Here is a 57,432-nt window from a genome sequence, read left to right as displayed (position 1 = left end):
TTCATGGACATTACAAGGGGGCTTATTATATGAAAGTGAAAGCAAAAACATATTTAAGTATAGAAGAGATTATTTCATTACCAACCGTATCAAGTACAAACATAAGTGATGATGGTAAAAACGTAGCATTTGTTAAGAAGACGGCTGATTGGAAAGACAATACATATAGGAATCATGTATGGATATATGAAAAAGATAAGAAGCAGAGTTACCCATTATCAAATGGTGATATAGATAGTACACACCCATTATGGTCTCCAGATGCTAGGTGTATCGCATATCTTAGTCCAGTTGGTGATGGGGAAAATCAGATATTTGTTAAGTCACTAGATGATTATAGAGAGGTTCAAATTACTGATAAGAAAGAAGGAGTCAGTACATTCAAATGGGGTCCTACTGGCAAGGGTCTTTATTATGTTACGCAGTCAAAAGAATGTGAAGAGATAAAGAAACGTAAGGACCTATATGGAGATTTTCAACATATAGGTAAGGAACACCAGAATAATTGTTTATATTACATTGAAATAGAAAAGGTGATACAAAGTGATACAGATGAACACGAGAACAGAGTTGTTTATCAATTAACGGATGGTAAGGATTTTCATATCCATGAATTTGATATTTCAAATGATGGTAAAAAGGTTGTATTTATGGCGGCACCAAGCTCAAATATGGCAGATTATATAAATGGAGATCTATACATACTCCATATTAAAGCTGGAGAGCTACAAAAGCTGAATGTGGATAAGTTGTTGGGAGGGAGTGTTTGCTTTTCTCCTGACGGCAGTAAAATATGTTACACAGCAAGCATAAGAGAGAAGGATTACTATAGAAACCATATACAAGATAGTACGTTAGAGATATATGATATGAATACTGGAGAGGTAATTCAGCCTCTAACAAACTTTGATAGTACAGTTATGCCATTACAGTGGACAGCTAAAGGAATTTTAATTAGATGGCAGGATAAAACGAATTATCGTATTGGATTACTAGCTGAAGATGGTACTGTGGAAGCATTAAGCGACAAGATAGATGGCTTTATAATGGATGCCTCTATAACAAAGGATGGAAATCATATAACCTATAATAAGGCTATAACAAATGAAACCTTTGAAATCTATTTAGACGATAAAAAAATAACGGATGAAAATAGCTTTTTCAAAGGGAAACTTAAAAGTAACAGGGAAATCATCTCATGGAAAAGTAGTGATGGTCTTGAAATAGAAGGTGTTTTATCAACGCCAGTAGAGTTTGACACTAATAAAAAATATCCTTTATTAGTAGTAATTCACGGCGGTCCGGCTTGGGCATCTTTTCCGATATTTTCAGACTGTTTCAATGAGAAATATCCGATTGAACAGTTTGTTGAAAAAGGCTTTATCGTTTTAGAACCAAATTACAGAGGAAGTTCAGGTTATGGTAATGAATTTTTAAAAGCTAACTATAGAAAACAGGGGATTGCTGACTACGACGATGTTATATCAGGAGTTGATAAACTAGTTGATCAAGGGATAGTAGATAAAGATAGAGTAGGAGTTATGGGATGGAGCAATGGTGGATATGTATCAGCTTTTTGTTCTACATTTAGTAGCAGGTTTAAAGCTATTTCAGTTGGCGGTGGAATAACTAACTGGAGTACCCATTATGTAAATACAGATATACCTTACTTTATTAGAATGTATTTAGGAAATACTCCATGGAATGATCCAGATATATATACGAAGACATCACCTATGACGTATATTAAATCAGCTTGTACGCCTACCTTAATTCAACATGGGGAAAAGGATGCAAGAATTCCGATTACAAATGCATATGATCTATATCAAGGATTAATGGATATGGAAGTTGATACAGAATTAATTATATTTAAAGGAATGGCATATAGTTCTGACCAACCAGGAGTTCATGTGGCTATTATGAAGCAGAACTTGATGTGGTTTTCACACTATATGCTTGAAGAGAGTATGGAGGGTTTTAGGACTTTGTAATAGATGTTTGTACAAGACATATGATTGAAACGGTCTTCATATTGAGATGATTTATTATAAAATATATACTTAAACTACTATCAGTACATACATCAGGGAGGACTAATATGACAGGAAATAAAAATGACTTACTAGTAGAAAAACGTGAAGAGTTATTGAAAGTATTGCAAGCTCGTTTTGAGAAAAACATGAACCGCCATGAAGGTCTTGAATGGGCTAAAGTTGAAGCGAAGCTGACTACTAATAATGAAAAATTGTGGTCACTTAACGAAATGGAAGTAACTGGTGGTGAGCCGGATGTTATTGGTTATGATGAAGAAAAGGACGAATATACTTTCTATGATTGTTCAAAGGAGAGTCCTAAAGGCCGCAGAAGTCTTTGTTATGATCTTGAAGCGTTAGAATCAAGAAAAAAGCATAAACCAGAAAATAACGCTATTGATGTGGCGGCCGCTATGGGTATTGAGTTATTAACGGAAGAACAATATCGAGAGTTACAACAACTTGGAGATTTTGATATGAAATCATCGAGTTGGGTACAAACACCTTCAGATATTAGAGAGCTTGGTGGAGCTCTATTTTGCGATTATCGCTTTGGACATGTTTTCGTGTACCACAATGGAGCAGACTCTTACTATGCTGCCAGAGGTTTTCGTGGTTCATTAAAAGTTTAAATTAGGATAAATAAGAAAAAGAGCCTATATTCAGGCTCTTTTTCTTATTTATATTTTAAAAGTAAATTGTTACTACGCAGTTTTACTTAATTTATATGTTCTGTGGTTGTTTTTACGGAAAAGTTTAGGGGAAACATAGCCATCTAATCCAATACGTCCAGCGTTCTGCCCTGCAACTAAAATGAACATAGTCAAAATAAGCAGGTTTGGGTTTACACTAACAGTTCCGCTTAATAAAAATGAAAGATTCATTATGATTCCGAAAAATGCAGCTGTTTTTGTTAATCCGCCTAAAATCAAACCTAGACCTACTAAAATTTCTCCCCATTGAACTAAAAAGCTAAATAGGTCTGCGTTTGGAAGGACAAAATGTTGAAGGAAATCTGCCCACCAACTTTGTACTGCAGGGTGGTCCCCTGATGCTTGAGCAATAGCACCCTTTAGAAAGCCACTTGCGTCAAAAGATTGTCCGAAGACTTTGCCTATCCCAGCAGCGAACCATGTATATCCTATGTAAAGTCGTAAAAGTAATAATATGAAAGTAGCACGTTTATCAGTTCTTAAAAAATTGATAACCATTGAAATCCCTCCAATATTGTATTTACACGTTTATTATATATCCAATGTGAAAAGATTCACAATGGAGAGAATGTGAACAAGGATAGGTTGTGAATAATTGTTTTATTTTTTGTAACATTTTATCTGCTTTGATAAACTAAGAATAGAGATATATGTAAAGGAGACAAAGACTCAATATGTGGATGAACTTGTAATGATTAGAAACTACTAGATAGATAAATTTTGCTCTCATAAGCGAGGGTTTATTTAGTTATCTGTAAATCATTCAAGGAATGCATATTTGGCTTGTACATCCCTTTTATAAGGATAGGTGCCTATTTTATGTATCTGTCTTTTTTGTGGGAAAGTTTATATCTCTTATATAAAATATGCGTCCTTTAAACTTGGAGGAGTATATGATGAACCAATTAAAAAATAAAGTAGCAGTTATTACAGGGGTAAGTCGTCTAGATGGTATAGGGGCAGCGATTTGTAAAGAATTAGCAGAATCAGGATACGATATATTTTTTACGTATTGGACAGCTTACGATAAAGAGATGCCTTGGGGCGTTGATAAAAATGAACAAATACAATTAAAAGAAGAGTTACTAAAAAACGGTGTTAAAGTATCAAGTATGGAGTTAGATTTAACTCAGAATGATGCACCAAAAGAGCTTATAAATAAAGTTACTGAACAATTAGGGTACCCTCATATATTAATTAATAATGCAGCATATTCTACGAATAATGATTTCTCTACGTTGACTGCTGAAGAATTAGATAAGCATTATATGGTAAATGTTCGTGCGACTACATTGCTCAGTAGTCAATTTTCCCGGGGATTTGATAAGAAATCTGGTGGTAGAATTGTTAATATTACTTCGGGGCAATTTCAAGGTCCTATGGCAGGAGAACTAGCTTATGCGACAACGAAGGGAGCTATTGATGCTCTTACTAGTACGTTGTCAGCAGAGGTAGCTCATTTAGGAATAACAGTGAATGCAATTAATCCAGGACCAACCGATACAGGATGGATGACTGAAGAGATAAAACAAGGGTTAAAGCCGATGTTTCCTTTTGGCAGAATTGGTGAGCCAAGGGATGCAGCTAGACTCATTAAATTTTTAGTAAGTGAAGAGGCCGAGTGGATTACTGGGCAAGTTATTCATTCAGAAGGTGGATTTAAAAGATAAAAAAGAAGGCATCTCACCAGGGTGAGATGCCTTCTTTTTTAATCTTTCTTCAATCTTCGTGCAACACCATTCCCTAAAGACTGTAATCCTTGAACGAGGATAATTAAAATAAAGACGGTTGCATACATTACTTCAGGCTCGTAGCGTAAATGTCCGAAGCGGTATGCTAAATCCCCTAGCCCGCCAGCACCTACAAGGCCAGCCATTGCTGTTGCGCCGATTAAGCCGATCGTTGCGATTGTTAATCCGAGTACAAGGGAGGGACGTGCTTCTTTCACCATAACGTGCCAAATGATTTTTATAGTAGAAACGCCCATCGCTTGGTAGGCTTCAATGACACCGCGATCGACTTCTAGTAAAGCTGTCTCCATTAAACGTGCGATATAAGGGGCTGTGAAGACGACAAGCGGTACGATAACACCTTGCACGCCAATGGACGTTCCCATTAGAAACTTTGTAAAAGGTAAAATAAAGAATAATAGAATGATAAATGGAAGAGAGCGAATGATATTAATAATTGTATTAAGAATAGGATAGATGATTTTATTTTCACGCTGTCCACCAGGTCTCGTTAAAACAAGTGTGACGCCAAGTGGTAATGCAATAAGGATCGAGATGAGTAATGAGATAGATGTCATTTGAAAGGTTTGGATTGTGGCTTCCCATATGACTTTACCCCATTCATCCAAAAAGGACTTGTTTCCCATAATCTGTTCTACCTCCTTCTACGATGATTCCTTGCTCTTGTAAAAATGATAAAGCACGGTGGATTTCATTTTGTTCCCCTTGCATATGAACGACTAGTTTCCCATATGCTTCATGTTTTAACTGCGTAATATTACCGGATAAAATATTCGGATACACTTGGAAACGTTTTGTGGCAACGGCTAAGGCAGGTTCCCCTGAAGTAGTGCCAATAAATGAAAGTGTTACAATTTCTCCAGTACTTTGTAGTTCTTTCTGTACCTCTTTTGGAATTTTCGCTGCAAATGCGCTATTTACAAATTTCTTCGTGGTTACATGTTGTGGGTTTGTGAAAATATCTTTTACAGTCCCACTTTCGACTACAGATCCATGTTCCATAACAGCAACGCGGTCACATATACGCTGGATGACATTCATTTCATGTGTAATGAGTAAAATCGTAATTCCGATTTCTTCGTTAATCTTTAATAACAAATCAAGGATAGAATCGGTTGTTTCGGGATCTAATGCGCTCGTTGCTTCATCACTTAATAACACTTCAGGTTCATGTGATAGCGCACGAGCAATTGCAACACGCTGTTTTTGACCACCAGAAAGTTCGCTTGGATACGCATCTTTTCTATTAAAAAGATCGACAATGCGTAAATACTTTTCTACTCTTTTTTCAATTTCTGCTTTTGGAATGCCAGCAAGCCGTAACGGTAATGCGATATTTTCATAAACGGTAACAGTTTTAAGTAAATTGAATCCTTGGAAGATCATTCCGATTTTTTGTCTCGATTTTGCTAGTTCTTTTGTCGATAACGTTGTTAAGTCTTGTTCGTTTACAATGATATTTCCTGTCGTTGGTTTTTCTAATAAATTTACACATCGAATCAATGTACTTTTACCAGCGCCACTATACCCAATGATTCCAAATACCTCGCCTTTTTCTACTTTAAGGGAAGTAGACTTAAGAGCCTCAACATTCCCTTTTTTTGTTGTAAATACTTTGGATATGTTTTTTAATTCAATCATTATCGTCAGCTCCTACCAAGATGGTAAAACTGAACCATCAAATTTTTTCTCGATAAACTCTTTTACTTCTTTAGATTGATAAGCTTTCTTTAATTTGTTTACAACGGCATCATCTTTATTTTCAGTACGAACAACGACCCAGTTCACATATGGTGAATCTTTTCCTTCGCGGAAGATAGAATCTTTCGCTGGACTTAATTTTGCACCTAATGCAAAGTTTGTGTTAATTGCAGCTGCTTTCACTTCACTTAGTTGTGTTGGTAATTGAGATGCCTCTAATTCGACAATCTTTAATTTTTTTGGATTTTCAATTACATCTTTTGCAGTCGCTTTTTCTGTAGCCTTTGGATCAACTTTTAAAACCCCTGCTTTTTCAAATAATTTTAAAGCTCGAAGTTCATTCGTTGGGTCATTTGGTACAGCAATTGCGTCGCCCTCTTTTAAGTCTTTTACATCTTTTATATCTTTAGAATATACGCCCATAGGGAATGTTACTGTTGAAAATACTTCAGCTAATTTCATATTGCGTTCAGCTTTAAATACATCTAAATACGATTTCGTTTGGTAGCTATTTACATCAAGGCTTTTTTCATCTAAAGATACGTTTGGCGCTACATAATCATTAAATACTTTTATATCAATTTCGAGACCATCTTTTGCTGCAACTTCTTTTACCTTTTCAAAAATTTGTTCATGTGGTCCACCTGTTACACCGACAGTAATCTTTTTCTCGTCTAATGCTTTTACCTCTTTATCTGAACTCACGCTACATGCGCCTAATAATAATACTGCTCCGCTTACAATGCTTAATAATACCTTTTTCATCTATAAATCCCCCTTCATATACGTTCCAAAATAAAAAGCACCTCCCAAAAATAAGAGAGGTGCCGAATAGACGAAATAGATTCCTCTCTTATCTTCCAAAACGAAAACTCGTTTTGCAGGAATTAGCACCTTAGCTTATACGTCATAAGCTCGGTTGCCGGGCATCATCGGGCCAGTCCCTCCGCCACTCTTGATAAGAGTATGTGTATGTAGTTTTGAATATGGTACTAATAGTAAATCGTACAAAAAGAATTGTCAATGATATTTTCGGAATATATTTTATTTTAAGATAATCGAAACGTTCCCCTTTTTATGTCCTTTTTCTACATATATATGAGCTTCAGCAATTTCTTCTAATCGGTAAGTTCTATCAATAACAGGTTTTAGCTTTTCTGTTTCAGCTAGTTGTTTTAGTAGGTTCATATCTTCTTTACTGACCTTTGCCATCATTCCGTTCACAGATACATATTTTCCATTAGGCATTAATGCATCTGTACAAAGAGACTTTTTATATTTTCCAACTGCATCAAATATAATATCGTAGTGCTCGCCCTGCTTAGTAAAATCTTCTTTCATATAATCAATTACGTTGTCTGCCCCTAAAGCTGTTACTAATTCGAAATTCGAACTACTACAAATGGCTGTGACAGTCGCCCCGAAGTATTTAGCAAGTTGTATGGCAGCTGTCCCTACTGACCCAGAGGCGCCGTATATAAGTACTCTTTGCCCTTTTTTTATCTGTCCTTTTTTAAGGAAGTGCAATGCTGAAGTTCCGCCAAAAGGAATAACAGCAGCTTCTTCATATGTCACATTGGTAGGTTTTAATGCTATTAATCCACTTTCATGCACGCATGTGTATTCCGCATAACCACCAAGGTTTAGTTCTGTTAATGCAAAAACTTGATCTCCTTTTTTAAATTGTGTTACATCTGTTCCAATGTCTTCGATTTCACCGGATAACTCTACGCCAAGTATAGGTTTTCTCGGTTTTCTGAAACCTAATATGATCCGCATAGGAATCCAAAATAAGAGGGGGCTATTAAAGCCACGTATTCTACAATCTCCAGTCGATACACTTGTTGCGTGAATTTTAACTAATACTTCATTTTTTTTAGGTTTAGGCTTTTCTACATTTTGAAGCTGGAGAACATTAGGTGGTCCGTACTTTGTACAAATAATCGCTTTCATAATGACCTCCTGAAATGAGTTGTTATTATTTACATCATATTTAAACTTTTTCTCAAACATGTTGTTATATAGGAAATAAATTTAAAGATAAATATTACGAATTATATAGATTTAATAGGAAAAGAGATGATATTATTTTGGGGAAGGAGGGGACGTTATGAAAAAACTTATTTTAATTTCAAGTTTAGTACTTGCAGTCGGTCTAGGAGTAGGGTGTAGTAATGAGAAAACAAAAAAGACTGATGAACCGAAAAAAGAAGCTGTGCAGAAAGAAAAGGAATTAACAGCGAAGGATGTTTTCAATAAAGCGAATGAAGCTTTTAAAAACGAAGAAAATGTAACGATGACATATGATGTGGGAATAAAGGCTGAAGGAACAGAGATGAATGTAATAAAGGCTAAAATGCAACTAGAGCCGAAGAAAAAAAATTCTCGTTCTGAAATGAATGTTTCTGGTACAGAGGTTGTTGTTTATGATGTGGGTGGCAAAATTGCTGGTCAGTTGAAAAATCCTAATACAGGTGAAGTTATGTCTGTACCAGAGGAACAATTAAATGCTAACGGAATGAACGCGACTCAAGGAATGGTAGATAATTTAGAGATTCCATCGGAAATTTTAAATAAAGTGAAGATGGAGAAAAGTGGAGATAATTATAAGCTGAAGTTTGCATTAAAAGGGCAAGAGACAGAGAGTATGCTAGCTAGTATGGATGAAAAGCAGAAAAAAATGCTACAAGGCCAAAATGCAAAGATAGAAGAAATAGATGGGGAATATATTATTACAAAAGATTTTAAATATGAATCAGCAAAGATAGATATGGTTATGAGTAGCAATGGTGAGGATAAAGCGCACATTATTACGGATGCAAAGTTTACATCGTATGATAAATTTGATCCAATACAATTGCCAGCAGCAAAGTAATCACTGTCAAGAGAGGTACCTGAAAGAAAGGGTATCTCTTTTTGTTGCTAATAAGGAGAGTGTCCTTTGAAAAAAAGAAAGATAGCAGTGGTCATTGTCGCATATACGGTTTTGCTTGCAACGTCTGTACATACGTATAAAAAACAAATTGATCATCCTATTATGAGTGATGTAGGTAAATTGCTTCCGACAAAAATAAAACGTGTTGAAAGTGCTACGGAAGAGCACTCGTTAATAAAATTAGTGCGAGATGCAAAAGTTTCAGGAGAGAAAATTTCCATCGCAGGCATGCAACATAGCCAAGGAGGACAGACATATTATCCGAATGGCACGATGCTCGATATGAAAGGATATAATAAAATATTAGAATTTGATCCAGAGAAGAAGCGGATTACAGTTCAAAGTGGTGTCACCTGGAATGATATTCAGAAGAAAATAAATCCTTATGGCCTTGCGGTACAGGTCATGCAGTCTCAAAATATTTTTACTGTTGGCGGTTCATTAAGTGTAAATGTACACGGGCGTGATATTCGTCATGAGGCACTGATTGATACAGTAGATTCATTTAGATTGTTAATGGCAGATGGCACGGTACGTAATGTAAGTAGAGAAGAAAATGCAGAGTTATTTCCATATGTCATTGGGGGTTACGGTTTATTTGGAGTTATTTTAGATGTGACGCTGAAGTTAACAGATGATGAATTATATGAAATGCACACGAGAATGATAGATTATAAAGAATACGCATCTTATTTCAAAGAGAAAGTGAAAAGAGATGAGAATGTTCGTATGCACTTAGCGCGTATTTCTGTTGCTCCAAATTCATTTTTAAAAGAGATGTATGTGACAGATTATACTTTGGCACAAAATCAAAATATGAGAGAAGAGTACAGTGAATTAAAGGAAGAAAATATTATAGCTGCACCGAAATTTTTACTTGGGTTATCACGTTATAGTGATTGGGGAAAGAATACATTTTGGGATATACAAAGAGGTTATTTTGAACGTACAGATGGAAAGTATGAGACGCGTAATAATGTTATGAGATCAGATAGTGCTTTTATGGAATATGAAAATCCAAATAGGACCGAAGTGTTACAAGAATACTTTGTGCCTATAGATGCTTTCACAGAGTATATAGATGATTTACGTAACGTATTAAATGAAGATGAGTTTAATTTACTCAACATTACGATTCGTTACGTGGAAAAGAATGAAAATGCAGTTTTGTCCTATGCGAAAGATGATATGTTTGCGCTGGTTCTTTTGATTAACCAGGGACGCTCAGAGAGTGAGATAAAGAAAACAGAGGATGTCATTCGAAAGATGATTGATGTTACTTTAAAGCATAATGGTAGTTACTATTTGCCGTATTATTCTTATCCAACGAAAGAGCAGTTAAAGAGGGCATATCCTCGCATTGAAGAATTTCTCAAGAAAAAGAAGGAAGTAGATTCAGAAGAGAGATTTGTGAATTTATTTTATAGGGAGTATACGAAATGACATATAGAAGATTTGTGGCTTCGCAAAGTATCATCATGATGGCAGGAAGTATGGTATTTCCTTTTTATATATTATTGCTTCGAAACGTTGGAAATAGCTTCTCGCAATTTGGCTGGGCGTATGGCTTATTTGCTTTAACATCAGCACTTGTATATCCACTAGTGGGAAAGGTATCTGATCAAGTAGGTGATAAAAAATTATTAATCATATACGCTTGGTCCATGGCAATTTTAATGCTTTGCTTTCCAATTGCCACGGAAGTTTGGCATGTGTATATTCTTCAAATTGTAATGGGCGTTTTAGGTGCTGTGCAGCGTAATACTGAGAAGACTTCGTTAGCACGAAAGGTTGCGCAGGAAAAGGCTGGTTATGAGATTGGAAAATACCATGTGTGGACATCCATTGGCGGAGCAGTAGCGGTTATTGCCACGGGATATTTAGTAGATTTCTTTACCATTGGTACAATTTTTTATATTTCATCTATTCTATATGTAGTGAGCGGGATTGTATTAAGTAGTAAAAAAATATAACTATTCCTATTTTCACCTTAATACCCTTTATTTGTTATACTAAAAGGGAATACAAAAGAAAAGGGGACAGTGCCTTTGATGAAATTTGTAGTTTTAGCTATTCTTACTTTGTTTTTGATTCCATGGACAAGAAGTAGTAGTAAGCTTCGAGCGGTGGATAAGAAGGGAGATAAGAAGGTTGTAAAGGGTAAGAAATCATCTATTTTAGTTATTCCTGTTTTATTTTGGATAGGTATTGCAATCTATGAATACTTTTGGCTAATTGATGATCGAGTAGATTCGATTCTTACTCATTATTCTGTTGCAGTAGCAATTTTAATTGGGCTTGTTTTATTTTCACAAGATCAAATAGGGAAATTAGAAGGTACATTAAAAGGACTTCTAATGTTTATTTTACTCGCAAGTTACGGCTACTTTGGTTATTTGCACGATATAGTAATCTCGCAAAAGAAATATGATTCTGTTGTTAAGGTAGAGAAAGATATTTCAGAGCCATTTACTGAAAATGACCAGCCGTTTACAGTGCCGCCAAAGACAGCGGAGAATAAGATGAAAAAAGTATTTGGTGATATTCCAAAAGTAGCTTATTTTGAGCTAGGAGAATTAACGCCACAAATGGTAAACGGCGAGGCTTTATATGTAGCGCCGATTGAAGTTTCAGGATTTTTTAAAGCGCGTAAAGCTGAGACAATTCCAGGGTACGTAACGATGTCAGGTACGAATCCTGATGCGGAAGCGAAACTGCACCTCGGTTATAAAATGAAATATGTGCCAAGCATGTTTTTTGGTAATAATTTAGAGCGTGTGGTAAGGCAAGCAGAACCAAATTTAATCTTTAAAGGAAAACCTAAATTTGAGGTTGATGATAAAGGAAAACCATATTATACAATGACGTATGGTGAATTTATTTCAGGAAGATCTGGATTTGAGGTAGAAGGTGTTGTCGTAGTAGATGCACAAACAGGTGAAGTGAAAAGATATGATAAAGGAAAGGCACCTAAATTTGTTGATGGTGTATTAAATCATGAGACTGCATCTACGTTAAATACGTACTTTGGCAAATATATTCACGGATTTTGGAATACGAAATTCTCGCAAACAGATATGAAAATTCCGACTGAGTGGGGAACGAAAGAAGGCGTGACCCCGATCTTTGGTAAAGATGGAACACTGTATTATTTTACAGACTTTACTTCTCCAAAAGAAGGAGTAGATTCAGCTCTAGGCTATTCATTAGTAGATGCACGCACAGGCAAGCTATATTACTATAATGGAAAAGAAGTAAAGGGGATTATGGATGGTTCAGCAGCTACAGAAGTAGTAGATAATTCCTTTAAGAGAGAGAAATGGCATGGGACAATGCCTGTCATTTATAACGTATACGGTAAACCAGCTTGGATTATTCCGGTTGTTGATGACGGAGGCCTAGTACGTGCGCATACAGTTGTATATGCTGCTAATGCAAAAATATTTGCGACAGGTTCTTCGCAGAAAGAAGCGCTTGAGAATTATAAAAACGTAATGAGCGGTAATGGTGATACATTTAGACCAACCTCAACAGGAAAAGAAGCACAAAAAGCAGGTATTGTACAACGTGTATATAAAGAAAAATCAGGTGAAAATACAATCGTGTACGTACTTTTAGAGAATGAACAAAAGGTATTTATGATACCGGTGAAGAAATTCCCATATGCTATGTTTACAGAAGTAGGAGACCCAATTCAAATTACATATTTAGATACGGGAGAGACGATGGCCTCGGTATCTAAATTTACGAATAGCAATGTGAAAAAATAAAGCGGTAGAATTTCTATCGCTTTTTTTACATTATGAAAGAGGAAAATGCACTGTACTTGACGTATGTTTATGATGTAACTATAATTGTTACGATTCAGTGTGTATAGGAAAGGGTGAATTGAAAAAGTGAATGAAGTTAATCACGAAATATATAAACCTGTAAAGGCAAACAGGTTGTGGATGATTCTTGTATTAGGGACACTTACGGCGATTGGGCCATTATCTATTGATATGTATTTGCCTTCATTACCGAAGTTAACGGATGACTTGCAAACAGGTGCATCCCTAGCGCAGCTTACATTAACAGCTTGTTTGCTTGGGTTGTCAGTAGGGCAATTATTTGTTGGCTCAATTAGTGATATTTACGGAAGACGCAAACCACTTATTATTGCTCTTATTATTTATGTTGCTTCTTCTTTACTTTGTGCTGTTGCGCCATCTATTTGGACATTAGTATTATTGCGCTTCCTACAAGGAGCTTCAGGATCAGCCGGGATTGTTATATCACGTGCGATGGTAAGAGATATGTACTCAGGTTCTGAAATGACGAAGTTTTTCTCACTGCTTATGTTAGTAAACGGAGCAGCACCTATTTTGGCACCGATTATTGGGGGGCAATTGTTACAGTTTACAACGTGGCGCGGTGTTTTCATCGTTCTTGGAGCAATTAGCGTATTCATGTTAATCTCAGCTACTTTTGTATTGCGTGAAACATTACCTCCTGAAGAAAGAGAAACAGGTGGTTTGTCAGGGACTTTGGCGACGTACGGAAAATTGTTAAAGGACCGTCTATTTATGGGATATGCATTGTCACAAGGATTAGTAACAGCGGCAATGTTTGCATACATTTCGGGCTCACCATTTGTGTTGCAGAACATATACGGAGCATCACCACAGCAATTTAGTTTATTCTTTGCGATTAATGGCATCGGTATTATTATTGCTAGTCAGGTAACGGGTCGTTTAGCGGGGAAAGTGAATGAGAAGACATTATTTGTTGCGGGTATTATTATCGCAGCTGTTGGTGGCCTATCTTTACTACTGACAATCGTACTAGGAATAGGTTTAATTGGTGTTTTATGTTCGTTATTCCTTGTCGTATCAAGTGTCGGGGTTGTATCAACAACTGGGTTCTCATTAGCGATGAGAAATCAGAAACAAGCTGCAGGAACAGCATCAGCTTTATTAGGTTTATTACAGTTTATTTCAGGAGCTCTTGTTGCTCCGCTAGTAGGTATCGGTGGAAGTAATACAGCATTACCGATGGGTATTGTTATTGCGCTTTGTGAAGTAGGAGCAGTGTTATGTTATCTATTTATGGCCAGAAGAAGTGAGAAACAGTTTGAACTGCAGCAAAAACAAAATCTAGAGGCTTAACAAAAAAGAACTGATTCAAAGGGAATGTTTGAATCAGTTCTTTTTTCATTTCTTTGAAATACCTCATACAGTTTTGTAAGGTGATGTAGTAAAGCATTGCAAAAGTTATTTGTATAAAGTGACGATACTGTGACAAACATGTTGGTATATATATTACGGTGTCGTCTTAAGTGTAAAAAGTAGGATGTTCTCGGTATAATAACAAGTGGAGATAAAAGAAACTATAATGAGTAATAGTTGTAGATAAAAGGAGAAGAAGAGATGAAGAAGGTTTTGGGTATTGCCGTAATGGGAGGAATGCTCCTTCTAGCAGGATGTAATGGAAATAAAGATACGAAAGAACCGAAAGAAAAGGTAGAGCAATCTACAGAACAAACAGAAGAGATGAAAGAATACCGTGCAGTACATGAAAAATACGATATGAAAATGAATAAAGAAATTAATAAAGCACTGCAGTTATTTGAAGTAGCAAAAGAAAAGGGCGGTAAGGAAATAACGACTGCTACATATAAAGAAGATGTGCAAAAGGTAACAACGAGCATGTTAGAAGATATTGATCATATACGTAAAGAAATTCGTGTTCCGAAGTCGAAAGAGCAAGAACATGAAGTATATGTTGGTTTCTTGAATGAATCGGAGCAAGCAATGAAAAAATTACAGAAGTTAGCTAAAGAAGAAGATTCATCGTTGATTCGTGATATAGAAATTAATTTTGCAACAGCATCGACATACTATAAACGTTTTCAAGCAGAAACGAAAAAATAACCTTGCCTGTGCAAGGTTATTTTTTCTTATTACCATCTCCGTCTTCATCTTCATCCTCGGATACTAATACCTTCTGCTCTTCGTGAAATTCGGAAATAGTTTGCCCGGTAATATTATCGAAAGGAGTATAAAAAAAGTAATACGTTTCTTTTTAATAAAGAGTTTATAGAAGCCGATGATGACAAGTATAACGATTGTTAAGGGTAATCCTATAGTAGCAAGAAGTAAGGGGTCCATCTTATAACTCCTTTAACATCATTTCTTTTTATTATAAGCTGAAAAATGTAATTTCGATAAATGGATTAAAAACTGATTTTTCTAAATATACCCAATTTGATTGACTTTTCATTTTTTCAGAATTATAATTCGAAATATACAATTTGAACCAAATAATAATATAGCAATTTACTTATCCAGAGAGGTAGAGGGACTGGCCCTATGACACCTCAGCAGCGGGTTCTGTAGTAGGAACACCGTGCTAATTCCAGCAAGCAAGTCTTGAAAGATAAGTGATAGGCCTTTGTTTATTAAGCCTTGATCTTATTTTTTAAGATCAAGGCTTTTTGTATTCTAAAAAGAGAAAAGGGAGTAATGGAAAAAGTACGTTCATAAAACTAAGTAAATATATGTGTTTAGGGGGTTATTGAAGTGTATGTAATTAAAAAATTATCAGTTATGGTGTTCACGCTATGGGTTATTACGACGGTGACATTTCTAATTATGCATATTATTCCGGGGGATCCATTTTCATCAGATGCAAAAATCTTTCCTGAAGAAGTGATCCAAAACATGAGAGCGAAGTATCACCTTGATGAACCGTTGTGGAATCAATATGTGGCTTATTTAGACGGTGTAGTTCATTTTGATTTTGGTGAATCTGTTCAATCAACCGGGCAAGGTGTATCAGAAATTATAACAACTGGCTTTGGTCCATCAGCAATTATTGGTCTACAAGCACTTGTTATTTCGTTGTTAGTCGGAATTGCTGCAGGTACATTTGCTGCTCTATATCATGGGAAAGTAATTGACTATAGTGTGAGTTTGCTCGCAATTCTAGGTATTTCTATTCCAAGTTTTATTTTAGCACCACTATTTATACAAGTATTCGCTATTCAATTCGAGCTTTTACCAGTAGCCTCTTGGGGAACATTCGAACATACAGTATTGCCATCCTTTGCGTTAGCGTTAGGGCCAATCGCAGTGATTACAAGGTTTGTTCGTTCTAATATGATCGAAGTACTGCAGAGTGATTATATTAAGTTAGCAAGAGCAAAAGGCATACCAATTAAGAAGATTATTATAAGACACGCTCTTCGAAATGCGATTGTTCCAGTACTTACATTTGTTGGACCGTTAATGGCTGGACTCTTAACGGGGACTTTCGTTATTGAAAAAATCTTTTCAATTCCTGGCCTAGGAAAATATTTTGTAGATAGTATTTTTAACCGAGACTATCCGGTGATTATGGGAACAACAATTTTCTATAGTGCATTATTAATTACTTGTATTTTCATTACAGATATTATTCACCGTATTGTTGATCCACGTATTCGTTCTATTACGTAAGGAGGGGGATGTTTAGATGGGGGCTTATGAAATTAATGACCAGTTATTAACAAATGAAGAGAAAAAAGAATTAACGATAAATAAAAATCAGCAAACGATTAGCAGAAAGAAAGAAGTGTTTCGTAAGTTTATATCGAATCCAATCGCAGTTTTAGGAACAGTGACGTTATTGCTAATTATTGTTTTCTCGCTTATTGGCGAAAGTTTAACTTCATTTACTGCGAGTGAACAAGTAAAAGAGGCAACAAATTTACCGCCGAGTAGTGAACATTGGTTTGGAACAGATGATCTAGGGAGAGATATTTGGGCACGTACTTGGGCTGGTGGGAAGATTTCACTAACAGTTGGATTAGTAGCAGCTGCCCTCGATATAGGGCTCGGTGTACTGATTGGTGGATTTAGTGGATATGTGAGAGGGCGTAATCGCCTTGGAACGTTAATTGATGAGTGGATTATAAGAGGAATTGAAGTATTATACGGCATCCCATATTTATTAATTGTTATTTTACTATTAATTGTTATGAAACCAGGTCTTTTCACCATTATTATCGCCCTTGCATTAACGGGATGGATTGGAATGGCTCGTCTCATTCGAGCACAAGTATTGTCTTTAAAACAACGAGAGTTTGTTATTGCAGCAGAGCGATTAGGTACATCACATATGAAAATTATATATGGGCATTTAATTCCGAATTTAACAGGGATTATTATCGTCAATTTATCATTTACAATTCCAGCAGCTATTTTTTCAGAATCATTTTTAAGCTTTATAGGACTTGGGGTACAATCACCAGCGGCAAGTTGGGGGACGATGACGAATGATGCACTCGGGACATTATTGAGCGGAGAATGGTGGCAGCTATTTTTCCCAGCAATCATGATTGCACTCATTATGTTCGCATTTAATGCAATTGGTGATGGTTTGCAAGATGCAATTGATCCAAAAATCGTCAAACGGAATCGAAAGGAGAAAAAACATGGGACAAATCTTATCTTTAGAAAACGTAACGTTAGCCGTTGAAAAAGAGAATAGTAAGCAAGCAATTGTGAAACATGTTTCCTTTTCTATTAACGAAGGTGAAATAGTTGCACTTGTAGGAGAAAGTGGTTCAGGAAAAAGTGTTACAGCACAATCCATTATCGGCTTGAATCAAGAATTAATTCATATCGATGATGGAAATGTATCTTTCCAATCAAAGGAATTAACGAATTTACAAGAATCAGAATGGAATCAAATTCGCGGAAAAGATATTTCCTTTATATTTCAAGATCCGCTTTCATCTTTAAACCCAACGATGAAGGTAGGCAAACAAATTACAGAAGTAATTTTGCAACATGGGAAAAAGTCGAAAAGAGAGGCAAAGGGAATTGCAATTAACTTGTTAACAGATTTAGGGATACATGAAGCAGAGAAACGCTTTGAACAGTACCCACATCAATTAAGCGGGGGGATGAGGCAACGTATTTGTTTAGCAATTGCGTTTGCTTGTCATCCAAAGCTTGTAATTGCAGACGAGCCGACAACAGCGTTAGATGTAACGATTCAGAAACAAATTATGGGGCTATTAAAAGAAAGAAAAGAAAAACAAAATACGAGTATTTTATTAATTACACATGATTTGGCACTTGTACGTGAGGTAGCTGATCGAGTAGTTGTTATGTACGGGGGACGTGTTGTTGAAAAAGGAACGATACAGGAGGTAATAGGTTCTCCTAAACATCCATATACGAAAAGCTTATTACAAGCAATTCCGAATATGGATGTTTCCGAAAAGGTATTACGTGCTATAGAAGGAACGACACCTTCCATTGAAACATTAAATAGCTTTGGTTGTCCTTTTGTAAATCGTTGTCCAGTAGCCATAAAAGAATGTATTCATCGTTTCCCAGAGAGAACAACGTATTCTAAGGAGCATAGTTCACATTGCTGGCAGCATGTTCTGGAGCATAATAAAGCGAAATCAAAAGAGAAGGTGAATGCCTCATGACGACAGATTTAATTACTGTAAAGCAAGTAACGAAAATATATGGAAGTAAAAGTAAAGAAATCACAGTGTTAAAAGATATATCACTTTCTATCCCGAAAGGAACAACACTTGGCATTATTGGTGAAAGTGGTTCAGGAAAAACAACACTTGGAAAGCTCATAGCAGGGATTGAGAGTCCAACGTTTGGTGAAATTGATTATAACGGTCAAGTTGTTCACATGCTGAAGTCAGCTCATAAGCGAGATTTTTTACAGAAAGTACAGTTCATTTTTCAAGATTCTACAGCTGCATTAAATCCGCGCTGGAAAATACGCGATAGCGTAACGGAGGGTTATATTTCATTCGGTTTAGGTGATAAAGGATTGAAGGATAAAGTAGCGGGTGATGCCCTGGAGCGTGTTGGATTAGATAGAAGATATATTGATCGATATCCGCATGAATTTAGCGGAGGACAACGTCAACGTATCGCTATTGCAAGAGCGTTATTGTGTGAGCCAGAAGTATTGATTCTTGATGAACCAATTTCAGCATTAGACGTTTCATTGCAAATTCAAATTGTACATCTGCTGCAAAAAATCCAAAAAGAACAAGGTTATACATATTTATTCATCGCTCACGATTTACCGATGGTTCACTATTTATGTGAAAAAGTAGCTGTCTTATACAAAGGAGAACTTGTTGAATTTGGAAATACGGACGAAGTATTCCGTAATCCACAACATTCTTATACAAAAACATTATTAGCATCAACACCAAAAATTTCAGGTTAAAGGAGAATGTAGGATGAAGAAGTTTTTACTGTTTGTCATTATGACTGTTTTAGCAATTACTTCTGTTGCTTGCGGTAAGAAAGAAACGCCAAAGGCGAGTGCTGGTAAGGGAGAAGGCGATCGATTAGTAACGAATATTAGTAGTGATCCATATACACTTGATTCTGCTATTGCAACAGATAGCACGTCAGGTTATATAATTGGGCAGTTGTTTTCAAGTTTATATACGCAAGATAGTGATGGGAAATATCAAAATGAATTAGCGGAGAAAGAAGAAGTAAATGCTGATGGAACTGAATATACAATTCATTTGAAGAAAGATATTAAATGGTCAGATGGTTCGCCTATTACAGCAAATGATTTTGAATTTGCATGGAAGCGATTATTAAATCCAAAAACGGGTTCTATGAATGCGACAGAAATGTATTTTATTAAAGGGGCAGAGGCGTATAATACTGGGAAAGGTGAAGAGGGGCAAGTTGGTATTCAAGTTGTTGATCCTCAAACATTAAAGGTAACCCTTGAACACCCAGTTGCTTCTATTAAACAAAAACTAGCAAGCTCACTATCTATTCCATTAGCTAAAAAGTCGATTGATGATAATAATAAATTAAAAACAGATCCAAAAGAGTTAATTACGAATGGGCCATTCACGTTAAAAGAGTGGAAGCATAACCAGGCTATTACAGTACAAAAAAATAAAGAATTCTATGATAAAAAGGTAACTCTAAAAGAAATTGAGTTTCGTATTATTCCAGACTCTAAAACAGCGTATCAATTATTTAAATCCAAAGAATTAGATTTACTAAGTGGTTTACCACAAGAGATGATCGAAAAAGAAAAAGGAAATAAAGAATATAAGCGTGTTGCAGGTTTCTCTTCGTATATTTATTCGTTTAACGTAGAAAAAGAGCCGTTTACAAATGCGAAGGTACGTAAAGCATTTTCATTAGCGGTTGATCGTAAATTTATCGTTGAAAAATTGTATAAAAATAATGCGCAAGAAGCATATGCATTCGTTCCAGAAGGAGCAAAAACACAAAGTGGCCGTGATTTCCGTAAAGAAAAAGGTGATTACGTTAAATTTGATCCAGCAGAAGCGAAAAAGTTATTAGAAGAAGGCATGAAAGAACAAGGCTGGTCTACATTACCTGAAGTAACATTAAAATTCACTACAGATACACAACATAAAAAAGTAGCAGAAGCAATGCAAGAAATGTTTAAGAAAAATCTTGGCGTAGATATTAAATTAGAAAATAAAGAGTGGAAGAGTTACATCGACACATACAAGCAAAGTGATTTCCAATTAGCTTATATGGGATGGGGCGGCTCTTTATTAGATCCAATTACTAAACTAGATTTATATGCAGGTGATGGTCCGAATAACTATGCAAAGTGGCATAATAAAGAATTTGACGCTTTAATAAAAGAAGCAAAAGTTGAACAAAACGAGGATAAGCGCTTTGAATTATTACATAAAGCGGAAGATATTATGTTTACAGATTCACCATTAATCCCAATTATTTTCCCAAGTGCCTCATATTTACAAAAATCATCAGTATCTGGTGTCCAATTCATTATTGGTTCTAGTCCAGAATTAAGATACGCAAAAATTAAAAAATAAAGAAGTAGGCAACCGCCTACTTCTTTATTTTATTTCTCTTTTGTATTCTTTTTTCGTTCCATCAGAGAAGACAACTTCTAAATCAAATTTTTGATAGTCTTTATCAAGTTTGAACACGTTCACTACTTGATCGATTACTTCTTGGTCAGCAGTATTTTTATCAAATTTTAATTCTTGTAAGAGTGGGCTTAATTTTGTGATAGCCTCGTCTCCTGTTAATTTTACATCTGCTTTATGATCTTCAATTTTTGCTTCCATTTTCTTATCAGCTGCTACATTTTTATAGTCTGCTTCGTAGTCTTTCTTTGTATCTTGGTAGTCTGCCTTTAAATCGAATTCATTGAAGTTTAGTTTTAAATCTGCAGGAGCCTCATTTTTTGCTTCTTCAGTCGTCTTTTTATTAGAAGTTGTGTCTTCTTTTGCAGGAGCTTTACATCCTGTTAATGCAGGTACTAGCATAAGAGCTAATAAAACTGATAGTAGAATTCTCATTATAAATTCCTCCTTATGTAAATTCGTTCTATACAAGTTTTTCCCAAAAACATGTAATTATGTATGTGTTGAAAATAAATTATTATTCTGTAGTTGCAAGGGCTAATCCGCAATTTAAATCAAAAAAGATTTGTATGTATATGGTAAATTGAAGTTGTGAGGAGGGGCTAAAATGCATGAAGAATATAAAGAGATAATAAAAAAATCAATTGAATATATAGAGAATCACTTACATGAGGAGCTTACAACAGAAAGAGTGGCATCTCACAGTGCAGTATCGATGTACCATTTTCATCGCATCTTTCAAAGATATGTTGGGATGAGTGTAACAGATTATATTCGAAAGAGAAGGTTAACTCATGCTGCGCAAGTTTTAGTGTCAACGGAGAGAGCTGTTATTGATATTGCAGTGCAATACGGTTTTTCCTCACAAGAGGCATTTACGAGAGCTTTTAAAAGAATGTTTCAATTGCCACCAAAGAAATATCGAAAGTACTTTCAGTCATTTTATATAGAAAGAGAGGGTGTTTCAATGCAAAAAGGTATACCGAAAGGATGGATCTTAAGTGGAAGTCATCCTGCTGAATATGAGATGGGTTTAGATTATGAAGTTGTCCATCAGGGGAAAGTATCTGCATACATAAAAGCAAAAGAGAATGTTACGCACGGAGGATTTTCAACATTAATGCAAATGTTCCGAGCGGATAAATATGTAGGAAAGAGATTACGTTTTACAGCATTTATTAAGAGTGAAAATGTAAGAGATTGGGCAGGATTGTGGATGCGAGTAGATGGAAAAGATACAGAACCGCTCGCTATGGATAATATGCAAAATCGCCCCATTAAAAATACGAATAACTGGCAATCGTACTCGGTTGTATTAGATATAAAAGAAGAAGCACTTGGTATTGCATTTGGTGTTTTATTATCAGGAGAAGGTTGTGTGTGGCTAGATAGTATTCGATTTGATGAAGTAGATGAAAAAATTCCTTCAACAGATTTGGCAGAGAACTTTTATGAAACACTTTTAGAAGAGCCGGTGAATCTACAATTTGAAGAAGTAGAAAAATAAAAAACAAGGAGAAAAGATATGCTCAAATATGTAAAACTAATAAGTATTAGTTTAGTAATATCGTCTTGTATTATGGGAGTTAATTATTTAGTTAGCTATCTTTGGTCAGGGCATATACCTTCTTTGACGTGGAGAACATATTTGATGTTTGTGTTTATATGTATGATGAGTTTTGGTTCAATGCAAAAAGAAGGAAAAGAGGATTATTGACAATAGTCTTCTTCGCCTTTCTTTCATTAACACAAATGGTTGTAACTGTTTTTGGAGATGCAGGTATGATTTTCAATATCATCTCACTATCGTTACAACTTGTAAGTTTGGGTGTAATTGTACCACATGAAATGCTTTCTAAAACATACCAAACAATCAGTGAATTATTTCCTGCAATATATGCAGGAAATGGCTATTATACAATAATATTTGGAGGAGTTAGTTTAGAAAGAAATATTATTTCATTATTAGTTATTGTATTGGTTATACAATTAGTAGCAGGTATGATTTTAGCTATAAAAGGAATGGCAAAGGGAAGAGGAAGCTCTGTAGTTAAAGTTGTATAAAAGTAAAAAGGTATCCTTCGTGGGATACCTTTTACTTTTGTTACTTTGCAACTTCTGTCCACTTGTAGTTAAATTCACCACCGAAGTCAGTTGTTACAAGTCCTTTAATGAAAGAGCGTTGTAAGTAAGAACGACCTTGTTGGTATAAAGGAGCGACAGCGCCGTCTTGTAATAGAATTTTTTCAGCTTGCTTCATTGCTTCAAAGCGTGCTTTTTCATCGCCAGCTAAATCTGTTTTTACTTTATGAATTAGCTCATCGTACTCTTTGTTAGAGTATTTGTCGAAGTTATAAGCACTATCTGTTGTAAATAGATCTAAGAATGTAATTGGATCAGCGAAGTCAGGGCCCCAGCCGTCAATACCAATTTCATAGTCACCACTTAATAGTAGTTTTAGCTGTTGTTTACGTGGTTGTGGTTTTAAATTCACTGTTAATCCGTCTAAGTTCTTTTCTAATTCACCTTTTAAATATTCACCAGTCTTTTTAGCTAAAGCATTGTCACTTGTTAATAGTTCGATTGTTACTTTGTCAGTACCAAGTTCTTGTTTTGCTTTTTTCCAGTTTTCTTTCGCTGTTTTCACATCATCCTTGACTAGATTTCCATTTTCTTTACGGAAGTCGTTGCCTTCTGGGCTCTTTGCGAATTTCGCAGGAACCATTCCTTCAGCTGGAACCGCGCCGTTATTTAAGATTGTTTCTACGTAAGCTTTTTTATTCATTGCGCCGTTAATAGCAAGGCGTGCATGTTGATTTTTTAATGTTTCATTTTTCTGATTTAGTCGTAAGAATTGAATGCCGACTTCAGCGCGTTCTTTGAAGTTTGGATCGTTCTTATATTTATCAACAAACTCTGCAGTTAAAGCAACACGATCAATTTGTCCTGAATCATATAAGTTCACTTCTGTAGACTTATCTTTAACGACATTGAAGTTGATTTCTTCTAGTTTTACAGTTTTAGCATCCCAATAGTTAAGGTTTTTCTTCAATTGGAAGCTTTGTTCATGTTTCCAGTTCTCTAATGTGAAAGCACCGTTGTAAATTAAATGATTTGTTTCTAAACCATATTTATCGCCTTGAGACTTTAAGTACTCTTCATTAATTGGTAAGAATGTTGAGAATGTTGTTAAGCTTAAGAAGTAGGGAACAGGACGGTCTAGTTGTACTTCTAACGTTTTGTCATCAACAGCTTTGACCCCTAGTTGATCAATTGGCAATTGTTTTTGGTTTATTTGTTTCGCATTCTTTATATCGAAGAATAAGAATGCGTATTCAGCTGCTGTATCAGGATTTACGGCACGTTGCCAAGCGAAGGCAAAGTCCTTTGCTGTAACAGGAGTACCGTTTGACCATTTTGAATCACGCAGATGGAATGTATATTTTGTTTTATCGGGACTAATGTCAACCGACTCAGCGACACCAGGAACCGGTTTATTATCTTCTCCCATTGCATATAACCCTTCAAAAACATTGCGCATTACGTTCATGGATTCCCCATCCGTTGCTTTTGCAACATCCATTGTTGGAATTTCTGAAGCGAATGATAAGTTAATTGCCTGTTTATCAGGTGCTTTATCGTTTGCTTTCGCTCCGCTTGCATTATCCTTATTTCCCCCGCAAGCAGTTAGTAATAGACTTGCCCCTAAAACAGATGCAACAACAGGTATAACTTTTTTCTTCATTGTTCGTTCCTCCCTAAATGTGTTGTTCGTAACGTCATAATGTCCATGTCTTGAAGTAGCTATAGAAGGAGATAAAACCTATTATAAATATTTGTTTATAGGTAATCAGGTGTTCTATATGTATATACATGTTGATCTATAATCTATCGTTATATGTTTCAACGTAGTAGACATTATATTTTGATGGTGAAATATTTCGTTTCTTTGATTATTTAGAATATTAACACTGGAAAGAACTATATGTCAATAATAAAAATAGATTGTTAATTTCTTAGAATAATATATTGAAAAAGCGGATTCTCATGTGTGAGAGAACCTATTTTTAATATATTTTGCTAAAAAAACAATTGGTGTGGGCTAATAATAAGTGGGGATGAAGAAACCCCCACTTATTAAAGTTTCACTTTATTTTTCAATTTTTGCCCACTTGAAGTTTAATTGCCCTGCAAAGTCTACTTGCACAATTCCTTTCACATAAGAACGTTCTAAATAAGATTCGCCTTTTTGGTAAAGAGGAGCGATAACAGAGTCTTTAAATAATATTTTCTCGGATGCTAGTAATGCTTCCCAGCGAGCTTTTTCATCACCAGCTAAAGTTGTTTTCACTTTTGCTATTGTTTTATCGAATTCCTTATTAGAGTAATGATCTAAGTTATAAGGGTTATTCGTTGTAAATAGCTCAAGGAATGTAATTGGATCCGCAAAGTCAGGGCTCCAGCCATCGATTCCGATTTCGTAGTCACCTTTTAATAAAAGCGAAACTTGTTGCTTACGCGGTTGCGGTTTTATATTTACTGTTAATCCATCTAGATTCTTTTCTAGTTGTCCTTTTAAGAATTCACCAGTTTTCTTATCAAGGTCAGCATCACTCGTTAATAATTCTAATGTTATCTTTTCAGAACCAAGCTCTTGTTTAGCTTTTTTCCATAACTCTTGTGCAGATTTTGTATCAACTTTTGTTAAATCGCCATTTGCAGTACGGAAGTCTTTTCCTTCAGGTCCTTTTGCAAAGTTTTTTGGAACGAGACCAAATGTTGGTGTAGATCCATCATTTAATAACGTATTTACAAAGGATTTTCTATCAATTGTTTGATCAATTGCTTGGCGTGCAGAAACGCTTTGAAGCACTTTGTTTTGTTGATTCATACGTAAAAATTGTACGCCTACGTTTGGACGTTCTTTAAAGTTAGCATCCTTTTTATATTTATCGACGAAGTCAGATGTTAGTTTTATACGATCTAATTGTTTTGACTCGAATAAATTTACTTCTGTTGATTTTTCTTTTACGACGTTAAAATTGATTTCTTCTAGTTTGACAGTATCTTTATCCCAATAGGTAGGGTTTTTCTTGAATTTAAAGCTTTGTTCGTGCTTCCAATCGCTTAGTGTAAAAGCTCCGTTGTACAAGATTGTATTATCTTCTAAAGCGTACTTATCACCTTGTGCTTTAAAGAATTCCTCGTTAATTGGTAGAAATGTTGGGAACGCTGTTAAGCTAATAAAATACGGAACAGGACGCTCCAATTCTACCTCAAACGTATGGTCATCAACTGCTTTTACACCAAGTTGGTCGGCTGGAAGTTCTTTGTTGTTAATTTTTGTTGCGTTTTTAATATCAAAGAATAGAAATGCATATTCAGAGGCTGTTGCTGGATCTACGGCTCTTTGCCAAGCGAACACAAAATCTTTAGCTGTAACAGGAGTGCCGTTTGACCATTTTGAATCTCGCAAATGGAATGTGTATTTCGTTTTATCGCCACTTACTTCATGAGATTTTGCAACACCAGGAACAGGTTTGTTACCTTCACCAAGATTATACAAACCTTCAAATACGTTTCTCATTACTTGACCAGAATCAGTATCTGTAGCACGAGCCGTATCCATTGTTCGTATTTCAGTAGGTGAAGATAAGTTTAAAACCTGTTTACTAGGTGCCTCGTCTTTTGCATTTGCTCCGCTTGCTTCGTTTTTATAACTACCGCAACCAGTTAATAAAATACTTACTCCTACAACTGATGCAATACCGGGTACAAACTTCTTTTTCATTTGATTTTCCTCCTAAATAATTAAGTTTGGATGATGATGAGGGAAATGAAAAATAAAAAATCCCTCTTTTCATATTGAGAAAGAGGGATTTTTACGTACAAGTTATGCACCCGTATATAAACGAAGTCCCTCATTCTATCTTTCAAGCATAAAGCTTGCAGGAAGTGGCACAGTATTCAAAATGAACCTGTTGCCGAGGTTTCAATGGGCCAGTCCCTCCACCTCTCTTGATACAATGAGTAAACGAATAAATTTTATTAATTTTTGTGTTTCTTTGATAATTCAAAATCTTACACCTTGAATAATGAAGTGTCAACTAAATGAAATATAGTTTAAATTTTCAGTTTTATTAAACGGAAAAACCACTGCATAGGGCAGTGGTTTTTCTACTAGAAGTTAAAGTTATCTGGATCTGGACCAACGCGACGATCTTCATTTAAAGCTTGAATTGATTTCATATCATCAGCACTTAATTCAAAGTCGAAGATGTTTGCATTTTCAATAATGCGATGTTCTTTAATTGATTTGGGAATTGTTACAACTTCGTTTTGTAAATCCCAGCGTAAAATAATTTGCGCAGTTGATTTATTATATTTTGTCGCAATTTCTTGTAACGTTGGATTATCTAGTAGTTGTCCTTGCATTAATGGTGACCAAGCTTCAAGCTGGATATTATGTTCTTTACAGAATGCATGTAACTCTTCTTGTGCTAAACGTGGGTGGTATTCCACTTGGTTGACCATTGGCTTAATTTCAGCAATTTCAAACACGTCTTGTAAGTGGTGAATGTGGAAATTACTCACACCGATAGCGCGAACACGGCCATCTTTATAAAGTTTTTCTAATGCTTTCCATGATTCGGTATATTTCCCTTTTACAGGCCAATGTACTAAATATAAATCTAAATATTCTAGACCTAATTTCTCTAATGTAGTTTCAAATGCTTGAAGTGTTGTTTCATATCCTTGATCGTTATTCCATACTTTTGAGGTAATAAATAATTCTTCGCGTGAAACACCGGATTCACGAATCGCTTGTCCAACGCCTTCTTCATTTTGATAGATTGCTGCAGTATCGATGCTGCGGTAGCCATTTTTAATTGCTGCTTTTACAGAATCAATTACTTCTGAACCATCTTCTACTTTAAAAACACCTAAACCAAACCAAGGCATTTTTACACCGTTATGTAATGTTGTATAGTCTTTTAAACTTGTTAAAATCATATTATTTCCCCCTAGCTTTTTTGTTTGTTGCTTCTACTGCTTTTTGAATTGCCTCTGAAAAATTATATTCGTATAAAGTTTTGAGACCCTCAGCTGTGGAACCACCTGGCGTTGTTACTTGTTCGCGGAGGTTAGCTGGATTTTGCGTTTGTTCGAGCATAGAAGCAGAGCCAGAAATCATTTGAATGACAAGATGTTTTGCGGTTTTTTCATCGACTCCATAACTTTTTGTTGTTTCAATTAAGCTTTCAGCAAAGTAATAAAGGAAGGCTGGTGCACTTCCAGTAACTGCAGTAAGCTGATGAACTTCTTCCTCAGTACAAAGTTGCGAAGTACCAATACCTTTTAAAAGCAGTTGCAGGGTTTCTTGATGCATCTCGTTTACTGATTGTCCCATTGTATATAAGGAGATAGATTTTCCAATTTCAGCAGCTGTATTAGGCATAATCCAAGCAACAGGCGTGCCCTTTGGGAGTCTAGCTTCTAAATAAGATGGTCCAATGCCGGCTGCGACTGTTACGACTAGTTGATTTGATATTAACGGAGATAGCTCAGCTAATAACTCTTCATGAGCAGAAGGTGGCATTGCTAAAACAACCGTATCAACAGATGTAACATGCTGTTTCCAATCTGTTGCAGTAGACACATTATATCGATGTTGTAACTGTTTTAGCTTTTCTACGTTGCTTCGGTTAGAGACGATAATTTCTTCGATGTACTCTTTGCTTGTTTTAAGTAATCCGGAAAATATAGCTTCTGCCATACGACCGGCACCAATAAATAAAATTCGATGTTTAGTTAGCATATTCTTTATTCCTTTCTAGTAGAGATATGTTATAAAAACGATATCATCTTTAAGAGAATGTTGTAAAAAGAAAAGACTTATCGTAGATGGAATGGATAATGAGAAGGCGGAAATTCATGCTAATATTAACTGTTATTAATCTCTTTATATGTGTAGCTGGTTTGCTAGAGTGGAAGAGCAATTATAAGGGGCAAGAACATACAAATAATTATATCTAGAAAATAATTAGAATTGAAAAACCCCTGAAGCATATATGCTTCAGGGGTTTACTAATAGAATATAAGATTATGCTTTTGTCATACCAAGTAATACAGCGCCGCCGATAATTAAAACACTACCTAGTGCAATAAAGATCAATTGACGTTTTGTTTTCTTTTCACCTAAGAATACAATCGCACCGAATGTTGAGATAACGATTCCAGTTTGAGATAATGGGAAGCTTGTTGCTACTCCAACACGTGGTAATGAAAGAAGTAAGAATAAGTTTCCAGTTCCCCATAGTAAACCAGACAAAGCATTACGGATTGCATATTTGTTAAACGGTTTATGTTTAGACGTCAGTACAACCGCACCAACAAACATACCAACTGCTTGTGGTAAAATAGCAGACCAACCATCAATATTATACCAACGAATAATAATTACATATACAAGATAGCCGAAAGTAGAAACAATTAAAGTAAGAAGTCCTTTTTTCAATTGTCCAGGTGGCTGAGCATTTTCTTTATCATCTAATGATGTGAATACAACACCAACTACAATTAATAGGATTGCAATCGTTCCCAGAATGATCGTTGTAGTAGTAGTCCACTCACGGAAAGCGATAACCCCAAAGATAGAAGTTGCAACAAGTTGCATACCAGTAGAAATCGTTACAGTAGTTGAAACACCTAGTTTTTCAACTGTTTTTAATTGGTTTACTTGTCCTAAAGCCCAGAATAAACCTGAAATAAAACCAACAATTAAGATTGTCATTGTTAAAGCTGGTTGAGTAAATACATACATAATTGTTGCGAAGAATAGAGCACCGATTGTCATACCTACCGTTTGGCTATATGCACCACCGCCCATTTTTACGCTTACTAATAAGATGTTTCCCCATGCAATTGCAGGAAGAAGCGCTAATAAAATGTCCATTACAAGACTCCCTTCGGTTTGCTATACCAATATAGTTACATATCGTTCTAACGATCGGTAATGCCCCACTAATAGAGTAGAAGATTACCGATCGCTAAAACAGGATGAAGAATTCACAATATAAATGCGTTTTCATTTCTTCATTTTTTGAAACACCTCCATATAATAACAGGAAATTGCCTATTTTAGAAAGTGAATTCAAATAAAATGTATATTTAAATAAGAGGTAAAATTCAGTTATTTCCCATTGGTATATTTTATTTCCTAAGAAATAAAGAAGCAGCTTCGACAAAAGCTGCTTTAAGAGTTAGTGATTCTTTTATTAATAAGTTGAATACATAGTAGAAATACGAGTGACATACCGATAGTAATAACTACAAGTGTCCAGGCGAGTTGCATATTACTTGCATCAATAGCCATGTAAATTGCAGTTGGGATTGTCTGTGTTTTGCCAGGAATGTTCCCGGCAAACATGAGTGTAGCACCAAACTCACCGAGCGCGCGGACAAAGCTCAAAATCATCCCGCTTAATAAGGCAGGAAATGCGAGTGGAAGTGTAACGTGCAGAAAAACTTGATATTCACTTGCGCCAAGGTCACGAGCACTTTCTTCAATTTGTACATTTGCGATAGAAAATCCCGTTTTCGCTGATTGGTACATAAGCGGAAATGCAACAACTGTAGAAGCGATAATCGCAGCAGTAGATGTGAACATAATAGACTGCTGAAATAATGATTCAACCCACTTTCCGATCGGGCTGTTGTTTCCAAAGATGATAATGAGAAAGAAGCCGATAACAGTTGGTGGAAGTACCATTGGTAATAAAAATATGGTTTCTAATAGTACTTTATATCGCCATGAGGAGCGAGCTAGTGCTCGCCCGACAATTGTCCCTAAAATTGTAACGAGAATAGTGGCGCACGCAGCTACTCTTAAAGATAGAAAGACAGGCGATAAAATAGCATCAATGCTCATAGTAATTACGACAGAACTGTAAATCCATATTTCTTAAAGATAGATTGTGCATCTTTTGACTGCAAATACTCATAAAATGAAGTCGCCTCTTTCTTATGTTTAGATTCCTTTATAACACCTAAAGGATAGTGGATTGGCTCATGAGAAGTAGCTGCTGCTGTCTCACCAATCTTTACTTTATCCGAAATGAGAGCATCTGTTTTGTATACGATGCCAGCATCGACATTCCCTGTTTCTACATATGTTAACACTTGGCGAACATCTTTTGTAAATACGACTTTATTTTGAACATCATTCCAAAGGTTTTCGTGTGTTAGAGAAGCCTTTGCATATTTGCCAGCAGGTACAGATTCAGGTGTACCAAGTGCAATTTTTTTGATTTTCTCATCTTTTAAATCTTGAAATTTTGTAAGTGAACTATCTTTAGGGATGACTAGAACTAGTTCATTTCCAAGAAGATTTTTCCCTTCTTTTTCACTAATGAATCCTTTTTTTACAAGGGTTTGGAATTTATCTTCTGCTGCAGAGAAGAATAAATCAGCAGGTGCACCTTGTTCAATTTGTTGTTGAAGTGCTCCAGAAGCACCGAAGTTAAAAGAAAGTTTGATATTTGGCTCTTTTTCTTTATATTGTTTTTCGATTTCTTTTAATGCATCTTGTAAGCTTGCAGCAGCTGAGATAGTCAGTTCAACTGTTTTATCCTCTTTAGCAGCTGACTTTGTATGCTTTTCCCCACTTGTACAAGCAGCACTAAATATAAGAAGGAAAGAAAGTATAAGTGCCCCGATGGAACGTAATGTAAATTTATTCATAAAAAAATCCCCTTTCATTTTGATACATCTAATTATAACTAATTATATCTAAATATAACTAGTTATAATTGAATGTAATTTGAACATATATCTATTTTTAAAAAATAGGAGAAATATTCTTTTCTTTGTTACAATGAAAGGAGAAAGTGAGGAATCGTCTATGGATCATCATTCCTACACAACGGAAGAAGTAGCAAAGCGATTAAAAGTATCAAAATTAACTGTATACGACTTAATTAAAAAAGGAGAACTTCCTTCTTATAGAGTTGGTAGACAGATGCGCATTGATGCAGCAGATTTAGATCAATATATAAAACAAATGAAAACAGGAAAGGTACAAGTTACTCCTGTAAAAAACGATGGTAGTAGTATCTTGAACACGTGTATTATTAGTGGTCAAGAACTAACGTTAGATATGTTAGCTAAACGTATAGAAAATCGTTTGCCAAGTTCTAATGTTTTAAGGGCGTATCAAGGTAGCTTAACGAGTTTAGTGAAAATGTATCAAGGAGAAGGAAGTATCGTTAGTTTGCATTTGTTTGATGGTGAAACTGGTACATATAATGTTCCTTACGTAAAACGCATTTTAGTAGGACAGCCATGCATTATGATTAATTTATTGTCCAGAAATGTAGGATTTTATGTCCGAAAAGGAAATCCGAAGAGAATAAAGGCATGGGCTGACATATCCGGGTCCACTATAAAGTTTGTGAATCGAGAAAAGGGTTCTGGTATTAGAGTGTTAGTCGATGAACAATTACGAATCCAAAAATTAAATAAAGCTGATATTAGTGGATATGAATGGGAAGAATCGAATCATCTTGGTGTTGCCACGCAAGTTGCAAATGGAAAAGCTGATGTAGGAGTAGGTTCAGAAAAGTTTTCGCAAATTGTAAATGTGGACTTTATTCCAATCATGAAAGAACAGTATGATTTAGTAATTTTGAAGAATAAAGAAAATGAAGAGTTGATTGAAGTTGTGAAAGACATTCTGCAATCGGAAGAATTTCATAATGAATTAAATGCGATTGGCGGATATGATATTACGAAAACAGGTCAAATTGTATATGAAACAAACTAAAAAGCTGCTTGTCTATAAGACGAGCAGCTTTTTCTATATATAAAGGGGGTTGGGGAAACAAAGTGTTAAACAAGACCTTGAGCAAGTGTATAAATGAAAGCCGTAAGAAGAGTAGCTCCACTTGCAAGTCCGATAAAGTCTGATTTGTTGAAAGTAATGTTGTTCATTATAAACTCTCCTTATTTGTTTAATGTAGTTGCAACAGCTTTTGCATCGACAAGTGCGGATAGCACCATGCCCATTGTATTTAAAAATTTATTTGATTTCATATTGTTCATCATGCGTATCCGCTCCTTTTCGAATTGTTGTTGCCCTGCTTATGTCTTAATTATAGGAAATATGGCTACTTGCAACTATCGAATTAGCTTACGAAAGACTTACACTTTTGTAAGAAAAAAAGACATTCATGTAAGAATGTCTTTCACAGCATATTGATATGATGATGGTCTTCAATTGTTTTTAAAAAACTACGCATTGAATTCGTCATATAGCTATCTTTACGGCGTATGAAAACCGTTGAAATACTGCCGTATTTTTCAGGGATTGCATGACAATGTACCTTACCTGCTTTAGAAAGATGATGGACAGCAGACTGTGGTACGAGTGTAATTCCGAGGCCGAGTGCAACGCTGTTTAATATTGTCTCTAATATATTGAATTCCATAATTCTTTTTGGTAGCAAACCTTCATCTTTAAGCCAACGTTCTAGTTTGGAGCGGTATCCACATCCTTGGTTAAAAACGAGTAGAGGAGTTGTTGTAAATTCTTCTATATGAAAGGCTTTATTTTGTGTTATAAGCATTAATTTCTCTGTACTAACATCGTATTGTTCGATTAGTGGATGTTTAATAGGACCTGATATAAAGGCGCCATCCAATTGATGATCAAGTACTTCTTTAATTAATTCTTCTGTTAGACCCGCTTGTAATGATAAATCGACATTTGGATAGCTTTTATAGTAAGAAGATAAAATGGTAGGCAGTGTACTTACTGTTTCGACTGTACCGATTTTCAATATACCGGAGGGTGTTTCGCTATCTAAAAATACTTGTTTTAGTTCGTCGACATCTTGCAAAATTTTACTAACATAAACGAGCATTTTTCTTCCTTCAGCTGTTAAAGTCATTCCTCGTTTATGGCGGTAAAAGAGTGGGGTTTTTAATTCGTTTTCTAGTTGTTTAATACGTGCAGTTACATTTGATTGTACATAATTTAATTCCTTTGCTGCGCTACTTACACTACCCTGATCGGCAACGCTTTTAAAGATTTGTAAGTCTCGTAATTCCATTTTGTAATCCCCCTTGATGTTAACTATCATTATAAATGATAGTTAACATCATTTTGAATCATTTTACGTGATATATTTTTTCTTTTACAATTCTCTTTGTGCAAATAGAAAGAAACGGGGGATTGCGGTGAGAAGAGGTCAAATGATAATAGGGGCTGTAGCGTGTTTAATTGCGAGTATGTCATGGGGAGCGATGTTTCCAGTTGCTGATCATGCGCTAGAATACATAGATCCATTTTATTTTTCGCTTATTCGCTATGGAGCAGTGGCGATAATGCTGATTGTATTGTTGTTAGTGAAAGAAGGAAAACAGGCATTTCGTTTAGAGGGAAGAGGAAAGTTACTCGTCTTTTTTGGAACGATGGCATTTACAGTATATAATGTCCTCATATTTTTAGGGCAAATGTTGATGGGTAAGTCGGGTGTAATGGTAGCTTCCATTATGGAAGCACTTATGCCGATGATTTCTATTTGTATTTTATGGGGATATAAGCATATAAAACCGAAGAAGTATACGATAACGAGTATGGTTATTGCTTTTGTAGGAGCTGTGTTTGTTATTACAAAAGGTGACATGAGTTTCTTTGTAACATTGAAAGATAATATGTTCCCATTAGCATTTATATTTATTGGTGTTATAGGCTGGGTTATTTATACGATGGGTGGTCAAACGTGTAGTGATTGGTCAACATTACGTTATTCTACGTTGACGTGTGTATTCGGTACGACTGTTACAGGAATTATAACGGTAATTATTACGTGGCTTGGATATGTTTCAGTTCCTAGTATGGGAACGATTTCTATTGTAAAATATGATTTGTTATTTATGATGACATTGCCAGGTATTGTAGCGCTACTTGCTTGGAACTACGGTGTGAAAATTTTATCATCCATTAATGGGATTTTATTTATTAATTTTGTACCAATTACGACTTTAGCTATTATGATGATGCAAGGGTATCAAATCACAATGTTTGATATTATAGGGACTGTACTTGTTATTGCAGCACTTATTCGCAATAACGTTTGCCAGAGAAAAGAAGAAAATATAAATAATAGAGTTTTACAAGAAGAACAATTACGTCAAGCTGTTTAATAGGCAAATGGAGGATTTCACATGTTAGAAAGTTTATTGTTTTTCTTCGCCGTCGGAGTTGCCTGTGAGCTTGCAGCAATTAATCGAAATGGTCGTAAAAAGATAAAACAACAAGCTGAGCTGATACAGCTTTTAAAAGAGTTGAAAGAAAGAAAAAATTAAAAAGACGACCGGGCATAGACGGTCGTCTTTTTCTATATAAAGGGGAAAGGGGACACAAAGTTATACAAGCGTAGCAGCGTAAATAAAAGCAGTAAGAAGAAGAGAGCCGCTAGCTAACCCTAAAAAGTCTAATTTGTTAAAAGTGATGTTATTCATAATACATTCTCCTTACTTGTTTAATGTAGAAGCAACAGCTTTTGCATCGAAAAGAGCCGATAATACCATGCCCATTGTATGTAAGAAATTGTTCGTTTTCATTTTGTTCATCATATTAATCGACTCCTTTTCGAATAATTGTTGCCCTGTTTCTGACTTAATTGTATGAAATATAGTAAGAAGTAACTATCGAATTAGCTTACAAGAAAATTACACTTTTGTAAGAATTGAAATTTAACAATTCATACTTATTTTTATTACCAACTCCTAAAACTTAGTGTTATAATTGTTGTAAGAATATGATTATACTTCGGATGTTTAGAAAGGAACGAAATAAATGTATAAACCAATTACATTTTTGTTGAAATATATATTTAAAACAGCTGGGAAAGTAGAAGTGAAAGGAAGAGAAAAGCTACCAGAAGGTGGTCCGTATGTTGTTGCGTGTACACATACAAGTTTTATGGATGTATTAATGTTAGCTACAGGGATGTACCCAACTCAAATTCATTACATGGCAAAAAAAGAATTATTTGAAGGGAAATTCAAAAATTGGTTCTTTAAAAATGTAAATGCATTCCCTGTAGATCGCGCGAATCCGGGACCGAGTACACTTAAAATTCCATCACGTTTATTAAAAGAAGGAAAGGTAGTAGGGATTTTTCCGAGTGGAACGAGATCAGCGGAAGATGTTTCATTAAAAGCGGGTGCTGTGACAATTGCGATGCGTTCTAATGTACCTTTAGTGCCGGCAGCTTATGTTGGTCCATCAAGTGTAAAAGAATTAATAAAGGGGAAAAAGGCAAAATTGATTTTTGGAGATCCGATTCAAATTGAGGCTGGAGAACAAATAGATCGAAAAACCGCTATGAAAATGATGACAGATCAATTAAATGAGAAGTTTGAGGAGTTAAAAGAAGCTTTGCAATCAAATCAAAAATAAGAAAAGACGACCGGGCATAGACGGTCGTCTTTTCTATTACTATTTATAATAAAGGGGAAAGGGGACACAAAGTTATACAAGCGTAGCGGCGTAAATAAAAGCAGTAAGAAGAAGCGAGCCACTAGCTAGTCCTAAAAAATCTAATTTGTTAAAAGTGATGTTATTCATAATATATTCTCCTTACTTGTTTAATGTAGAAGCAACAGCTTTTGCGTCGATAAGAGCGGAAAATACCATGCCCATTGTATGTAAGAAATTGTTCGTTTTCATTTTGTTCATCATATTAATCCGCTCCTTTTCGAATAGTTGTTACCTTGTTTCTGACTTAATTGTATGAAATGTTGCGGAAAGTCACTATCGAATTAGCTTACAGAAAAATTACACTTTTGTAAGAGAAACAAATGAAGGTGTAATGATAAGAAGATTTGACATATGTTCATGAGATTCATTAACTTAAAGATAGAGGTGAGTGCATGGCTAATATTAAAGATATCGCAAAGATGGCGGGAGTTTCAGTTACGACTGTTTCGAGAGTGTTGAATGATCACCCATATGTAAGTGAAGAAAAAAGGAAAGCGGTTATAGAGATAGTTGAGAAATTGAATTACTCGCAAAACGCAAATGCTGTTCATTTATCAAAAGGAAAGACGAATATTGTTGGTGTGATTTTACCGTATATTAATCATCCGTGTTTTGATGCGATGGTGAGCGGAATGATGGAGATTGCGTTAACTCATAATTACAGAGTGTTACTTTGCCAAACGAATTATAATAAAAAAGAAGAAATGAAAAGTTTACATATGTTAAAAACAAAACAATTGGATGGTCTTATTATTTGTTCACGTGCAAATGATTGGGAAACGATAGAACCGTATGCTTCTTACGGCACAATAATTGCTTGTGAAGATAATGATATTTCAAACATCTCAAGTGTATATACGAATCATTCAGCGGCCTTTCAATTAGGAATGGATTATTTGATTGAGAAAGGTTATAAAAAAATTGGCTATTGTACGGGAAGAAAATTAGGGCCGAGTAGTCAAAAGCGTTTTGATGTTTATAAACAGCAATTGCAATCTATAGATGAAGAGGTTAACGAAGAATGGATTTTTACAGAATGTTTTACACTAGAAGATGGTGTAAAAGTGGCTCATAAGTTAAAAGAGATGCAGGATCTTCCTGGAGCATTAATAGTAGCAGGTGATGAAGTTGCGATTGGGGTTATGACAGAGGTTGAAAAATTAGGGATTCAAGTTCCTGAGGATTTAGCGATTATTGGCTTTGATAATCAACCTATCTCGCAAGTGTTACAATTGACAACTATTGATCAAAATTTAAAGGAGATAGGGAAAACTGCTTTTGAAATGTTGCATAGAAAAGTGAATGACGAGAGTTCTAAACAAGAAAAGCTGGAAATTCCATACGAACTTGTGGAACGCTCTACAGTTTAATCTTAATCCGTTATGTGTATAATCGCATAACGGATTATTTTTTTGAAATATCTTTGACAGGAAACGCGTTTCATACTTTATAAAGGAGTTAAACCGGTCTGTAATATCCATGGATTCTTTTCAAGTGTTAAAGCAGTGAATAGAATTTGGAGGAATATGCATGAATGAACTTTTATCGAGTATGAAAAAGTATGTAGATGATGATGAAAAGATTTTGGTTTTTGTGGTAGGGATCTTTGAGAAGGATAATTTCATGTTATGTTATCAACATGGAATTTTTGTTGCCACTACTAGACGCCTCCTGTTTTACGGGAAATTTCCTTACTATCCTTCAACATTTAAAGAGTACTCATATGTGCATATAGATAGCATAGATTTTCATCCGTACTTTGAGTTTACTTGTAATCATGAAACCATTCGCGCTAAGTATATTCAGAAAGGGAATGTGGAGCAATTTGTCCGTGCAGTTAGAGCAAATATGAATAATTAATCAACCCTCTGTTTAAACATAATATTTCAATTTTTAAGAGGGAAAATGCGGAATAAAAACCACTTCTAAACCTCTAGGAGATAGTGATACAATGTCAAATGGGGGGAGGGTATGAACTATGGTTAATCAACGTATAAAGGAAATAACACTAATTACAATTGGTTCATTATTATTCGCAATTGGTATTAATTACTTTGCAATTCCAAACCGTTTATCGGAAGGTGGAATTATTGGTTTAACGGTTGTTACGTACTACTTATTTGATTGGTCACCAGGGATTGTGAATTTTGCTATAAATGCAATTTTACTAGCTATTGGTTATAAATTTTTTGATAAGAAAACAATGATTTATACAATTTTAGGGATTGTAGAAACATCTTTGTTTTTATACGTTACAGAACATATTGAGTATCATGTAAATAGTGATACATTATTAGCAGCTTTATTTGCTGGTTTATTTGTGGGTATTGGATTAGGCTGTATGTTCAAAGCCGGAGGTACATCGGGAGGATCAGCAATCTTAGCTCGGTTAGCAAATCAATATTTAGGTTGGAGTGTAGGTAAAGGCGTACTAATTATTGATATTGTTGTAATTGCTGGTTCTGTATTTATAATAGGGCAAGAAAAGGCAATGTATACACTTGTAGCTGTGTTCATCGGAGCGAAGGTGATTGATTTCATTGTAGAAGGAATGGATACAAAAACGGCTGTTACGATTATTTCGAATCAACCAGATTTAATTCGTGAAGCTATTACGAAAAATATGACACGCGGTGTTACTGTATTAGAAGGGCGCGGCGGATATACTGGTAAAAATAAAGAAGTTTTATATGTTGTTATTAATAAACAAGAGCTTGTTAAGTTAAAACAAGTTATTAGCCGGGTAGATGAAGATGCTTTCGTTGTTATACATGATGTACGTGATGTACTTGGCGGTGGCTTTAAAGCAAGCTAAAAGGTGAACGAGTAAATTCGTTCACCTTTTTTAATTCTTACAAAAATGTAAGTGTAATGTAATGAGATTCAATAGTAGATTTTATTCCCCCTTTTTAAAATGGATGTATATATATCCTGCAGAGGAGGAATGTTTATTATGAAGAAAAAAATGATCACTACTATAATAGCGATGATAGTGATAGTAGTAATGTTACTGCCTACGAAACTTGGACCGGTTATCGATAAATATAATCCATTTTATAAGACGAAAGAATACTATACGGTTGTGAATACAATTGGTCAGCATATTGGTGATGAGTGGTATGAATATGAATTTATTGCATTCGATGAACGTGGTAGAGAGCAGAAAATAAAGAAAACGGTTAAGCATATGTTAAAGAGAGATGAAGCATTAAAGGTTTTTGCAAAAGGACGTTACGGTGAATCGATTGAAGAGATTGAGATTGCAAATATTCCTATAAATGCGAAGAGTAAACTTTTAACGATGAGATAGTGAAATATACCCCCAGCTATTTTTTGTCGAAAATAAAAATACTGGGTAAGGGTATTTTAGGGGTTAGCAAAAAAGCCTTAGTCCATATAGACTAAGGCTTTTTTATTATATAAAGGGGAAGGGGGTACATTGTAGTAGCATGGGTGAAAGGTATAAGAAGAGTAGCTACTAGCAATGCAATTTGGTTATGTGATTGTTCTTCTTATTTGGCTTACTTTCTAACTTTATTGTACGAAATATAAGTAAGGGAAACTATCGAATTACATTACACATAACTTACAAACATGTAAGTCTTCTGTAATGTAATTCGATAGTTAAAAGATAGTAATTTTCATATAGTGTAACTAGAAAGTCTTAATGTATTACTTTCTGTTTGTAATGAAGAATGAAAAACCAACTAATTTTTAATAATCCTCATCTGAATAAAGATGAGGATCCTTTTTTAAACCTTACAACATTGTAAGGTTTACGTAAGTTAATTCGATAGTAAATTTGTCATATTTTTTGCATAATAGATACAGATAGAAAAATAATTAGGGATCTAGTAAGAAGGGAGAAAAATGGGATGCGTAAAGAAGAAGTAGTGAAGTTACCAATTAAAGATTTCTGTAGCTACTTTACTGTTGCCGTAGTGTGTATTGGATTATTTGATATCATAACAAACTTAATTGTTAAATAATATAGATGCTAAAACAAGAAAGGAAGTCCTTTCTTGTTTTTTTTATGGGGGCATAAAGATGAAATGGATTGATAGTCATATACATGTTGATCAATATAAGGATGAAGAGAAGAACAGATTACTGAAAGAGGTGGAAAATAGTAATGAAATAAAGGGGCTTATTGCTGTATCTATGAATTATCAATCTTGTAAGGAAACGTTATCTTTAGCGAAGAAGTATCCCTTTATATATCCAGCGATAGGGTTTCATCCAGAGCAACAGATTCATAAAGAAGAGTGTGAACAGATTTATAAACTTATTGAACAGAACGCAGAGGAAATTGTTGCGATTGGTGAAGTAGGTTTGCCCTATTATTTGAGAAAAGAAGATGAAAGAATTGCTGTAGATCCATACATAGCTGTATTGAAAAAATTTATAGAACTAGCTAGTAAGTATAATTTGCCGATTATATTACACGCAGTTTATGAAGATGCTGACACTGTATGTGATTTGCTAGAGAAATATAAAGTTTCACGTGCACATTTCCATTGGTTTAAAGGAAGTGATGAAACAATGAAACGGATGATGAAGAATGGTTATTATATTTCGATTACACCGGATGTTTTACATAAGGAGAAGATTAGAAAAATTGTTTCGTATTATCCGCTTGAATATATGATGGTAGAAACAGATGGACCGTGGGAATTTCAAGACGATGTTATGACGCACCCGAGAATGATTCGAGATGTATTAAAGGAAATTAGTGTTATAAAAAACATATCTGTTGATCAGGTTGCAGAAACAATATATGAAAATACCATTCGATTTTACCCCGCTATTTGCCGGGGATTAAGACCCTGACTGATTAAGGTTTCGCTTTATTTGAAAGGATAGGAGAGGTACTCTTATTCTTTTTATTATGGATATTTTTTCTAATTTTTTCTATAATTTATGATATGTTTAATTTGATGAAGGAAGTAGGGGAGAAAATGGGGAAAGCACATAAAAAAATAGCTATTACAATGATGATCGGTGCACTTTCAGTTGCAGCGTTTGGTTGTGAAGCAGAAAAGAAAGCTATAAATCCCAACGCAACGCAAGAAAGTAAAGAAGAACAAATTGATCCAGTAGTTGAAAAACAGATGAAAGAAACTGAGAAAAACGGGAATTCGGTTGGAAACAGTTCTAATAAAGGGAAGATGGCAGAGAGTAATGGATGGGTTTACTATGCGGTAAATGGTGATAAAAATACAGGAGGCATTTATCGTACGAAAGATCAATTTCAGACTTCGGAACGTGTAGTGGAAGGTGTAAATGCTTCTTACATAAATATAAAAAACAAAGCTTTATATTTTATTCATACGGATGAAGAGAAGAATGCGGGATTATCTTCTTTAATGAAGTATGATATATCAAATAAAAAGTTAGATACGTTAAAAGCGGATATAAATTATGTTTATATAAAAGATCAAACTTTATTTTATCCGAAAAAATATTCTGAGCATGGTGGTTTTGATATTGTAGGGATCGCAAAAATCAATTTGAAGACGGGACAGGAAGAAGAAGCGGCATTTAAAAATTCTGGTTGGTCTCGAACGATAGATGATAGTATTCTACATTGGAATAAAAATCGTGGAACACAAATGACAAAAGATAATAAAACTTGGTCAAAAGAAAATTATGCAACAATATCTAGTGCTACGTATAATAATGAAAAATTATATGCTGTTGTCGACTTTTCGTTACCTTTTGAAACAAATGAAGCTGAGCATGGCATATATGAAATAGACGTTCAACAAAATAATGAAAAGTTATTGGTAAAGGATGCCTTGCAGATGAATGTGAAAGGGGATACTTTTTATTATTTAAAAAAGGATGGAGTATATAAGAAGAAAATAAATGGTGGAAATGAAAAGGTAATTTATAATAAAGCGGTTGAACCAACTAAATCCTATTTATATTTTGTAGCAGGAGATATGTATCTCTATACGGATAATGGAACTATCATGAATTTGGATACAAAGAAATCAAATGAAGTAAAAGATAAGAAGCTAGCAGATAACGTTATGTTACAGAAAGTATGGAATGCACAGAAGGAACTGACTAATGTTCAAATGGCTGCACTAACAGGAAACCCAAAACGAGTAGGGGATTTTTCATACGGGGAATTAGTGAACCCTATTTATAATAAGAAAGATAATTTAGAGACTACGCTATCTACGTACTTCTCAAAATCATTTATAGCACAGTATATGAAGAGTAAATATATTAAAGAGTTAAATGGAAAAATGCACTATGCTATTGGAGATCCAGGGTCAAAAGCAGCAACTAAATTTACAAAAATTATTTCTGCCGAGTTAAAGGATGGGAAAATAAAAGCGCAGGTAGAAACGTATAATGACTATGATAATGTAACGGAAAAAGTAGAAGTTGAATTTATTTATGAAAATAATCAATGGGTTATTAATAACATGCCACGTTTTGGTTTAAGTTAAAAAAACCACCAAGCAGAATGCTTGGTGGTTTTGTATTAGGATTCTAATTTCTTCGCACGTTTTAATAATAAAAGAAAGACAATGATAACGAACCCCAGTATAAGGAAGAAGCCATATTGCTTTATATAATCAATTATGTCATTCGCACTGGTTGGTTTTTCAACGTGAATGCCGTCTTTATTCGTCGTAATATGAATATCTTTCATTTTTACTTCATTCTTTTCCTTTTGTAAATCAATCCACTCTATATTTGGAATACTTTCTAGATCCTTTAATACTTCTTTTAATGGTTTCACACCTAAGTAAGGATGATAGAATGCACCAATAATTCCATCGGATAATTTAGAAACAGATAGAGCACGTTCTTTCATTTTAGCAATAGTTTGTGGCGTATCTTCTTCAATAAATCCGACTGTTTCAGGCAATAGTTTCATTCCATGTAAAAATGACGGAGTACTTGTATAATATGGTGAGTGCATGGATTTCCAAGTTGTATCATTTAACTGTAGTTGTCCTACATAAGTTGAAAAGTACCTTGATAATATTTCATATCCTTTTTGAGACATCGTGTAATGAGGTGCTTCAAAGGCAACAGGATATAGTTTAGCATCTACAAGTTCTTGAATTCCTTTTTCAATATGATCTTTCGTATATTTTCCCTCGAATTCTTCCCCTTTTTTTACATATTGGTTATATGCCTCTATATTTGGAAAGTCATCTTTTGTCTTCGGTTTTTCATGCTTCGGTTGGCGAATTGGTTGATCTGTTTTGACATCCCAGAATTCAAAGCCCTCACCTGTTTCACTGTCATAAAATTGGTGAGTATAACCATGCATAATAATTGCTGCACCATCATCTTGCATAGAGCGTAAAAGATCAACTAGTTCTGGTTTATCTTTTAAATGTATTATCTTTCCTGTATCTGGATCTTTATATACCGGAATAACAGTAATCATGTAAGGCATCTTTTTCTCTTTTAGTAATTCAGCAATTTCTTTCAATTGATTTATATCTGCTGCTGGGTGAACATCCTCAAGACGTAAATAAGCTTCAACTTTATTTTTCGTTGGTTTTTGGCTGAAATAAGAAAATAACATTTCACCGACGTAATGAGACATCCAGTCAAAGAGGTTAGGTGTTGCAACATAATAAGATATTTCATGCTGAACGATTAGTGGGTTAGTGTTATTTGAGCTTAAAGCGTTAGCAAGCACAGTTCCATTCGTATCAAATGATTGAATTAATCGTTCCTCTTCTAAGGTATTTTTTAGCTTCTTTTCTGGATATTCAATTTTATTAACTCGTATATCGTCACTCTTCAATGTAATGAAAGAAAAACGCTTAGATAATTGTTCAACATTTTGTCCTAATACTAATACAGGGCCGGAGAAGTTTTCTAGAAATTGTTTCGTTTCATCAGAAAACGCTTCTTTTGTTTCACCGATATAAACAATATGTGTATAGGAGGATACGTTATTAATTGAAGTTGCTTCTTTTAAGTTTTTTACGGTTATATCATTTGTAAAATGTCCTAATTGAGTATTAAGGATTTGGACATTATTTGAAACTTTATCGTCTTGTGTACTATACAAAACAAGTACTTTTGGTTTTGATGATGTTTGTGCAGAGGTGTAGGTAGGGATGAGTAGTAAAATGCTGAACAAGAGTGTTAGGCATTTTTTCATTTTGTACGCTCCTATTCTATATATAGAGTTCAGTTTACAATTATATACAAAAAATGCGTTATAGTCTATGAAAGTTACATTTTTGCACATATTTACCAGCTGTTTTTTCACAAAATCGGTCTAAAGCATGATGATAATACGTATAGTTATTTGCTATGATAAAAGAGTAATAGAATGTAGGTAATTGTAAAGGGAAGGCTGAAAGGGGACAAATTTCAGCGGAGAAAGAGGTAGAGGTAGTGAAGAAATTCTTTGTAGGATTTTTAGTTGTTCTTGGAGTATATTTATATTTCCAAGGAAAGTCTGAAGGAATGGATAAGCTAGTGAATGGAACAAGCTATGTTGATTCAGAAGAAGCAAAACAGATGAAACAAATCATTATAGAGGAAGCGAAGAAAGTAAATCTTCCAGAATGGATACCTCTTGCAATTGCCGAGCATGAAAGTCGATTAAATCCAAGAAGTGTTGGAGATAATGGAACTTCATTCGGATTGTTTCAACTACACCGCGGCGGCGGGCTTGCACCAGAACATTTAACTGATGATGAGCTGAAAGATCCACGTACAAATGCGCAAATTGCAATGCCGCATTTAATGAAAGGATATAAGCGTGGGGTGCAAAAAGGTTTGACTGATTTTGCATTACTGAAATATATAGCGAATACATCTGGATGGCCAGGGAATTTAGGGCCAGAGTGGACGGATAATAACATGAAGTATAACATCGGACTAGAAGATGTGTACTATCGAAATAAAGGTGTAATAAAGTGAAACTTTAATCAGTGGGGGAGTCTGTTCATCCCCCGCTGATTATTAGTCTTCACCAATCGGGCTTTTACGAGCAGTTAATCTTCCGCCTAAATTCTAGCGTTTTCCGGATTTTGAGGTGGAAGTTTTACTGCTCGTTAATGCGGGGTAAAAGAGTAGGTTTTCTATACCTACTCTGTTTTTTTATGAATAATTTCATCCTTTTCTTTCGTGAAATACTGCGTGAGTTGTATTTTCACCTCTTCTAGTTTTGTAGAAACTTGCGGTATTTTATATCCTACATACAATGGTGAAACGACAAATCTAGGTACAACTTTACAAATGATTTTTCCATTTAAGTAATAGAAGAATAAGTTATAACTACTGCATCCTTTATGGAAATCTATCAGTATGTAACGTACAGTTTGCTGAATGTAATTTGCCATTTCATCTATATATGAAATATTATCAATGATTATATTGAATTCAGTGAAGCCAATAATGGGACGCTCTGAAATATTAAGCTCAATGCGTTCATTTTTTTGAACAATTACCCCTTGAAAATTTTCTTCTTCAATATTTTCAAGATAATCTACATATTTCATTCCGATAATTTGCATGTGTGCATGATGCAAACTTCCACCTGAAAATGGACCGTGATTTTTGTATAAAATTACAGATGCAAATTCTTCGTTCTTCTGTAAGTGTAACCAATGTTGAATAGAAAATTGCATTAATTTTCGCATATGTTCTTCTGTATATGTTGCGATATGATCTTCGCAATTATCCGTTTCAATCAGCACCGTTTGAAATGTATCTTGTAATGTAGGAAATTTATTTTTTAACCAAATAATAGAACCATCAGTTGCTAAAATATCCGTTAAATGTTCTTTATCGCAAAATGGACATGCAGCGCTTCTATTCCGAATACTTTCTGGTTTTTGTTTACCGATATCGTTTAAAAAATATAGTTGTTGTGTATCCATTTGTATATATGCCCCTTTAAAATATGTGTAAAAATCCCGCTTAATACATTCGGGAAAAGGAGAAGGAAATCCTCTAAAGACAATATGGAAAAAATAAAAGACAAGATATCCTCATTACGATAGGGTACCTTGTCTTTTATTTTTTCTCTAATAGTGTGTATGGATAATATAGAACATTTTCATTATTTTTCTTTTTTCTATTTTTTATTGTGTATAAAGTAATTGCTGTGCTTGCAATTATAATAATGGCTTTCTTCATATTCATATACCCCTTTTTATTGTTGGTTTAATTCTTGGCTAACTGCTTTTGCATCGACTAAAGCGTGTAAAATCATTTTTACCATGTTCATCATATTTCTTCACTCCTTTTTATAGTTCATTTAGTTCTTTTACAACTGCTTGTCCGTTCACTAATACCTCAAAGATTGCTTTTACGATTTCTTTCATCATGTTTGTTTCCTCCTTGTGTTTGTCTCTCTTGTTTTACATCTTTATTGTATAGGGAGGCATCTTTTCGTACTATCGCTTTCCATTACGTGAACATAACAGTTTTGTAAGATTTGATGTCACTTATTGAAATGTTTAGTCTATCTTCATTATTTTCAGAAAAATGACTATTCAAACATGAAATTGGAAAGTATAATAAAGAAGTAAGTATTAAATTCCGTACGAAAGGGGTGAATGAGATGAAACGTTCTTTAGCTGCGCGTGCCAAATTTTTAGATTTTATCTATTTTTGTCGTGCGATTTTTCATGATGTAGTTGTTAACGGGATACGTATGCCCTTTTTTAACAATTGCATAGTGACTATTGAACGATAGAAATCTCTTCACCCATTTTTAATAAACGTGTGAAAAGGGAGCTATTTGGCTTCCTTTTTCTATGCCGAAAACCATGGGGAATGTTTCTTTCTCATGGTTTTTTATATTGAAAGGAGTACGGAAAATGACTATTTGTAGTGTAAATAATGTAACGAAATCTTTTGGTGGAAACATCATATTTGAAAATATATCGCTTGAAATAAAGAATGGTGAACGTGTTGGGTTAGTTGGTCGTAACGGTAGTGGGAAGACAACAATCTTTGGGCTTCTAACGGGAATGGAGAGTTTGGATGCAGGAGCCATTCATATGAAGAAAGGTACACGTATTGGTCATGTCGCACAAATTCCGAAGTTTGATGAGGCCATGACTGTATATGATGTATTGAGTTCCGCTTTTAAAGTAGAAAAGGAATTAGAAAAAGAAATGCATGCTCTAGAAAAAAATATGGCGGAGGAGCAGGAACAATCTGCTTTGCAAAAGCTAATGGAGAGGTACGGAGTAATTCAAGAAAAATTTGCATTTCTCGGTGGTTATGAAATAGAGGCAAATATAATGAAGGTAGCAAATGGCTTACAAGTCACAAACTTATTTCCAAGAGTATTTACGGAATTAAGTGGAGGAGAACAGACGAAAATAAGCCTTGCATATATGCTATTGCAGAAACCAGATTTACTTCTATTAGATGAACCAACAAATCATTTAGATTTGTTTGCAGTTGAATGGTTAGAGAAATTTTTAAAAGAATATAATGGAACAGTTATGGTTATTTCACACGATCGCTATTTCCTTGATGAAGTTGTAACGAAAATTTTGGATTTGGAAGATGGAGAGATTCACGTGTACCATACGAATTATTCTCAGTTCGTTGAGGAGAAGGAAGAAAGGTTACTTCAAGAGTTTCAAGCTTATCAAGAGCAGCAAAAGAAAATAAAGAAAATGAAAGAAGCAATTAAGCGCCTACGTGAATGGGCAAATCAAGCGAATCCTCCGAATGAAGGATTGCATAAAAGAGCGAGGAATATGGAACGTGCGTTAGAGCGTATAGAGAAATTAAAGAGACCGATTTTAGAAAGAAAACAGATGGGTCTTCAGTTTGAAGGGCAAGAGAGAAGCGGAAAAGATGTTGTTGTAATGAAAGAAGTGAGTAAAGGTTTTGCTGGCCGATCTTTATTTGAACAAGCGAATTTACATGTTCGTTTTCAAGAGCGTGCTGCTATCGTTGGTTGTAATGGTACAGGGAAGACTACATTATTAAAACTACTATTAGAAGAAATAAATCCAGACGTTGGTGAAATTCGAATTGGTAGTAGTGTCAAAATTGGTTATTTATCACAACATGCATATGAAAATATGAAGAGTAATGTATTGGAAGCATTCAGAGAGAATGTGGCTGTAACAGAGGGAGAAGCAAGACATATATTAGCTAAGTTTTTGTTTTATGGTCCAGCAGTATTTAAGAAAGTAACGCAACTTAGTGGTGGAGAAAAAATGAGATTAAGACTTGCGCAACTTATGTATCAAGACATCAATTTTCTAATTTTAGATGAGCCGACAAACCATCTTGATATTGAATCAAGGGAAGTTTTAGAGGAAGCCCTTGAGCAATATAACGGGACGATTTTAGCTGTTTCACACGATCGATATTTTTTAAATAAGTTATTTGAAAAGACGTACTGGATTGATAGATGCAAATTATTTGAGTTTGCAGGAAACTATGCATGGGCTCGTCAAAAGTGGGAGGAAAAGCTTGAGGAGCAAGTAATAAAGCAGAAACGCCAAGGGAGAAAAAGTGTTGAAACGGTTCCTGTAAAAGAGAAAGAAGCTAGGAATCTTGAAGAGATTGAAAATGAGTTAATGCATGTAGAAGAAGATATATATGCAATAGAATGTGGAATGGAACATGTAGCTGATGTTGAAAAACTTGAAAAATTATATGAGGAAAAAACGAAGAAAGAGTTGTTACGAGCAGATTTATATAATGAATTAGAGAATATTGTGGAGTAATGAGTAGAAAGCCACTTCCTTTCAGTTTTGCTGGAGGAAGTGGCTTTCTTCATAATGATATTTTGCTTTAAAGGTTAAATGAAGCGATGTGTTTCACGTGAAACAGTAACTTAGATAAATCCGTGTTCCTCAATTTGCATAGCTTGTGAAACATATGAAAATAATAAGGTGAAAAATAAATGTCATTAGTGGTTTTTGGATAGGAGTAATTACAAAAACAAAGGCTAATTATTTCCCGAGAGATAAAGTGAGGGCCTTTACGGGCACCCCGACCCAGACCTAATTTCTTTTGCTTTCACTGAATTTTGAGATGGGGGTCTTACTGCACGGCAAATAGCGGGATAAATATGTGTAACAGAGACTAGTGAATGGAAACGAAAAGAGAGCAAAGTTACAGCTTTACGCGCTGAACTCTGCTCTCTTTTTGCGTGGCATCTTCTCTCGTTGAAATTATAATAGCGATCCCGAGCATAATAAAAAAAGCTAAAAAGAGGACGAACTTTGGGAAGAACGGGAATAGTAATAGCGCTCCGACTATCATAATTGTTAATAATACGTAGTGCAGGACGTATTGGAATAGGTTGTCCATATTTTCGCCCCCTTTTTGGTAATTGGTTATTAGTATTCTATGTTTCATGCTGAAGGAATAGAAGTAGATTTTTAAGTTTTAATACGAATTATAGCTGAGTTTTCTTAAAGTATAAATGTAGAGTGGTAATTTTGGAAAAATTCTCAAAATATTTATTTAGAAAGAATTGACAAAACATAATGAACGATATAAGCTAATAACCATAAAGTCTACCGGAAAGGTCGGAATAAGATTGTTACCCCTCAAAAACATCTATTTTTTTCTGATTAAAACCGACTTTTCCGATTGGCTATAAATGTGCTGTGGGAGGCATACATAAGCTAATAAGTTCAAAGGGTATAACTATTAAACAGTTAGGGTGGGGACAATGAAGAAAAAGACAAAAAAATGGGCTGGTGTATTTTCAGTATTACTGAGTAGTTCGCTTGTGTTATCTGCTTGTGGGGGACAGGAGGATACGGCTTCTACAGAACCAGTAAAAAAGCAGGATTTAAAAGACTCTAAGATTGAATCAATTCCAGCTACAGATAAAAAGAAAAGTCCAGAGAAAGCAAATCAACGAAAAGATACTTTCATTACAGCCATTTCTAAGCCAGGGGGAGTTTTCCTTCCGTATTTCCAAGATAATGGTTGGGATGGAAATGTAACGTCGGTTATTTTTGCTTCATTAGTAACAACAGACAAACAAAGTAAACCTATTCCGGATCTTGCGGAAAAATGGGATATTTCTGCTGACCAGTTAACATATACATTCCATTTACGTAAAAATTTAAAATTTAGTGATGGGTCGCCTCTAACAGCGGATGACGTAGCATTTACATTAACACTACTTCATGATAAAGCGTATGAAGGTGGATTGGATATTGCTCAGTATGCTGTTAAAGGTGGGAAAGAATATAAAGAAGGAAAAGCAACTTCTATTGAAGGAATCCAAGTTGTTGATCCACAGACAATTAAAATTACAACTGAAAAAGTTAATTCACAGGCGCTAACGAATTTAGGTGGCCCAGTGCTATCAAAAGCTTATTATGGAAAAGATTATAAACAAAATACAAGTTTAGACTATTTAAAAGCATTATATGGGCAACCAATTGCAGCGGGTCCATATAAATTTGAAAAATATGTTCCAGGTCAAGAAGTCCGCTTTGTTGCTAACGAAAATTATTATGCAGGTAAACCAAAAATTAAAAACTTTATTTACAAAATCACATCAGGTGATACTGGATTCCAATTATTCCAAACAGGTGAACTGGACTATAGTGGGTTTAGAGCGAACCCTGAAAATATAGACCAATTAAAAGGATTAGAGTTTGCAAATATTAATCTTGAATCATCAAGTGATATTGCTTATATCTATGTAAATAATAAGAAGTCGTATTTGAAAGATAAAAAGGTACGCCAAGCACTTACTTATGGATTAGACCGTAAGAAGTATGTGGATACAGCTTTACAAGGCTATGGCTCTGTCGCTAACGTACCAATTGCTCCAGTTTCATGGGCATATACAGAAGAAGGTATTAATAAATATCCGCATGACGTAGAAAAGGCTAAAAAATTATTGGATGAGGCTGGTTGGAAAGTAGGTTCTGACGGGGTTCGTGAAAAAGATGGTCAAAAATTAAAATTAACATACTACGCATCAAATACAGGTAAAACAAATGATATCTTTATTCCGATTGCAAAAGAAAGTTACAAAGAAATTGGTGTTGAATTAAATCCAGAGTTGATGGACTTTAATACGATGCTTTCAAAAGTAGGAAAAGGTGACTACGATTTAGCGGCAGTTTCAACACCAGGAATTAGTGATCCAAGTGAAGTTGTAAGTGAGTACTTATCAACTAATCCAAAAAGTGATACGGGTTATAATAATCCGAAAGTAGATGATTTGATTGTAAAAGGTATAGGAACGACAGATATTGAAAAACGTAAAGCGATTTATAAAGAGCTGTATAAAGAGTTAAGTGATGATCCACCAGTTATTTTATTAAACTATCGTAAACTACTTTATGCTCATAATGCACGTATAAAAGGAATTGATCCAGAAAAGTACGATAGCATCAGTTCCAACTTACCAGTGTTATCTATTGAACAATAAGGGTTGACCTAAATAATAGAAGACGTTTTTTCACACAGCAATGGAATGGTAGCTGTTTTGAAAAAATGTTCTTCTATTTTTAAGTAAATAGGATTGGGGAGACAAAAGGTGAAAACATATATCATTCGTAGGTTTCTACAAATGATTCCTACATTGTTTGGTACGTCTATTATTATCTTTTTCTTATTTGCACTCTTACCGGGTGATTATATCGATTCAAATCCAAAATTAACACCAGAGAGAGCTCAAGAATTAAGAGAGTTGTACGGTTTAAATAAACCGATTATTGAAAGGTATTTTCATTGGTTAGTGAATGCTTTGCATGGTGATTTTGGATTTTCTTTACAGTATCAAGAATCGGTAACTTCATTACTTAATAAATTCATTTGGAATACATTTATTGTTGCTGCTGCAGCTTTATTTTTCACTTGGATTATTGCTCTTATTATTGGGGTTATTTCTGCAACAAAGCAGCACTCTTGGTTTGATAGATTGGTAACAATCGGTGTCTTTGCAGCAATGTCATTTCCATCATTTTTTATCGGACTATTTTTAATTAAATTATTAGCAGTTGATTTAAAGTTATTACCTATTGGTGGCATGATTGATATTGGGAGTAACTCAACAGGGATAGCATACATATTAGAAGTATTACGTCATATGATTCTACCTGTATTTATTTTAACGCTTCTTGGTGTAGGATCGTTAACACGTTATTTTAGAACTGGCATGTTGGATGTTATTAGGCAAGATTATATTCGTACTGCTCGTGCAAAAGGTTTAAAAGAAAGGACCGTTATTTATAAACATGCATTGAAAAATGCAATTTTGCCAGCAATTACATTACTCGCTTTTGAATTACCGGGTTTATTTTCAGGAGCTATTATTATTGAACAGATTTTTAATTGGCCAGGGATTGGGAGTATTCAATTAGAAGCATTAAACTTCCGTGATTATACGGTATTAATGGCCTTTACAATGTTTCTTTCTTGTTTAACAATTATGGCTAATTTCTTAGCTGATATTGTATATGCGTTTGTTGATCCAAGAATTCGATTGAAGTAAGGGGGGAAAGATATGGAGACTATTACACCCATAATAGAGAAAAAGAAAGAACGGAAAAAAAGAAATGAATCATCACCATGGCGCCAAGCATATAAAAAAATCAAGAAAAATAAGATGGCACTGTGTGGCTTATACGTTTTAATATTTATGTTTTTATTTAGTTTTATCGGTCCAATCTTTTCACCGTATGCTGATGGGAAAGTACAAGTAACACAAATTAATAAACCACCCAGCCTGTCACATTGGCTTGGGACAGACCAGTTGGGACGGGATATTTTAACTAGACTTATGCAAGCAGGGCGTATTTCATTAACAATCGGTTTAGCGTCGATGCTACTATCCGTTATACTAGGAGCTCTATTAGGAGCAATTGCTGGTTTTTATCGAGGAGTTGTAGATCATTTAATTATGCGTGTTGCAGATGTGTTAATGTCCATTCCAGGATTACCACTACTTATTATAATGGGAGCAATTTTATCAGAATGGAAATTACCATCGGAGTACCGTTTATATGTTGTAATGATTATTTTAAGTTTAGTAGGATGGCCAGGACTTGCCCGTCTTGTGAGAGGACAAATTTTAACATTGCGGGAGCAAGCCTTTATGCAAGCGGCAGATGTATTAGGATTAAAAGATTCTCGAAAAATCATTCATCATCTAATTCCTAACGTTTTTCCGTTACTTATTGTTGTAGCAACTTTGGGTGTGGCTGGATCTATTTTAAGTGAGTCCGCACTAAGTTACTTAGGCCTCGGAGTCGTTCCACCTACACCATCATGGGGGAACATGATTAGCGCAGCTAACTCATTAATCGATTTCCAAAAGCGTCCATGGTTATGGATTCCGCCCGGTTTTGCAATCTTTATAACAGTTGTATCAATTAATTTACTTGGTGATGCACTTCGTGATGCGTTAGATCCAAAGATGAGACGGTAGGTGAGAAGATATGAGTAAAGCGGTAGTAGAGCTGAAAGACTTACAAACACATTTTCAAACTGACGAGGGGACAGTAAAGGCTGTGAACCATGTTAGCTTTGCGGTTCGAGAAGGGGAAACAGTTTGTGTAGTAGGAGAATCAGGTTGCGGAAAGAGTGTAACAGCTTTATCTATTATGGGGCTTATTGCTGAATCTGGTAGTGTAGTGGGTGGAGACATTTTATATGAAGGAAAAAGTCTTTTAGGAATGAAAGAGAAAGAACTTCGTAGTTTACGAGGCAATGATATTGCAATGATTTTCCAAGAACCGATGACATCGCTAAACCCCGTCTTCACTGTAGGGGAGCAAATTGTAGAAACGTTAAGAGAGCATGAATTACTTAGTAAAAATGAAGCATATAAGAAGGCAATTGAGTTAATTCGTAAAGTTGGCATAGCCCGCGCTGATGAAATCGTCCATTCTTATCCGCATGAACTGAGCGGTGGGATGTTACAACGTATTATGATTGCTGTTGCGCTTAGTTGTAATCCTAAGTTATTAATTGCAGATGAACCAACAACAGCTCTTGATGTTACCATTCAGGCTCAAATATTGGATCTACTAAGACAAGTGAAAGAAGAATTTAAAACGTCGATTTTATTAATTACACATGACTTAGGTGTCGTAGCGGAAATGGCTGATTATGTTGTCGTTATGTATGGCGGGAAAGTTATTGAAGAAGCCCCAGTACTAGAGATATTCCAAAATCCAAAACATCCTTATACGAAAGGATTATTGAAATCAAAACCAGTAATGGGAAAACGAATAGATAAACTATATTCTATTCCAGGGCAAGTTCCGAATTTAGTTGGTTTAGGTGAGTTTTGTTACTTTAGTGGGCGTTGTGAGCATTGTATGGAAATATGTGAAAAAGAAGCCCCAAATCTAAATGTAAATGATGAAAATCATAAAGTAGCTTGTTGGTTATATGAGGAGCGTGCGGAACAATGAGTGAACCATTATTAGAGGTGAAAAACCTAAAGGCATATTTTCCAATTAAGGGTGGCGTATTTAGTAGAACAATTGGGCATGTAAAAGCAGTTGATGGAGTAAGTTTTACTATTAATAAAGGTGAAGTGTTTGGTCTCGTTGGTGAATCAGGGAGCGGGAAAACAACAATAGGAAAAACAATTTTACGCCTCGTTCAAAAAACGGAGGGAGAAGTGAAGTTTAAAGGAAAAGATGTTCATTCTTTATCCAAGGATGAATTAAGAAAACATCGCCCTAATATGCAGCTCGTTTTCCAAGATCCATTTAGCTCATTAAATCCGAGAATGAGAATTGGAGAAGCGCTTGGAGAGCCAATGTTGGCCCACGGATTAGCAACGAAAGAAAATGTGCGTGAAAAGGTAATTGAAGTATTGGAGTTATGTGGATTAGCTCCTTATCATATTGACCGGTATCCCCATGAGTTTTCTGGTGGACAACGTCAGCGTATCGTAATCGCAAGAGCTATGGTATTAAATCCAGAATTCATTGTAGCTGATGAACCTGTAGCGGCACTAGATGTATCTATCCAAGCACAAATTATTAATTTGTTTAGTGAGTTACAGGAGAAAAAGGGATTATCTTATTTATTCATTTCGCATGATTTAAGTGTAGTAGAACATTTATGTACGAAAATCGGAATTATGTATTTAGGTACGATTGTGGAGACAGCACCGCGTGATGAGTTATTTACCAATCCGCTACATCCTTATACGAAAGCATTGTTATCAGCTGTTCCAATACCAGATCCAACAGTGAAGCGAGAACGAATTATACTAGAAGGGGATATTCCAAGTCCAGCAAATCCACCTTCGGGCTGTCGTTTTCATACACGTTGCCCATTTGCAACGGATGTTTGTAAAAAAACAGTACCAGAATTCCGTAATGTTGGTGTAGAGCATTTTGTTGCTTGTCATCACGTATAAAAAAGGACTCTTTCAAATTGAAAGAGTCCTTTTTTTATTTACTAGATGAAGTTTGTTTCAATACAAATTGCTCGATTGCGTGAGCAACACCATGTTCATTGTTTGTTAGTGTTACAACATCACATAGCTTTTTTACATCTTCTTCAGCGTTGCCCATTGCAACAGATAAGCCCGCTACTTCTAACATCGGTACATCATTAAAATTATCACCAATAGCAACTGTATCTTCAATAGGGATATTAAAATGAGCTGCCATCTGCTGTATCCCGTTTCCTTTATGTCCATTCTTATCCATAATTTCTAAGTTAGTAGGAGCCGATGCTGTAACCATAATATCAGCATCCTCTTGTAATATACTTAATAGCTGTGCGCGATGCGCTGCATTAAACGTTAAAATGAAGAATTTAGATATTTCTAGTTCTTGGTTATTTACAACATCTTCTATTTTTTTGAAATCAGTAATTAGGTTCGATTTCTTTTGCTTTTCTGTAATTCGTTCAAGTTCCTCTAATGTAACATCAAGCGCATGCTTATTTTCTTCGAATGCTTGCATCACTTGATCTTGCCATGTATATGGAGAATAAACTCCTTTATTTGTATATAGCTTATATGGGAAACCTTCAGATTCTAGTAATTTTGCAAGTTTGTACACTTTGTCGTTTTGTATACAACGCGAGTTAATTACTTTTCCATCCACATAAACAATAGCCCCATTGCTTGCTCCGACTGGAAGAGATAATTTATATTCTTCCAATAGCTTTAAAGCATCCTCTTTCGCACGACCAGAACAGATCATTACAATATGACCGGCTTCTTGTGCAGTTTGGATTGCTTGTAGGTTTTCTTTGGAGATTTCAAGATTAGATGATAGTAGTGTACCATCCATATCTAATGCGATTAATTTCAAAATGACCACCTCTTTGTTTTTATTATACATAGTTATATAGAGGAAACATATAAACTTATCTTGGAAAGACGGTATTTTATCTCATATTAAAAGTAAGTAAAGATTAGATAGGTTTAGTGGCACTAAATAAACAATTTGTAACAAAAATAGAGAGGAATATGACTACATTTCACTTTATGACTGTAATGTTACACGAATGTTACAAACGTGAACTTAGTGGAAAACGCATTAAATAAAGGTTTTTGAGGGTTATTATAAAAAAACGTAAAAAAAGTGTAATAAATTTTACGTAATTATATTGCAACGTAATAATAGTTATGTTACATTAATGTTACAAACGTTACGTTATCAAATTTAATGTAACGTTAACATAAAAACTATGAAATAAACATTTCTTAGAAATTACATATAGATAACTTATAAAAAGGGAGGATAAATGATATGAAAGAGCAAGTATTACAAGTAACAAAAGGTGACTTCGTAGGATCAGCAAGTGGAGCAGTAGTATTAACAGCGTTAATCGTATTTCTATCAAGCGTATTAGTATAATAGAAGCTTTGTAACAAAAGAAAAAGAA

The 57,432-nt window shown here is 34.9% G+C and carries 58 protein-coding genes, 1 pseudogene and 3 riboswitches; of the genes and pseudogenes, 36 read left to right on the top strand and 23 right to left on the bottom strand.

The window, feature by feature from the left end:
* The first annotated feature begins 29 nt into the window (after positions 1-29).
* Positions 30-1,994: a S9 family peptidase gene (locus HFD78_RS25620; RefSeq protein ID WP_000864889.1), complete on the top strand. Its 1,965-nt coding sequence runs from the start codon at positions 30-32 to the stop codon at positions 1,992-1,994.
* A gap of 107 nt (positions 1,995-2,101) precedes the next feature.
* Complete coding sequence (locus tag HFD78_RS25615; protein ID WP_000147390.1) at positions 2,102-2,668, top strand: DUF4256 domain-containing protein; 567 nt, start codon at positions 2,102-2,104, stop codon at positions 2,666-2,668.
* Positions 2,669-2,740: 72 nt separating this feature from the next.
* Here HFD78_RS25615 and HFD78_RS25610 read toward each other — a convergent pair whose 3' ends face one another.
* On the bottom strand, positions 2,741-3,247 hold the full coding sequence (locus HFD78_RS25610; RefSeq protein ID WP_098005959.1) for a DoxX family membrane protein: 507 nt from the start codon (positions 3,245-3,247) through the stop codon (positions 2,741-2,743).
* 395 nt (positions 3,248-3,642) lie between these two features.
* Here HFD78_RS25610 and HFD78_RS25605 point away from each other — a divergent pair, with 395 nt between their 5' ends.
* Positions 3,643-4,419, top strand: a complete 777-nt coding sequence (locus HFD78_RS25605) for an SDR family oxidoreductase (RefSeq protein WP_002098920.1) — start codon at positions 3,643-3,645, stop codon at positions 4,417-4,419.
* A 38-nt stretch (positions 4,420-4,457) separates the two neighbouring features.
* Here the strand turns inward: HFD78_RS25605 and HFD78_RS25600 are convergent, their stop codons facing one another.
* The 4 genes from HFD78_RS25600 to HFD78_RS25585 all read right to left on the bottom strand — a co-directional run bounded on the left by HFD78_RS25600 (position 4,458) and on the right by HFD78_RS25585 (position 8,154).
* Positions 4,458-5,126: a methionine ABC transporter permease gene (locus HFD78_RS25600; protein ID WP_000527151.1), complete on the bottom strand. Its 669-nt coding sequence runs from the start codon at positions 5,124-5,126 to the stop codon at positions 4,458-4,460.
* The gene (locus tag HFD78_RS25595) at positions 5,101-6,141 is read right to left on the bottom strand and encodes a methionine ABC transporter ATP-binding protein (RefSeq protein WP_000571318.1); all 1,041 of its coding nucleotides are present in this window, start codon (positions 6,139-6,141) and stop codon (positions 5,101-5,103) included. Before HFD78_RS25595 ends, HFD78_RS25600 begins: the two co-directional genes overlap by 26 nt.
* 12 nt (positions 6,142-6,153) lie before the next feature.
* Positions 6,154-6,966 carry a MetQ/NlpA family ABC transporter substrate-binding protein gene (locus tag HFD78_RS25590; RefSeq protein WP_000756992.1) on the bottom strand — a complete coding sequence of 271 codons (813 nt, stop codon included), beginning with the start codon at positions 6,964-6,966 and terminating at the stop codon, positions 6,154-6,156.
* A gap of 85 nt (positions 6,967-7,051) precedes the next feature.
* A riboswitch (SAM riboswitch) is annotated at positions 7,052-7,166 on the bottom strand.
* 79 nt (positions 7,167-7,245) lie between these two features.
* Positions 7,246-8,154, bottom strand: a complete 909-nt coding sequence (locus tag HFD78_RS25585; protein ID WP_098005958.1) for an NAD(P)-dependent alcohol dehydrogenase — start codon at positions 8,152-8,154, stop codon at positions 7,246-7,248.
* Positions 8,155-8,311: 157 nt separating this feature from the next.
* Here HFD78_RS25585 and HFD78_RS25580 point away from each other — a divergent pair, with 157 nt between their 5' ends.
* From HFD78_RS25580 to HFD78_RS25555, 6 genes are all read left to right on the top strand, one after another.
* Positions 8,312-9,076, top strand: coding sequence for a DUF6612 family protein (locus HFD78_RS25580; RefSeq protein ID WP_000733614.1), 765 nt, complete (start codon positions 8,312-8,314; stop codon positions 9,074-9,076).
* A gap of 66 nt (positions 9,077-9,142) precedes the next feature.
* Positions 9,143-10,579, top strand: a complete 1,437-nt coding sequence (locus HFD78_RS25575) for an FAD-binding oxidoreductase (RefSeq protein WP_000746287.1) — start codon at positions 9,143-9,145, stop codon at positions 10,577-10,579.
* Positions 10,576-11,109 (top strand): MFS transporter, encoded by a 534-nt coding sequence (locus tag HFD78_RS25570; RefSeq protein WP_098005956.1) that lies wholly within the window; start codon positions 10,576-10,578, stop codon positions 11,107-11,109. Before HFD78_RS25575 ends, HFD78_RS25570 begins: the two co-directional genes overlap by 4 nt.
* A 78-nt stretch (positions 11,110-11,187) precedes the next feature.
* Positions 11,188-12,906 (top strand): DUF3981 domain-containing protein, encoded by a 1,719-nt coding sequence (locus HFD78_RS25565; protein ID WP_098005954.1) that lies wholly within the window; start codon positions 11,188-11,190, stop codon positions 12,904-12,906.
* Between the two features lie 117 nt (positions 12,907-13,023).
* Entirely contained in the window at positions 13,024-14,283 is a 1,260-nt protein-coding gene (locus HFD78_RS25560; protein WP_223153447.1) for a multidrug effflux MFS transporter, read from the top strand.
* A gap of 261 nt (positions 14,284-14,544) precedes the next feature.
* Complete coding sequence (locus HFD78_RS25555; protein WP_000756517.1) at positions 14,545-15,048, top strand: hypothetical protein; 504 nt, start codon at positions 14,545-14,547, stop codon at positions 15,046-15,048.
* Positions 15,049-15,064: 16 nt separating this feature from the next.
* Here HFD78_RS25555 and HFD78_RS25550 read toward each other — a convergent pair.
* Positions 15,065-15,285 (bottom strand): annotated as a pseudogene (locus HFD78_RS25550) (DUF3951 domain-containing protein).
* 169 nt (positions 15,286-15,454) lie between these two features.
* Positions 15,455-15,560, top strand: a riboswitch (SAM riboswitch).
* A gap of 136 nt (positions 15,561-15,696) precedes the next feature.
* Between HFD78_RS25550 and HFD78_RS25545 the strand changes: the two are divergent.
* From HFD78_RS25545 to HFD78_RS25525, 5 genes are read left to right on the top strand one after another with little or no spacing between them, the layout of a single operon-like run.
* Entirely contained in the window at positions 15,697-16,614 is a 918-nt protein-coding gene (locus HFD78_RS25545; protein ID WP_000289322.1) for an ABC transporter permease, read from the top strand.
* Between the two features lie 16 nt (positions 16,615-16,630).
* Positions 16,631-17,635 (top strand): ABC transporter permease, encoded by a 1,005-nt coding sequence (locus HFD78_RS25540; protein ID WP_000501529.1) that lies wholly within the window; start codon positions 16,631-16,633, stop codon positions 17,633-17,635.
* Entirely contained in the window at positions 17,592-18,602 is a 1,011-nt protein-coding gene (locus HFD78_RS25535; protein ID WP_000529797.1) for an ABC transporter ATP-binding protein, read from the top strand. The genes HFD78_RS25540 and HFD78_RS25535 overlap by 44 nt, the downstream gene beginning before the upstream one ends.
* On the top strand, positions 18,599-19,372 hold the full coding sequence (locus HFD78_RS25530; protein ID WP_097814020.1) for an ABC transporter ATP-binding protein: 774 nt from the start codon (positions 18,599-18,601) through the stop codon (positions 19,370-19,372). The genes HFD78_RS25535 and HFD78_RS25530 overlap by 4 nt, the downstream gene beginning before the upstream one ends.
* Positions 19,373-19,385: 13 nt before the next feature.
* The gene (locus HFD78_RS25525) at positions 19,386-20,996 is read left to right on the top strand and encodes a peptide ABC transporter substrate-binding protein (RefSeq protein ID WP_000714101.1); all 1,611 of its coding nucleotides are present in this window, start codon (positions 19,386-19,388) and stop codon (positions 20,994-20,996) included.
* Between the two features lie 24 nt (positions 20,997-21,020).
* Here HFD78_RS25525 and HFD78_RS25520 read toward each other — a convergent pair whose 3' ends face one another.
* Positions 21,021-21,488 (bottom strand): YusW family protein, encoded by a 468-nt coding sequence (locus HFD78_RS25520; protein WP_001221553.1) that lies wholly within the window; start codon positions 21,486-21,488, stop codon positions 21,021-21,023.
* Positions 21,489-21,660: 172 nt separating this feature from the next.
* Here HFD78_RS25520 and HFD78_RS25515 point away from each other — a divergent pair, with 172 nt between their 5' ends.
* From HFD78_RS25515 to HFD78_RS25505, 3 genes are read left to right on the top strand one after another with little or no spacing between them, the layout of a single operon-like run.
* A complete protein-coding gene (locus tag HFD78_RS25515; RefSeq protein ID WP_000544203.1) occupies positions 21,661-22,560 on the top strand; it encodes a helix-turn-helix transcriptional regulator in 900 nt (299 codons plus the stop codon).
* An 18-nt stretch (positions 22,561-22,578) separates the two neighbouring features.
* A complete protein-coding gene (locus HFD78_RS25510) occupies positions 22,579-22,770 on the top strand; it encodes a hypothetical protein (RefSeq protein ID WP_000922552.1) in 192 nt (63 codons plus the stop codon).
* Positions 22,767-23,117, top strand: a complete 351-nt coding sequence (locus HFD78_RS25505) for an ABC-2 transporter permease (RefSeq protein WP_000156942.1) — start codon at positions 22,767-22,769, stop codon at positions 23,115-23,117. Before HFD78_RS25510 ends, HFD78_RS25505 begins: the two co-directional genes overlap by 4 nt.
* A gap of 40 nt (positions 23,118-23,157) precedes the next feature.
* On the opposite strand, the gene HFD78_RS25500 is transcribed toward HFD78_RS25505, so the two are convergent.
* The 7 genes from HFD78_RS25500 to modA all read right to left on the bottom strand — a co-directional run bounded on the left by HFD78_RS25500 (position 23,158) and on the right by modA (position 31,796).
* Positions 23,158-24,798, bottom strand: a complete 1,641-nt coding sequence (locus HFD78_RS25500) for a peptide ABC transporter substrate-binding protein (RefSeq protein ID WP_000730940.1) — start codon at positions 24,796-24,798, stop codon at positions 23,158-23,160.
* A 405-nt stretch (positions 24,799-25,203) separates the two neighbouring features.
* A complete protein-coding gene (locus HFD78_RS25495; RefSeq protein WP_098005952.1) occupies positions 25,204-26,844 on the bottom strand; it encodes a peptide ABC transporter substrate-binding protein in 1,641 nt (546 codons plus the stop codon).
* A gap of 132 nt (positions 26,845-26,976) precedes the next feature.
* Positions 26,977-27,081, bottom strand: a riboswitch (SAM riboswitch).
* A 152-nt stretch (positions 27,082-27,233) separates the two neighbouring features.
* Complete coding sequence (locus tag HFD78_RS25490; protein ID WP_000604192.1) at positions 27,234-28,067, bottom strand: aldo/keto reductase; 834 nt, start codon at positions 28,065-28,067, stop codon at positions 27,234-27,236.
* Between the two features lies 1 nt (position 28,068).
* Entirely contained in the window at positions 28,069-28,872 is an 804-nt protein-coding gene (gene proC / locus HFD78_RS25485; protein WP_000956279.1) for a pyrroline-5-carboxylate reductase, read from the bottom strand.
* Positions 28,873-29,157: 285 nt separating this feature from the next.
* Entirely contained in the window at positions 29,158-30,009 is an 852-nt protein-coding gene (locus tag HFD78_RS25480) for a GRP family sugar transporter (protein WP_000353544.1), read from the bottom strand.
* Between the two features lie 300 nt (positions 30,010-30,309).
* Positions 30,310-30,984, bottom strand: coding sequence for a molybdate ABC transporter permease subunit (gene modB, locus HFD78_RS25475; protein ID WP_000020526.1), 675 nt, complete (start codon positions 30,982-30,984; stop codon positions 30,310-30,312).
* Positions 30,985-30,989: 5 nt separating this feature from the next.
* Entirely contained in the window at positions 30,990-31,796 is an 807-nt protein-coding gene (gene modA, locus HFD78_RS25470) for a molybdate ABC transporter substrate-binding protein (protein WP_001032229.1), read from the bottom strand.
* A 160-nt stretch (positions 31,797-31,956) separates the two neighbouring features.
* On the opposite strand from modA, the gene HFD78_RS25465 reads away from it, so the two are divergent.
* On the top strand, positions 31,957-32,877 hold the full coding sequence (locus HFD78_RS25465; RefSeq protein WP_033668232.1) for a substrate-binding domain-containing protein: 921 nt from the start codon (positions 31,957-31,959) through the stop codon (positions 32,875-32,877).
* A gap of 65 nt (positions 32,878-32,942) precedes the next feature.
* Here the strand turns inward: HFD78_RS25465 and HFD78_RS25460 are convergent, their stop codons facing one another.
* Positions 32,943-33,044 carry a DUF3948 family protein gene (locus HFD78_RS25460; protein ID WP_001060018.1) on the bottom strand — a complete coding sequence of 34 codons (102 nt, stop codon included), beginning with the start codon at positions 33,042-33,044 and terminating at the stop codon, positions 32,943-32,945.
* A gap of 254 nt (positions 33,045-33,298) precedes the next feature.
* A complete protein-coding gene (locus HFD78_RS25455) occupies positions 33,299-34,165 on the bottom strand; it encodes a LysR family transcriptional regulator (RefSeq protein WP_000423029.1) in 867 nt (288 codons plus the stop codon).
* A 127-nt stretch (positions 34,166-34,292) separates the two neighbouring features.
* Between HFD78_RS25455 and HFD78_RS25450 the strand changes: the two genes are divergently transcribed.
* Positions 34,293-35,261: a DMT family transporter gene (locus HFD78_RS25450; RefSeq protein WP_033667865.1), complete on the top strand. Its 969-nt coding sequence runs from the start codon at positions 34,293-34,295 to the stop codon at positions 35,259-35,261.
* 21 nt (positions 35,262-35,282) lie between these two features.
* Entirely contained in the window at positions 35,283-35,423 is a 141-nt protein-coding gene (locus tag HFD78_RS25445) for a YrzO family protein (protein ID WP_000894065.1), read from the top strand.
* A gap of 60 nt (positions 35,424-35,483) precedes the next feature.
* Here HFD78_RS25445 and HFD78_RS25440 read toward each other — a convergent pair whose 3' ends face one another.
* Positions 35,484-35,579, bottom strand: coding sequence for a DUF3948 family protein (locus HFD78_RS25440; protein ID WP_001060007.1), 96 nt, complete (start codon positions 35,577-35,579; stop codon positions 35,484-35,486).
* Positions 35,580-35,916: 337 nt separating this feature from the next.
* On the opposite strand from HFD78_RS25440, the gene HFD78_RS25435 reads away from it, so the two are divergent.
* Positions 35,917-36,522 carry a lysophospholipid acyltransferase family protein gene (locus HFD78_RS25435; RefSeq protein WP_000277768.1) on the top strand — a complete coding sequence of 202 codons (606 nt, stop codon included), beginning with the start codon at positions 35,917-35,919 and terminating at the stop codon, positions 36,520-36,522.
* A 72-nt stretch (positions 36,523-36,594) separates the two neighbouring features.
* Here the strand turns inward: HFD78_RS25435 and HFD78_RS25430 are convergent, their stop codons facing one another.
* Complete coding sequence (locus HFD78_RS25430; RefSeq protein ID WP_001060007.1) at positions 36,595-36,690, bottom strand: DUF3948 family protein; 96 nt, start codon at positions 36,688-36,690, stop codon at positions 36,595-36,597.
* A 305-nt stretch (positions 36,691-36,995) separates the two neighbouring features.
* Here HFD78_RS25430 and HFD78_RS25425 point away from each other — a divergent pair, with 305 nt between their 5' ends.
* The 6 genes from HFD78_RS25425 to HFD78_RS25400 all read left to right on the top strand — a co-directional run bounded on the left by HFD78_RS25425 (position 36,996) and on the right by HFD78_RS25400 (position 43,067).
* A complete protein-coding gene (locus tag HFD78_RS25425) occupies positions 36,996-37,973 on the top strand; it encodes a LacI family DNA-binding transcriptional regulator (RefSeq protein ID WP_001273899.1) in 978 nt (325 codons plus the stop codon).
* 160 nt (positions 37,974-38,133) lie between these two features.
* A complete protein-coding gene (locus HFD78_RS25420; protein WP_001004251.1) occupies positions 38,134-38,463 on the top strand; it encodes a PH domain-containing protein in 330 nt (109 codons plus the stop codon).
* 118 nt (positions 38,464-38,581) lie between these two features.
* The gene (locus tag HFD78_RS25415) at positions 38,582-39,418 is read left to right on the top strand and encodes a YitT family protein (protein WP_000248040.1); all 837 of its coding nucleotides are present in this window, start codon (positions 38,582-38,584) and stop codon (positions 39,416-39,418) included.
* 138 nt (positions 39,419-39,556) lie between these two features.
* Complete coding sequence (locus tag HFD78_RS25410; RefSeq protein WP_000728421.1) at positions 39,557-39,913, top strand: YxeA family protein; 357 nt, start codon at positions 39,557-39,559, stop codon at positions 39,911-39,913.
* A gap of 737 nt (positions 39,914-40,650) precedes the next feature.
* Positions 40,651-41,433, top strand: a complete 783-nt coding sequence (locus HFD78_RS25405; RefSeq protein ID WP_000871062.1) for a TatD family hydrolase — start codon at positions 40,651-40,653, stop codon at positions 41,431-41,433.
* A gap of 128 nt (positions 41,434-41,561) precedes the next feature.
* The gene (locus HFD78_RS25400; RefSeq protein WP_065702673.1) at positions 41,562-43,067 is read left to right on the top strand and encodes a DL-endopeptidase inhibitor IseA family protein; all 1,506 of its coding nucleotides are present in this window, start codon (positions 41,562-41,564) and stop codon (positions 43,065-43,067) included.
* 35 nt (positions 43,068-43,102) lie between these two features.
* Here the strand turns inward: HFD78_RS25400 and HFD78_RS25395 are convergent, their stop codons facing one another.
* Positions 43,103-44,752 carry a DUF2334 domain-containing protein gene (locus HFD78_RS25395; RefSeq protein WP_000710609.1) on the bottom strand — a complete coding sequence of 550 codons (1,650 nt, stop codon included), beginning with the start codon at positions 44,750-44,752 and terminating at the stop codon, positions 43,103-43,105.
* 239 nt (positions 44,753-44,991) lie between these two features.
* Here HFD78_RS25395 and HFD78_RS25390 point away from each other — a divergent pair, with 239 nt between their 5' ends.
* Complete coding sequence (locus tag HFD78_RS25390; RefSeq protein ID WP_000713248.1) at positions 44,992-45,522, top strand: transglycosylase SLT domain-containing protein; 531 nt, start codon at positions 44,992-44,994, stop codon at positions 45,520-45,522.
* 167 nt (positions 45,523-45,689) lie between these two features.
* Here HFD78_RS25390 and HFD78_RS25385 read toward each other — a convergent pair whose 3' ends face one another.
* Both HFD78_RS25385 and HFD78_RS25380 read right to left on the bottom strand, forming a co-directional pair.
* The gene (locus tag HFD78_RS25385; RefSeq protein WP_002004289.1) at positions 45,690-46,484 is read right to left on the bottom strand and encodes a DUF4931 domain-containing protein; all 795 of its coding nucleotides are present in this window, start codon (positions 46,482-46,484) and stop codon (positions 45,690-45,692) included.
* Between the two features lie 136 nt (positions 46,485-46,620).
* Positions 46,621-46,749, bottom strand: a complete 129-nt coding sequence (locus HFD78_RS25380) for a hypothetical protein (protein WP_001998915.1) — start codon at positions 46,747-46,749, stop codon at positions 46,621-46,623.
* Positions 46,750-47,170: 421 nt separating this feature from the next.
* On the opposite strand from HFD78_RS25380, the gene HFD78_RS29685 reads away from it, so the two are divergent.
* Together HFD78_RS29685 and abc-f are read left to right on the top strand one after the other, a co-directional pair.
* On the top strand, positions 47,171-47,305 hold the full coding sequence (locus HFD78_RS29685) for an RAxF-45 family protein (protein WP_000830643.1): 135 nt from the start codon (positions 47,171-47,173) through the stop codon (positions 47,303-47,305).
* Between the two features lie 124 nt (positions 47,306-47,429).
* On the top strand, positions 47,430-49,310 hold the full coding sequence (gene abc-f / locus HFD78_RS25375) for a ribosomal protection-like ABC-F family protein (RefSeq protein ID WP_000150882.1): 1,881 nt from the start codon (positions 47,430-47,432) through the stop codon (positions 49,308-49,310).
* A 391-nt stretch (positions 49,311-49,701) separates the two neighbouring features.
* Here the strand turns inward: abc-f and HFD78_RS25370 are convergent, their stop codons facing one another.
* A complete protein-coding gene (locus tag HFD78_RS25370; protein ID WP_000369254.1) occupies positions 49,702-49,899 on the bottom strand; it encodes a hypothetical protein in 198 nt (65 codons plus the stop codon).
* 367 nt (positions 49,900-50,266) lie between these two features.
* Between HFD78_RS25370 and HFD78_RS25365 the strand changes: the two genes are divergently transcribed.
* From HFD78_RS25365 to HFD78_RS25345, 5 genes are all read left to right on the top strand, one after another.
* Complete coding sequence (locus tag HFD78_RS25365) at positions 50,267-51,994, top strand: ABC transporter substrate-binding protein (RefSeq protein WP_000730674.1); 1,728 nt, start codon at positions 50,267-50,269, stop codon at positions 51,992-51,994.
* A gap of 108 nt (positions 51,995-52,102) precedes the next feature.
* Positions 52,103-53,059: an ABC transporter permease gene (locus HFD78_RS25360; RefSeq protein ID WP_000860694.1), complete on the top strand. Its 957-nt coding sequence runs from the start codon at positions 52,103-52,105 to the stop codon at positions 53,057-53,059.
* 12 nt (positions 53,060-53,071) lie between these two features.
* The gene (opp4C, locus tag HFD78_RS25355) at positions 53,072-53,995 is read left to right on the top strand and encodes an oligopeptide ABC transporter permease (RefSeq protein WP_000447957.1); all 924 of its coding nucleotides are present in this window, start codon (positions 53,072-53,074) and stop codon (positions 53,993-53,995) included.
* A gap of 10 nt (positions 53,996-54,005) precedes the next feature.
* Positions 54,006-54,986, top strand: a complete 981-nt coding sequence (locus tag HFD78_RS25350) for an ABC transporter ATP-binding protein (RefSeq protein WP_000030767.1) — start codon at positions 54,006-54,008, stop codon at positions 54,984-54,986.
* Complete coding sequence (locus HFD78_RS25345) at positions 54,983-55,948, top strand: ABC transporter ATP-binding protein (RefSeq protein WP_001294485.1); 966 nt, start codon at positions 54,983-54,985, stop codon at positions 55,946-55,948. Before HFD78_RS25350 ends, HFD78_RS25345 begins: the two co-directional genes overlap by 4 nt.
* Positions 55,949-55,982: 34 nt before the next feature.
* Here the strand turns inward: HFD78_RS25345 and HFD78_RS25340 are convergent, their stop codons facing one another.
* Complete coding sequence (locus HFD78_RS25340) at positions 55,983-56,855, bottom strand: Cof-type HAD-IIB family hydrolase (RefSeq protein WP_000766421.1); 873 nt, start codon at positions 56,853-56,855, stop codon at positions 55,983-55,985.
* A 441-nt stretch (positions 56,856-57,296) separates the two neighbouring features.
* Here HFD78_RS25340 and HFD78_RS25335 point away from each other — a divergent pair, with 441 nt between their 5' ends.
* Positions 57,297-57,404 (top strand): DUF3948 family protein, encoded by a 108-nt coding sequence (locus tag HFD78_RS25335; RefSeq protein WP_000664237.1) that lies wholly within the window; start codon positions 57,297-57,299, stop codon positions 57,402-57,404.
* The last annotated feature ends 28 nt before the right edge of the window (positions 57,405-57,432 follow it).

The sequence above is a fragment of the Bacillus sp. EKM501B genome (genome assembly GCF_011800505.1).
GTDB classification, from domain to species: Bacteria; Bacillota; Bacilli; order Bacillales; family Bacillaceae_G; genus Bacillus_A; species Bacillus_A cereus.
The sequence above is the reverse complement of the archived record's forward strand: the minus strand, read 5'-3'. Positions and strand labels throughout refer to the sequence as shown.

Excerpts from the sequence above, each read along its gene's own strand:
- HFD78_RS25620 (WP_000864889.1), top strand. The coding sequence starts at position 30 with ATGAAAGTGAAAGCAAAAACATATTTAAGTATAGAAGAGATTATTTCA.
- HFD78_RS25615 (WP_000147390.1), top strand. The coding sequence starts at position 2,102 with ATGACAGGAAATAAAAATGACTTACTAGTAGAAAAACGTGAAGAGTTA.
- HFD78_RS25610 (WP_098005959.1), bottom strand. The coding sequence starts at position 3,247 with ATGGTTATCAATTTTTTAAGAACTGATAAACGTGCTACTTTCATATTA.
- HFD78_RS25605 (WP_002098920.1), top strand. The coding sequence starts at position 3,643 with ATGATGAACCAATTAAAAAATAAAGTAGCAGTTATTACAGGGGTAAGT.
- HFD78_RS25600 (WP_000527151.1), bottom strand. The coding sequence starts at position 5,126 with ATGGGAAACAAGTCCTTTTTGGATGAATGGGGTAAAGTCATATGGGAA.
- HFD78_RS25595 (WP_000571318.1), bottom strand. The coding sequence starts at position 6,141 with ATGATTGAATTAAAAAACATATCCAAAGTATTTACAACAAAAAAAGGG.
- HFD78_RS25590 (WP_000756992.1), bottom strand. The coding sequence starts at position 6,966 with ATGAAAAAGGTATTATTAAGCATTGTAAGCGGAGCAGTATTATTATTA.
- HFD78_RS25585 (WP_098005958.1), bottom strand. The coding sequence starts at position 8,154 with ATGAAAGCGATTATTTGTACAAAGTACGGACCACCTAATGTTCTCCAG.
- HFD78_RS25580 (WP_000733614.1), top strand. The coding sequence starts at position 8,312 with ATGAAAAAACTTATTTTAATTTCAAGTTTAGTACTTGCAGTCGGTCTA.
- HFD78_RS25570 (WP_098005956.1), top strand. The coding sequence starts at position 10,576 with ATGACATATAGAAGATTTGTGGCTTCGCAAAGTATCATCATGATGGCA.
- HFD78_RS25565 (WP_098005954.1), top strand. The coding sequence starts at position 11,188 with ATGAAATTTGTAGTTTTAGCTATTCTTACTTTGTTTTTGATTCCATGG.
- HFD78_RS25555 (WP_000756517.1), top strand. The coding sequence starts at position 14,545 with ATGAAGAAGGTTTTGGGTATTGCCGTAATGGGAGGAATGCTCCTTCTA.
- HFD78_RS25540 (WP_000501529.1), top strand. The coding sequence starts at position 16,631 with ATGGGGGCTTATGAAATTAATGACCAGTTATTAACAAATGAAGAGAAA.
- HFD78_RS25535 (WP_000529797.1), top strand. The coding sequence starts at position 17,592 with ATGGGACAAATCTTATCTTTAGAAAACGTAACGTTAGCCGTTGAAAAA.
- HFD78_RS25530 (WP_097814020.1), top strand. The coding sequence starts at position 18,599 with ATGACGACAGATTTAATTACTGTAAAGCAAGTAACGAAAATATATGGA.
- HFD78_RS25525 (WP_000714101.1), top strand. The coding sequence starts at position 19,386 with ATGAAGAAGTTTTTACTGTTTGTCATTATGACTGTTTTAGCAATTACT.
- HFD78_RS25520 (WP_001221553.1), bottom strand. The coding sequence starts at position 21,488 with ATGAGAATTCTACTATCAGTTTTATTAGCTCTTATGCTAGTACCTGCA.
- HFD78_RS25515 (WP_000544203.1), top strand. The coding sequence starts at position 21,661 with ATGCATGAAGAATATAAAGAGATAATAAAAAAATCAATTGAATATATA.
- HFD78_RS25510 (WP_000922552.1), top strand. The coding sequence starts at position 22,579 with ATGCTCAAATATGTAAAACTAATAAGTATTAGTTTAGTAATATCGTCT.
- HFD78_RS25500 (WP_000730940.1), bottom strand. The coding sequence starts at position 24,798 with ATGAAGAAAAAAGTTATACCTGTTGTTGCATCTGTTTTAGGGGCAAGT.
- HFD78_RS25495 (WP_098005952.1), bottom strand. The coding sequence starts at position 26,844 with ATGAAAAAGAAGTTTGTACCCGGTATTGCATCAGTTGTAGGAGTAAGT.
- HFD78_RS25490 (WP_000604192.1), bottom strand. The coding sequence starts at position 28,067 with ATGATTTTAACAAGTTTAAAAGACTATACAACATTACATAACGGTGTA.
- proC (WP_000956279.1), bottom strand. The coding sequence starts at position 28,872 with ATGCTAACTAAACATCGAATTTTATTTATTGGTGCCGGTCGTATGGCA.
- HFD78_RS25480 (WP_000353544.1), bottom strand. The coding sequence starts at position 30,009 with ATGGACATTTTATTAGCGCTTCTTCCTGCAATTGCATGGGGAAACATC.
- modB (WP_000020526.1), bottom strand. The coding sequence starts at position 30,984 with ATGAGCATTGATGCTATTTTATCGCCTGTCTTTCTATCTTTAAGAGTA.
- modA (WP_001032229.1), bottom strand. The coding sequence starts at position 31,796 with ATGAATAAATTTACATTACGTTCCATCGGGGCACTTATACTTTCTTTC.
- HFD78_RS25465 (WP_033668232.1), top strand. The coding sequence starts at position 31,957 with ATGGATCATCATTCCTACACAACGGAAGAAGTAGCAAAGCGATTAAAA.
- HFD78_RS25460 (WP_001060018.1), bottom strand. The coding sequence starts at position 33,044 with ATGAACAACATTACTTTCAACAAATCAGACTTTATCGGACTTGCAAGT.
- HFD78_RS25455 (WP_000423029.1), bottom strand. The coding sequence starts at position 34,165 with ATGGAATTACGAGACTTACAAATCTTTAAAAGCGTTGCCGATCAGGGT.
- HFD78_RS25445 (WP_000894065.1), top strand. The coding sequence starts at position 35,283 with ATGTTAGAAAGTTTATTGTTTTTCTTCGCCGTCGGAGTTGCCTGTGAG.
- HFD78_RS25440 (WP_001060007.1), bottom strand. The coding sequence starts at position 35,579 with ATGAATAACATCACTTTTAACAAATTAGACTTTTTAGGGTTAGCTAGC.
- HFD78_RS25435 (WP_000277768.1), top strand. The coding sequence starts at position 35,917 with ATGTATAAACCAATTACATTTTTGTTGAAATATATATTTAAAACAGCT.
- HFD78_RS25430 (WP_001060007.1), bottom strand. The coding sequence starts at position 36,690 with ATGAATAACATCACTTTTAACAAATTAGATTTTTTAGGACTAGCTAGT.
- HFD78_RS25425 (WP_001273899.1), top strand. The coding sequence starts at position 36,996 with ATGGCTAATATTAAAGATATCGCAAAGATGGCGGGAGTTTCAGTTACG.
- HFD78_RS25420 (WP_001004251.1), top strand. The coding sequence starts at position 38,134 with ATGAATGAACTTTTATCGAGTATGAAAAAGTATGTAGATGATGATGAA.
- HFD78_RS25415 (WP_000248040.1), top strand. The coding sequence starts at position 38,582 with ATGGTTAATCAACGTATAAAGGAAATAACACTAATTACAATTGGTTCA.
- HFD78_RS25410 (WP_000728421.1), top strand. The coding sequence starts at position 39,557 with ATGAAGAAAAAAATGATCACTACTATAATAGCGATGATAGTGATAGTA.
- HFD78_RS25405 (WP_000871062.1), top strand. The coding sequence starts at position 40,651 with ATGAAATGGATTGATAGTCATATACATGTTGATCAATATAAGGATGAA.
- HFD78_RS25400 (WP_065702673.1), top strand. The coding sequence starts at position 41,562 with ATGGGGAAAGCACATAAAAAAATAGCTATTACAATGATGATCGGTGCA.
- HFD78_RS25395 (WP_000710609.1), bottom strand. The coding sequence starts at position 44,752 with ATGAAAAAATGCCTAACACTCTTGTTCAGCATTTTACTACTCATCCCT.
- HFD78_RS25385 (WP_002004289.1), bottom strand. The coding sequence starts at position 46,484 with ATGGATACACAACAACTATATTTTTTAAACGATATCGGTAAACAAAAA.
- HFD78_RS25380 (WP_001998915.1), bottom strand. The coding sequence starts at position 46,749 with ATGAATATGAAGAAAGCCATTATTATAATTGCAAGCACAGCAATTACT.
- HFD78_RS29685 (WP_000830643.1), top strand. The coding sequence starts at position 47,171 with ATGAAACGTTCTTTAGCTGCGCGTGCCAAATTTTTAGATTTTATCTAT.
- abc-f (WP_000150882.1), top strand. The coding sequence starts at position 47,430 with ATGACTATTTGTAGTGTAAATAATGTAACGAAATCTTTTGGTGGAAAC.
- HFD78_RS25370 (WP_000369254.1), bottom strand. The coding sequence starts at position 49,899 with ATGGACAACCTATTCCAATACGTCCTGCACTACGTATTATTAACAATT.
- HFD78_RS25365 (WP_000730674.1), top strand. The coding sequence starts at position 50,267 with ATGAAGAAAAAGACAAAAAAATGGGCTGGTGTATTTTCAGTATTACTG.
- opp4C (WP_000447957.1), top strand. The coding sequence starts at position 53,072 with ATGGAGACTATTACACCCATAATAGAGAAAAAGAAAGAACGGAAAAAA.
- HFD78_RS25350 (WP_000030767.1), top strand. The coding sequence starts at position 54,006 with ATGAGTAAAGCGGTAGTAGAGCTGAAAGACTTACAAACACATTTTCAA.
- HFD78_RS25345 (WP_001294485.1), top strand. The coding sequence starts at position 54,983 with ATGAGTGAACCATTATTAGAGGTGAAAAACCTAAAGGCATATTTTCCA.
- HFD78_RS25335 (WP_000664237.1), top strand. The coding sequence starts at position 57,297 with ATGAAAGAGCAAGTATTACAAGTAACAAAAGGTGACTTCGTAGGATCA.